The sequence below is a fragment of the Nocardia abscessus NBRC 100374 genome, assembly GCF_000308455.1.
GTDB lineage: Bacteria > Actinomycetota > Actinomycetes > Mycobacteriales > Mycobacteriaceae > Nocardia > Nocardia abscessus.
Window position 1 is genome coordinate 57,237 of record NZ_BAFP01000006.1, and the last position, 55,860, is coordinate 113,096.

At 68.4% G+C, this 55,860-nt stretch carries 55 protein-coding genes and 1 tRNA gene (2 of these 56 running past the window's edge); 29 read left to right on the forward strand and 27 right to left on the reverse strand.

From position 1 onward, the window contains the following. Positions 1 to 640, forward strand: partial view of a LysR family transcriptional regulator gene (locus tag ON19_RS01795; RefSeq protein WP_051168445.1) — the 3' portion only. Its footprint begins 296 nt before the window's first position; 640 of the gene's 936 nt are visible here — the last part of the coding sequence; the start codon falls outside the window, past its left edge; its stop codon occupies positions 638 to 640. A 38-nt stretch (positions 641 to 678) separates the two neighbouring features. Here the strand turns inward: ON19_RS01795 and ON19_RS01800 are convergent, their stop codons facing one another. Together ON19_RS01800 and leuA are read right to left on the reverse strand one after the other, a co-directional pair. Further along, positions 679 to 2,328 (reverse strand): MinD/ParA family ATP-binding protein, encoded by a 1,650-nt coding sequence (locus tag ON19_RS01800; protein WP_043685485.1) that lies wholly within the window; start codon positions 2,326 to 2,328, stop codon positions 679 to 681. A 264-nt stretch (positions 2,329 to 2,592) separates the two neighbouring features. Continuing rightward, on the reverse strand, positions 2,593 to 4,386 hold the full coding sequence (leuA, locus tag ON19_RS01805; RefSeq protein WP_043685491.1) for a 2-isopropylmalate synthase: 1,794 nt from the start codon (positions 4,384 to 4,386) through the stop codon (positions 2,593 to 2,595). A 271-nt stretch (positions 4,387 to 4,657) separates the two neighbouring features. Between leuA and ON19_RS01810 the strand changes: the two genes are divergently transcribed. From ON19_RS01810 to ON19_RS01825, 4 genes are all read left to right on the forward strand, one after another. Further along, a complete protein-coding gene (locus tag ON19_RS01810; RefSeq protein ID WP_043685495.1) occupies positions 4,658 to 5,425 on the forward strand; it encodes a sulfite exporter TauE/SafE family protein in 768 nt (255 codons plus the stop codon). 122 nt (positions 5,426 to 5,547) lie between these two features. Then, positions 5,548 to 7,176, forward strand: coding sequence for an alpha/beta hydrolase (locus tag ON19_RS01815; RefSeq protein WP_043685501.1), 1,629 nt, complete (start codon positions 5,548 to 5,550; stop codon positions 7,174 to 7,176). A gap of 76 nt (positions 7,177 to 7,252) precedes the next feature. Further along, positions 7,253 to 8,872 (forward strand): GMC oxidoreductase, encoded by a 1,620-nt coding sequence (locus ON19_RS01820; protein ID WP_043685505.1) that lies wholly within the window; start codon positions 7,253 to 7,255, stop codon positions 8,870 to 8,872. A 112-nt stretch (positions 8,873 to 8,984) separates the two neighbouring features. Beyond that, positions 8,985 to 9,860 carry an ion transporter gene (locus tag ON19_RS01825; RefSeq protein ID WP_227954562.1) on the forward strand — a complete coding sequence of 292 codons (876 nt, stop codon included), beginning with the start codon at positions 8,985 to 8,987 and terminating at the stop codon, positions 9,858 to 9,860. Here the strand turns inward: ON19_RS01825 and ON19_RS01830 are convergent. Both ON19_RS01830 and ON19_RS01835 read right to left on the reverse strand, forming a co-directional pair. Further along, positions 9,838 to 11,049: a low temperature requirement protein A gene (locus ON19_RS01830; protein ID WP_043685703.1), complete on the reverse strand. Its 1,212-nt coding sequence runs from the start codon at positions 11,047 to 11,049 to the stop codon at positions 9,838 to 9,840. The two genes, ON19_RS01825 and ON19_RS01830, sit on opposite strands and share 23 nt — an antisense overlap. A gap of 90 nt (positions 11,050 to 11,139) precedes the next feature. Then, positions 11,140 to 11,598, reverse strand: a complete 459-nt coding sequence (locus ON19_RS01835) for an SRPBCC family protein (protein WP_043685510.1) — start codon at positions 11,596 to 11,598, stop codon at positions 11,140 to 11,142. Positions 11,599 to 11,852: 254 nt separating this feature from the next. Between ON19_RS01835 and ON19_RS41285 the strand changes: the two genes are divergently transcribed. Then, entirely contained in the window at positions 11,853 to 12,200 is a 348-nt protein-coding gene (locus ON19_RS41285) for a spore germination protein GerW family protein (protein ID WP_043685514.1), read from the forward strand. A gap of 77 nt (positions 12,201 to 12,277) precedes the next feature. Here ON19_RS41285 and ON19_RS01845 read toward each other — a convergent pair whose 3' ends face one another. Both ON19_RS01845 and ON19_RS01850 read right to left on the reverse strand, forming a co-directional pair. After that, positions 12,278 to 12,469, reverse strand: a complete 192-nt coding sequence (locus ON19_RS01845; RefSeq protein WP_043685516.1) for a DUF1918 domain-containing protein — start codon at positions 12,467 to 12,469, stop codon at positions 12,278 to 12,280. Positions 12,470 to 12,533: 64 nt separating this feature from the next. Continuing rightward, the gene (locus ON19_RS01850) at positions 12,534 to 13,112 is read right to left on the reverse strand and encodes a TetR/AcrR family transcriptional regulator (RefSeq protein WP_372478669.1); all 579 of its coding nucleotides are present in this window, start codon (positions 13,110 to 13,112) and stop codon (positions 12,534 to 12,536) included. Between the two features lie 74 nt (positions 13,113 to 13,186). Here ON19_RS01850 and ON19_RS01855 point away from each other — a divergent pair, with 74 nt between their 5' ends. Together ON19_RS01855 and ON19_RS01860 are read left to right on the forward strand one after the other, a co-directional pair. Then, positions 13,187 to 13,762, forward strand: a complete 576-nt coding sequence (locus ON19_RS01855) for a dihydrofolate reductase family protein (RefSeq protein WP_043685523.1) — start codon at positions 13,187 to 13,189, stop codon at positions 13,760 to 13,762. A 28-nt stretch (positions 13,763 to 13,790) separates the two neighbouring features. Further along, a complete protein-coding gene (locus ON19_RS01860) occupies positions 13,791 to 14,366 on the forward strand; it encodes a dihydrofolate reductase family protein (RefSeq protein ID WP_043685530.1) in 576 nt (191 codons plus the stop codon). A gap of 88 nt (positions 14,367 to 14,454) precedes the next feature. Here the strand turns inward: ON19_RS01860 and ON19_RS01865 are convergent, their stop codons facing one another. Continuing rightward, positions 14,455 to 14,868, reverse strand: coding sequence for a secondary thiamine-phosphate synthase enzyme YjbQ (locus ON19_RS01865; protein ID WP_043685707.1), 414 nt, complete (start codon positions 14,866 to 14,868; stop codon positions 14,455 to 14,457). Positions 14,869 to 15,031: 163 nt separating this feature from the next. On the opposite strand from ON19_RS01865, the gene ON19_RS01870 reads away from it, so the two are divergent. The 3 genes from ON19_RS01870 to ON19_RS01880 all read left to right on the forward strand — a co-directional run bounded on the left by ON19_RS01870 (position 15,032) and on the right by ON19_RS01880 (position 18,458). Continuing rightward, on the forward strand, positions 15,032 to 16,297 hold the full coding sequence (locus ON19_RS01870; protein ID WP_043685534.1) for an aspartate kinase: 1,266 nt from the start codon (positions 15,032 to 15,034) through the stop codon (positions 16,295 to 16,297). A gap of 3 nt (positions 16,298 to 16,300) precedes the next feature. After that, positions 16,301 to 17,335, forward strand: coding sequence for an aspartate-semialdehyde dehydrogenase (locus ON19_RS01875; RefSeq protein WP_043685537.1), 1,035 nt, complete (start codon positions 16,301 to 16,303; stop codon positions 17,333 to 17,335). A 199-nt stretch (positions 17,336 to 17,534) separates the two neighbouring features. After that, on the forward strand, positions 17,535 to 18,458 hold the full coding sequence (locus tag ON19_RS01880; protein ID WP_043685541.1) for an aminotransferase class IV: 924 nt from the start codon (positions 17,535 to 17,537) through the stop codon (positions 18,456 to 18,458). A 16-nt stretch (positions 18,459 to 18,474) separates the two neighbouring features. Here the strand turns inward: ON19_RS01880 and ON19_RS01885 are convergent, their stop codons facing one another. Genes ON19_RS01885 through ON19_RS01890 form a run of 3 tightly spaced genes read right to left on the reverse strand, consistent with a single transcriptional unit; the run spans position 18,475 to position 21,298 of the window. After that, positions 18,475 to 19,824 carry a serine hydrolase domain-containing protein gene (locus tag ON19_RS01885; protein WP_043685546.1) on the reverse strand — a complete coding sequence of 450 codons (1,350 nt, stop codon included), beginning with the start codon at positions 19,822 to 19,824 and terminating at the stop codon, positions 18,475 to 18,477. A gap of 36 nt (positions 19,825 to 19,860) precedes the next feature. Then, complete coding sequence (locus tag ON19_RS41590) at positions 19,861 to 20,034, reverse strand: hypothetical protein (protein WP_157229567.1); 174 nt, start codon at positions 20,032 to 20,034, stop codon at positions 19,861 to 19,863. Between the two features lie 22 nt (positions 20,035 to 20,056). After that, complete coding sequence (locus ON19_RS01890; RefSeq protein WP_043685710.1) at positions 20,057 to 21,298, reverse strand: APC family permease; 1,242 nt, start codon at positions 21,296 to 21,298, stop codon at positions 20,057 to 20,059. Positions 21,299 to 21,408: 110 nt separating this feature from the next. On the opposite strand from ON19_RS01890, the gene ON19_RS01895 reads away from it, so the two are divergent. The 4 genes from ON19_RS01895 (at position 21,409) to bla (ending at position 25,309) form a co-directional block, all read left to right on the forward strand. Beyond that, the gene (locus ON19_RS01895) at positions 21,409 to 21,867 is read left to right on the forward strand and encodes a hypothetical protein (RefSeq protein ID WP_043685551.1); all 459 of its coding nucleotides are present in this window, start codon (positions 21,409 to 21,411) and stop codon (positions 21,865 to 21,867) included. A gap of 477 nt (positions 21,868 to 22,344) precedes the next feature. Continuing rightward, complete coding sequence (locus ON19_RS01900) at positions 22,345 to 22,770, forward strand: Fur family transcriptional regulator (protein ID WP_043685554.1); 426 nt, start codon at positions 22,345 to 22,347, stop codon at positions 22,768 to 22,770. Between the two features lie 62 nt (positions 22,771 to 22,832). Next, entirely contained in the window at positions 22,833 to 24,293 is a 1,461-nt protein-coding gene (locus tag ON19_RS01905; protein ID WP_043685557.1) for a catalase, read from the forward strand. A gap of 101 nt (positions 24,294 to 24,394) precedes the next feature. Then, positions 24,395 to 25,309 (forward strand): class A beta-lactamase, encoded by a 915-nt coding sequence (gene bla, locus ON19_RS01910; protein ID WP_043685562.1) that lies wholly within the window; start codon positions 24,395 to 24,397, stop codon positions 25,307 to 25,309. 10 nt (positions 25,310 to 25,319) lie between these two features. On the opposite strand, the gene ON19_RS01915 is transcribed toward bla, so the two are convergent. Further along, a complete protein-coding gene (locus tag ON19_RS01915; protein ID WP_043685567.1) occupies positions 25,320 to 25,715 on the reverse strand; it encodes a VOC family protein in 396 nt (131 codons plus the stop codon). 791 nt (positions 25,716 to 26,506) lie between these two features. Between ON19_RS01915 and ON19_RS01920 the strand changes: the two genes are divergently transcribed. Both ON19_RS01920 and ON19_RS01925 read left to right on the forward strand, forming a co-directional pair. Further along, a complete protein-coding gene (locus tag ON19_RS01920; RefSeq protein ID WP_043685571.1) occupies positions 26,507 to 27,733 on the forward strand; it encodes a cytochrome P450 in 1,227 nt (408 codons plus the stop codon). A gap of 37 nt (positions 27,734 to 27,770) precedes the next feature. Then, positions 27,771 to 28,361: a TetR/AcrR family transcriptional regulator gene (locus ON19_RS01925; RefSeq protein WP_043685574.1), complete on the forward strand. Its 591-nt coding sequence runs from the start codon at positions 27,771 to 27,773 to the stop codon at positions 28,359 to 28,361. A gap of 130 nt (positions 28,362 to 28,491) precedes the next feature. On the opposite strand, the gene ON19_RS01930 is transcribed toward ON19_RS01925, so the two are convergent. The 4 genes from ON19_RS01930 to ON19_RS01945 form a co-directional block, all read right to left on the reverse strand. After that, a complete protein-coding gene (locus ON19_RS01930; protein ID WP_043685579.1) occupies positions 28,492 to 29,730 on the reverse strand; it encodes an FAD-dependent monooxygenase in 1,239 nt (412 codons plus the stop codon). Positions 29,731 to 29,890: 160 nt separating this feature from the next. Continuing rightward, positions 29,891 to 31,615 carry an allophanate hydrolase gene (gene atzF, locus ON19_RS01935; RefSeq protein ID WP_043685583.1) on the reverse strand — a complete coding sequence of 575 codons (1,725 nt, stop codon included), beginning with the start codon at positions 31,613 to 31,615 and terminating at the stop codon, positions 29,891 to 29,893. Continuing rightward, positions 31,616 to 35,224, reverse strand: a complete 3,609-nt coding sequence (gene uca, locus ON19_RS01940; protein ID WP_043685586.1) for an urea carboxylase — start codon at positions 35,222 to 35,224, stop codon at positions 31,616 to 31,618. Between the two features lie 12 nt (positions 35,225 to 35,236). Next, positions 35,237 to 35,944 carry a GntR family transcriptional regulator gene (locus ON19_RS01945; RefSeq protein ID WP_043685590.1) on the reverse strand — a complete coding sequence of 236 codons (708 nt, stop codon included), beginning with the start codon at positions 35,942 to 35,944 and terminating at the stop codon, positions 35,237 to 35,239. Between the two features lie 193 nt (positions 35,945 to 36,137). On the opposite strand from ON19_RS01945, the gene ON19_RS01950 reads away from it, so the two are divergent. Continuing rightward, the gene (locus ON19_RS01950) at positions 36,138 to 36,596 is read left to right on the forward strand and encodes a hypothetical protein (protein WP_043685593.1); all 459 of its coding nucleotides are present in this window, start codon (positions 36,138 to 36,140) and stop codon (positions 36,594 to 36,596) included. A gap of 42 nt (positions 36,597 to 36,638) precedes the next feature. Here ON19_RS01950 and ON19_RS01955 read toward each other — a convergent pair whose 3' ends face one another. The 3 genes from ON19_RS01955 to ON19_RS01965 form a co-directional block, all read right to left on the reverse strand. Continuing rightward, a complete protein-coding gene (locus ON19_RS01955) occupies positions 36,639 to 37,367 on the reverse strand; it encodes an SDR family NAD(P)-dependent oxidoreductase (protein WP_051168441.1) in 729 nt (242 codons plus the stop codon). 71 nt (positions 37,368 to 37,438) lie between these two features. Beyond that, positions 37,439 to 37,645, reverse strand: coding sequence for a hypothetical protein (locus tag ON19_RS01960; RefSeq protein ID WP_043685596.1), 207 nt, complete (start codon positions 37,643 to 37,645; stop codon positions 37,439 to 37,441). 18 nt (positions 37,646 to 37,663) lie between these two features. Then, positions 37,664 to 38,536, reverse strand: coding sequence for an SDR family oxidoreductase (locus ON19_RS01965; protein WP_051168442.1), 873 nt, complete (start codon positions 38,534 to 38,536; stop codon positions 37,664 to 37,666). A 361-nt stretch (positions 38,537 to 38,897) separates the two neighbouring features. Here ON19_RS01965 and ON19_RS01970 point away from each other — a divergent pair, with 361 nt between their 5' ends. Together ON19_RS01970 and ON19_RS44940 are read left to right on the forward strand one after the other, a co-directional pair. Beyond that, on the forward strand, positions 38,898 to 39,230 hold the full coding sequence (locus ON19_RS01970; protein ID WP_043685599.1) for a histone-like nucleoid-structuring protein Lsr2: 333 nt from the start codon (positions 38,898 to 38,900) through the stop codon (positions 39,228 to 39,230). Positions 39,231 to 39,306: 76 nt separating this feature from the next. Beyond that, positions 39,307 to 39,690, forward strand: coding sequence for a YunG family protein (locus tag ON19_RS44940; protein WP_425297814.1), 384 nt, complete (start codon positions 39,307 to 39,309; stop codon positions 39,688 to 39,690). A 247-nt stretch (positions 39,691 to 39,937) separates the two neighbouring features. Here the strand turns inward: ON19_RS44940 and ON19_RS01980 are convergent, their stop codons facing one another. The 4 genes from ON19_RS01980 to ON19_RS01995 form a co-directional block, all read right to left on the reverse strand. Continuing rightward, on the reverse strand, positions 39,938 to 40,261 hold the full coding sequence (locus ON19_RS01980; RefSeq protein ID WP_043685607.1) for a DUF4288 domain-containing protein: 324 nt from the start codon (positions 40,259 to 40,261) through the stop codon (positions 39,938 to 39,940). Between the two features lie 288 nt (positions 40,262 to 40,549). Beyond that, positions 40,550 to 40,623, reverse strand: a tRNA-Pro gene (locus tag ON19_RS01985). A gap of 60 nt (positions 40,624 to 40,683) precedes the next feature. Continuing rightward, positions 40,684 to 42,372, reverse strand: a complete 1,689-nt coding sequence (locus ON19_RS01990) for a DUF8017 domain-containing protein (protein ID WP_157229568.1) — start codon at positions 42,370 to 42,372, stop codon at positions 40,684 to 40,686. 38 nt (positions 42,373 to 42,410) lie between these two features. After that, positions 42,411 to 43,373, reverse strand: a complete 963-nt coding sequence (locus tag ON19_RS01995; RefSeq protein WP_043685615.1) for a metallophosphoesterase — start codon at positions 43,371 to 43,373, stop codon at positions 42,411 to 42,413. Between the two features lie 132 nt (positions 43,374 to 43,505). Between ON19_RS01995 and ON19_RS02000 the strand changes: the two genes are divergently transcribed. Beyond that, positions 43,506 to 43,970 carry a GatB/YqeY domain-containing protein gene (locus ON19_RS02000; protein WP_043685618.1) on the forward strand — a complete coding sequence of 155 codons (465 nt, stop codon included), beginning with the start codon at positions 43,506 to 43,508 and terminating at the stop codon, positions 43,968 to 43,970. 53 nt (positions 43,971 to 44,023) lie between these two features. Here ON19_RS02000 and ON19_RS02005 read toward each other — a convergent pair whose 3' ends face one another. After that, complete coding sequence (locus ON19_RS02005) at positions 44,024 to 46,393, reverse strand: penicillin-binding protein (protein WP_043685622.1); 2,370 nt, start codon at positions 46,391 to 46,393, stop codon at positions 44,024 to 44,026. Positions 46,394 to 46,760: 367 nt separating this feature from the next. Here ON19_RS02005 and ON19_RS02010 point away from each other — a divergent pair, with 367 nt between their 5' ends. Further along, positions 46,761 to 47,084 (forward strand): WhiB family transcriptional regulator, encoded by a 324-nt coding sequence (locus tag ON19_RS02010; protein WP_014981178.1) that lies wholly within the window; start codon positions 46,761 to 46,763, stop codon positions 47,082 to 47,084. Positions 47,085 to 47,171: 87 nt separating this feature from the next. On the opposite strand, the gene bagB is transcribed toward ON19_RS02010, so the two are convergent. Together bagB and bagA are read right to left on the reverse strand one after the other, a co-directional pair. Next, positions 47,172 to 48,317, reverse strand: a complete 1,146-nt coding sequence (gene bagB, locus ON19_RS02015; RefSeq protein ID WP_043685625.1) for an ATPase BagB — start codon at positions 48,315 to 48,317, stop codon at positions 47,172 to 47,174. After that, a complete protein-coding gene (bagA, locus tag ON19_RS02020) occupies positions 48,314 to 49,333 on the reverse strand; it encodes an ATPase BagA (protein ID WP_043685627.1) in 1,020 nt (339 codons plus the stop codon). The genes bagB and bagA overlap by 4 nt, the downstream gene beginning before the upstream one ends. A gap of 721 nt (positions 49,334 to 50,054) precedes the next feature. Between bagA and sp36 the strand changes: the two genes are divergently transcribed. From sp36 to ON19_RS02030, 3 genes are read left to right on the forward strand one after another with little or no spacing between them, the layout of a single operon-like run. After that, on the forward strand, positions 50,055 to 50,216 hold the full coding sequence (gene sp36 / locus ON19_RS41290) for a Sp36 family protein (RefSeq protein WP_085994820.1): 162 nt from the start codon (positions 50,055 to 50,057) through the stop codon (positions 50,214 to 50,216). A gap of 14 nt (positions 50,217 to 50,230) precedes the next feature. After that, complete coding sequence (locus tag ON19_RS02025) at positions 50,231 to 50,689, forward strand: RidA family protein (RefSeq protein ID WP_043685629.1); 459 nt, start codon at positions 50,231 to 50,233, stop codon at positions 50,687 to 50,689. 39 nt (positions 50,690 to 50,728) lie between these two features. Further along, on the forward strand, positions 50,729 to 51,520 hold the full coding sequence (locus ON19_RS02030; protein ID WP_043685632.1) for an MBL fold metallo-hydrolase: 792 nt from the start codon (positions 50,729 to 50,731) through the stop codon (positions 51,518 to 51,520). Between the two features lie 63 nt (positions 51,521 to 51,583). Here ON19_RS02030 and ON19_RS02035 read toward each other — a convergent pair whose 3' ends face one another. After that, positions 51,584 to 52,258, reverse strand: a complete 675-nt coding sequence (locus ON19_RS02035; protein ID WP_019044571.1) for a Crp/Fnr family transcriptional regulator — start codon at positions 52,256 to 52,258, stop codon at positions 51,584 to 51,586. 133 nt (positions 52,259 to 52,391) lie between these two features. After that, positions 52,392 to 52,634, reverse strand: coding sequence for a hypothetical protein (locus ON19_RS02040; protein WP_040686056.1), 243 nt, complete (start codon positions 52,632 to 52,634; stop codon positions 52,392 to 52,394). Positions 52,635 to 52,857: 223 nt separating this feature from the next. Here ON19_RS02040 and nth point away from each other — a divergent pair, with 223 nt between their 5' ends. The 4 genes from nth to ON19_RS02060 all read left to right on the forward strand — a co-directional run. Then, on the forward strand, positions 52,858 to 53,559 hold the full coding sequence (nth, locus tag ON19_RS02045) for an endonuclease III (protein ID WP_051168448.1): 702 nt from the start codon (positions 52,858 to 52,860) through the stop codon (positions 53,557 to 53,559). Further along, positions 53,556 to 54,203: a TlpA family protein disulfide reductase gene (locus tag ON19_RS02050; RefSeq protein ID WP_227954563.1), complete on the forward strand. Its 648-nt coding sequence runs from the start codon at positions 53,556 to 53,558 to the stop codon at positions 54,201 to 54,203. The genes nth and ON19_RS02050 overlap by 4 nt, the downstream gene beginning before the upstream one ends. 79 nt (positions 54,204 to 54,282) lie before the next feature. Continuing rightward, the gene (locus ON19_RS02055; protein WP_043685642.1) at positions 54,283 to 54,999 is read left to right on the forward strand and encodes an NUDIX hydrolase; all 717 of its coding nucleotides are present in this window, start codon (positions 54,283 to 54,285) and stop codon (positions 54,997 to 54,999) included. Further along, positions 54,996 to 55,860 carry the 5' portion of a MarP family serine protease gene (locus tag ON19_RS02060; RefSeq protein ID WP_043685646.1) on the forward strand. Its footprint extends 329 nt past the window's final position, so only the first 865 of its 1,194 coding nucleotides appear in the window; its start codon is at positions 54,996 to 54,998; its stop codon lies beyond the right edge, outside the window. The genes ON19_RS02055 and ON19_RS02060 overlap by 4 nt, the downstream gene beginning before the upstream one ends.

Genomic DNA, 55,860 nt, shown 5'->3' on the forward strand with positions numbered 1-55,860 from the left:
CTCGGGTGGTGCGTTGCTGCTGCCCCATGTGCTGCCCGGCATGGTGGACAGCGGCGTGGAGGTGATCGCGCGAGACGAGGACGTGCCCCCGTCGGAGGTGGCGCGCCTGCTCGCCGACTACGACGTGGTCCTGACCCACCGCGACGAACGCGCCGCACCGATCGCCGACCCGCGCGTCTCGACCCGGGTGCTCATGCGCGAGCCGATCGACGTTGTGGCCGCCCCGACCCATCGGCTCGCGGGCCGTTCGGCCGTCGCGCCGGAGGAATTGGCCGACGAGACCTGGCTGAGCGTGCGGGGCGGTTTCCCGGTCGACGACGTGCTGCGCTCGATCGCCACCGTGACCGGCGTCCAGCCGCGGATAGCGCAGCGCCTGAACGATTTCCGCGTTATCGAGACACTGGTGGCCACCGGCTACGGCGTCGCGCTCATGCCGCGCTACGCCGTGGGACACCCCGCTCTCGCGGTGCTGCGGTTGTCGGGCGTGCGTGCCGCCCGGATGTACGAACTGGTCACCCGCCCGCGGGTCGATGCCCGTCCGGCGGTCGCGGCCGTGCTCGCTGCTTTCGAATCGGCCGCCGCGATGGCGACCGCCGACGCGGGCACGGTGAGCGGAAAAGACACCGCCGCACGAGGATGACCCCCGGGCGGCGATGTCGAGTCGGCTCTGCGAACCGATCAGAATCCTTGCGGCGGTTGGTGCTGCCGGTAGGGGTGCTGGGTCTGCGAGCTGACGTAGCCGAAGTCGTCGGCGACCATCGCCGCCAGCTCCAGCAGCGCCCGCCGCGTCGGCTTGCTCACCAGCTCCAGATCGATCTCCGCGCCCTCGGCGAGGTGGTCGTCGAACGGAACCACCTGCACCGCGCGGGTGCGGTCGAGGAACAGCTTGCGCAGCTGGTCGAGATCGACGGTGGACGCGCCGCGCCGGGAAGCGTTCACCACCACGACCGTTCGCTCCACCAGCTTGCCGTAGCCGTGGTGGTCCAGCCAGTCCAACGTCGCCGACGCGCTGCGGGCGCCGTCGATGGCGGGCGAGGTGACCAGCACCAGCGAGCTCGCCATATCCAGCACGCCCGCCATCGCGGAGTGCATCAGGCCGGTGCCGCAGTCGGTCAGGATGATGTTGTAGAACGACTGCAGGATGCTGATCGCCTTGCGGTAGTCCGCTTCGCTGAACGCCTCGGAGACCGCCGGATCCTGTTCACTGGCAAGCACTTCCAAGCGGCTCGGCGCCTGCGAGGTGTGTGCCCGCACGTCGGAGTACCTGGTGATGTGCTGATCCTCGAGCAGGTTGCGCACGGTGGAGCGGGTCTGGCGCGGCACCCGGTGGGCGAGTGTGCCCAGGTCGGGATTGGCGTCGATCGCGATGACCCGGTCGCCGCGCTGCGAGGCGAAGGTGGAGCCGAGACCGACCGTGGTGGTGGTCTTCCCGACGCCGCCCTTCAGCGAGAGGATCGCGATCCGGTAGTCCCCGCGCACCGGTTGGTTCACCCGGTCGGCGAGATCCTGGTAGACGATGTCGGCCGCCGACTCGCCCGGGTTGATCATGCCGCCGGACGCCTTGTGCACGGCACGGCGCCAACCGCTGCGCGGCGCCCTACGGGCCCGCCTGAGCAGGTTCAGATCGTTCACCGAATGCCCCGGCTGGCCGGGCTGCGTCAGATGCTGCGGCTGGAACGGCTGCGCGGGCTGATGCGGATTCGGTCCACCCGGCCAACCCGGCCCGTCCTGCCAACCCGGCCCTTGCGGTTGCCCCATCGGCGGGGGTGGCGGTTGATAGGCGGGCGGCGGAGGCTGATGCGTCACCGGCGGAGGCGGCGGCGCCCAGCTGTAGATCGGGCCGCTGGGCTGATCGGGTTGCGGCGCAGCGGATTCGGGCGGCCCGGAGTCCACGGGCACCCGCCGGACCAAGCCGTCGCCGCCGATCTCCTGGCGGTACTCGCCGTAACCGGGATTGGGCCCGTCCGGCGGCGTGGCTATGGGGTGGCTACCGCTGTGACTCGGCGGCGGCTGAAATGCGCCGGTAGGGAACGGCTCCCCCGGAAAGGGCGACGGCGGCGGATACGCGCCTGCGCTCGGCGGGGCGTACGAACCGTACGGCTCGGCAGGTCCGGCTGGTGGGGGAGCCCAGGACTGCGCCGGTACGGCAGCCTGCGGATAGACCGTGGTCTGCTCCGTTGAGCCGTGTGGCTCCGGCTGTTCGGGCTGCGCGTCCGGCTGGGCAGGCCCATCCGCCACGTCGGCTTCCCTCGCTTCCGCGCCGCCGACTGGTTCGGCCGACGGGTCGGTAGCCGATGACTCCGCGTCGCTGACTTCGGCCGTATCCACGGAATGACTCTGCAGCCAGGGCGGAGAGGTCGGATTGTGGTCGTTTGTTGTCACGGTTCCCCCATCTGCTCGGGAATTCGAGCAGAGAGCTCGGCGCTTGGAGTGCGAATCCAACGCTAGCACGGGGTTCGCTACGCCGTGGCGCGGTGCATGCCGGAGGTGGGGAGCGATAGGGCCCCTGACAAGCGGTCTGCGCCAGCAGGATCGGGCGCCGCGCGGTGGAACCGTCGCGGCGCCCGTCCGAATGGGTTGTGAGATGCGCTGTCAGTGCGACCGGTTCACCGCCGACACCACCGCGCGCAGCGACGCGGTCGTGATCGAGGTGGCGATGCCGACGCCCCATACCACCCGGTCGCCGATCGCGCACTCCACGTACGCGGCGGCCTGCGCGTCATCGCCCGCGGACATGGCGTGCTCGGAGTAGTCCAGCACCTCGACGTCGAAGCCGACCGCGGCGATCGCGTCGACGAACGCCGCCAGCGGTCCGTTGCCCTTGCCGGTGATCTCCTGCTCGACACCGTCGACCTTCACCACGGCCACGATCGAGTCGACGCCGCCGTCGGTCTCCGACGCGGTGACCCTCTGGCGCATCCGCTCCAGCGGGCGGATCGGGCTCAGGTACTCCTCGTGGAAGACGTCCCACATCTCCTTGGGCGTCACCTCGCCGCCCTCGCCGTCGGTGATCTTCTGGATCGCCTGGGAGAACTCGATCTGCAGCCGCCGTGGCAGCGCCAACCCGTGGTCGGTCTTCATGATGTAGGCCACGCCGCCCTTGCCGGACTGCGAGTTGACCCGGATGACCGCCTCGTAGGTGCGGCCGACGTCCTTCGGGTCGATCGGCAGGTAGGGCACCTCCCAGGTGATGTCGGCGACATCCGACTCGGCGGCGTCGGCCGTGGCCTTCATCGCGTCCAGGCCCTTGTTGATGGCGTCCTGGTGGCTGCCGGAGAAGGCGGTGTAGACCAGGTCGCCGCCGTACGGGTGACGCTCGTGCACCGGCAGCTGGTTGCAGTACTCGACGGTGCGGCGGATCTCGTCGATGTCGGAGAAGTTGATCTGCGGGTCGACGCCGCGGGAGAACATGTTCATCCCCAGGGTGACCAAGCAGACGTTGCCGGTGCGCTCACCGTTGCCGAACAGGCAGCCCTCGATCCGGTCGGCGCCGGCCTGGTAGCCCAGTTCGGCTGCGGCCACCGCGGTGCCACGATCGTTGTGCGGGTGCAGCGACAGCACGATCGAGTCCCGGCGGGCCAAGTTGCGGCTCATCCACTCGATCGAGTCGGCGTAGACGTTCGGGGTGGCCATCTCCACGGTGGCGGGCAGGTTGATGATCAGCGGCTTCTCCGGCGAAGGCGCGATGATCGCGGAAACCGCGTCGCAAACGTCCTTGGCGTATTCCAGCTCGGTGCCGGTGTAGGACTCCGGGCTGTACTCGTAGCGCCAGTTGGTGTCCGGGTAGCGCTTCTCGGTCTCCAGGCACAGCGCGGCGGCGTCGGTGGCGATCTTCTTCACCGCGTCGCGATCGGCGCGGAACACCACCTTCCGCTGCAGGATGGAGGTGGAGTTGTAGAAGTGCACGATGACGTTCTGCGCGCCTGCGCAGGCTTCGAAGGTGCGTTCGATCAACTCCGGACGGCACTGGGTCAGCACCTGGATGGACACGTCATCAGGGATCGCGCCGTCCTCGATGATCTCGCGGACGAAGTCGAAATCGGTCTGGCTGGCCGAGGGGAAGCCGACCTCGATCTCCTTGTAACCCATCCGCACCAGCAGGTCGAACATGCGGCGCTTGCGGGCCGGGCTCATCGGATCGATCAACGCCTGGTTGCCGTCGCGCAGGTCCACCGCGCACCAGCCGGGCGCCCGGTCGATGACCCGGTCCGGCCAGGTGCGGTCGGGCAGCGTGATCGGCTCGACCTCCTCGGCGAACGGCCGATAGCGGAACGTCGGCATCGAGGAGTTCTTCTGTTTGTTCCACCCGGGCTGGTCGGCGGGAGCGGGCTTGCTCGGTGCCGTGATCGTGCGGGTGGTGGATACGAACGCGTCAGCAGGGGACATGGGGGTTTCTCCCGAGGATGTCGTTTTTCCCAATGGGCTGGGTCGACCGGCGCGGCAAAACCCCGCGGCGGGAGCCGGTCCGATCAGACCCCGTCGCGGCGGTCGAGAAGAAGTGCCCGCTGCATGATGTCCGAGAGTTTACCGTGCCGCCCTACCGTCGGGAAGTGAGGTCCCGTCGTCGGGTGATCCGACGATCCGGCTACCGTTCGGTCCTGGCAGTGGACAACGCTGGTACGGGCCCGGTGCCCGACTGGACGTCGAAGGATTGGCTATGACCTGGCTGGAGCAACTGGCCGTCTTCGGTGCCGGCATCGCGGCGGGCGGCATCAACACGATCGTCGGCTCGGGCACGCTGATCACCTTTCCCGTACTCCTCGCGTTCGGCCTGCCGCCGGTGACGGCGAATGTGTCCAACACCATCGGTCTGGTCCCCGGCTCGATCAGCGGCGTGCACGGGTACCGCCGCGAACTCGCGGGCCAGCGTGACCGGCTGACGCGCTTGGGCACGGCCTCGCTGCTCGGCGGCATCACGGGGGCGGTGCTGCTGCTCGTCCTGCCCGCCGGTGCGTTCAAGGCGATCGTGCCCATCCTGATCATCGTGGCACTGGTGCTCGTCGTCGTGCAGCCGCGGCTGGCGAGCTGGGTCAAGCGCCGCAGGGAGAACGACGGCGCCCCGGTGCCGGAGCACGGCGGTCCCATCCTGTTCGCCGCGGTCTACGCCGCGGGCGTCTACGGCGGGTACTTCGGCGCGGCCCAGGGCGTGCTGCTGATCGGGTTGCTGGGCGTTTTCGTGCACGACGACATCCAGCGCCTCAACGGCGTGAAGAATGTGCTGGCCCTCATCGTGAACGCGGTTTCGGCGCTGATCTTCATCGTCCTGGCGGACGTGGACTGGCGTGCGGTGGCGCTGATCGCGCTCGGCTCGATCATCGGCGGGCAGCTCGGAGCGCGGATGGGCAGGCGGATGCCGCCGACCGCACTGCGCGCCGTCATCGTCGTGGTCGGCCTGATCGCGGTGATCCGGCTGGTGACGTCCTAGCAGGGCGGTCCGATGGCACTGTGCACTGGGCGGGTGCCGGGAGCCCGGGTAGTGCCGCCAGGAATCTCAGGGTCGGATGTCAATCCTCAGGGGGACGACGGCGGCCCGGCGCGGGGCTCAGGATGAGTGCCGTGCCTAGCTGGAAGATCGTCATCGTCGCCGCGCTCGCCGGGCTGCTACCCGCCGTGAGCGGCTGCGCCGGACCGCCGAGCCGACACGAATCGGCGGTCGCGGACCTGGTCGCGCAGGCCGACGCGGTCCCGACGCCGCAGCTGGACTGGGCGCCGTGCGCCGAGCCGGGGCTGAGTCGATTCCACTGCGCGACCGCGCAGGTGCCGGTGGACTACGCGCATCCCGACGGCCCGACCCTCGGGCTGGCGGTGGTGCGGCAGCAGGCCACCGACCCGCAGCGGCGGATCGGCACGCTGTTCTCCGCCGTCGGCGGTCCGGGCGGTTCGGGACTGCGCTGGGCGGCGGAGGGGGAACTGGTCGGCGGCGAACTCGCGCGCCGCTTCGACGTGGTCACCTTCGACCAGCGCGGGGTCGGCCGCAGCGGGCAGGTGCGCTGTTTCCCGGACGCCGAGCAGCAACGCCGGTTCTGGACCGGCGCGTTGCTGCCGCCGGCGAATCCGGAGCAGGAGCGCGCGGCCGACGTGGCCGGCCGCGAGCTGGCCGCCGGTTGCGCGGCGCACGGCGGCGCATTGCTCGGGCACCTGACCACGGTCGACGCGGCGCGCGATCTGGACCTGCTGCGCCGGGCCGTCGGCGATCCGCAACTGACCTACGAAGGCGGCTCCTATGCGAGCTATCTGGGGCAGGTATACGGCGCGCTGTTCGGCGATCGGGTGCGTGCGCTGCACCTGGCGTCGATGATCGACCCCGACACGTACACCAACGACACTCGAAGCGGCATCGAGAGCGCCACGGCCGGGACCGAAGAGGTATTCGGTGAATTCCTCCGGCTGTGCGCGGAAGCGGGCCGGGCGGGCTGCGCGTTCGCCGCGCAGGCCGGCCAGAGCGGTGCCCTCGTGCAGGGCGGCGCGGGCGACCTGGTCCGCCCCGCAGATCTCCGGGCGCGCAACGACGCTGTGCTGCACCGTCTTCGCGCGGCGCCCCTGGTGGTGGGGACCGGCGAGCGGGCGCGGACGCTCACCTACAGCGAGGTGCTGTCGGCGCATGCGCTGCTGCTGTACGACCCGAAAGAGGGCTGGCCCGCCCTGGCCCGACTGCTCGCCGAACTGGAGCGCGGCCCGGCGGGCGACCCCGACGCCGTGCGAAAGATTCTCGCCGCCACCGCGCAGCCGAACGACTTCCTCGACTCGTTCACCGCTATTTCCTGCGCCGACAACTCGTTTCCGCGCGATTCCGGTCAATGGACCGCGCTGGCAAGTGATCTCGCGAGGGTCAGTCCGACCTACGGCGCTTTCTGGCTGTCGCTGCGCCGAGCGTGCGCGTCCTGGCAGTCTCCGCCGGAGGGATACGCCCAGCGGTATACCGGGCCGTGGATTCTGCGGTCGGACACCCCGGCTCTGTTGGTCAACAACCGATTCGACCCGGCCACTCCGCTCAGCGAGGCGCGGCGCGCGCAGCAGGAATTGGTGAACGCCCGGTTGGTCGTCGTCGAAGAGGGATACGGGCACACTCCGCTCAACGACTGCACGAGGAAGCTGCGCGAGCGCTATCTCGTCGACTTGCACCTACCGGCGCCCGGGGCGACCTGCCGCCCGGACGAGCTGCCGTTCGGTCGATAGCCAAAACGGATATCTGTTCACAAAACGGGAATACCGGTAATCTGCGCACGCTAAGCCTGATGATGGAAGGTGACCGGTGCGTAGACGTGCCCTGTTCAAGGCGGCGGGCACGGCCGCCCTGCTCGGTGCTGTGGGATCGATGGCGGGAACGAACGTGGCGTCCGCCGACCCGGTTTGGGAGGGTTTGTTCCGCACCTGGGTGCCGGAGATCTTCGCCCCGATTCCCGACCCGCCGCAGCACTCGCCCGCGATCGTCATCGGCTCGGGCTTCGGCGCCGCGGTGACCGCGTTGCGCCTGGCCCAGGCCGGGATCGCGACCACCGTGCTGGAACGCGGTTCGCGCTGGCCGAACGACCCGTGGCGGGAGATCTTCACCGGCGACGACCTGCCCGACGGCCGCGGCTTCTGGCACCGCACCCAGTTCACCGGCGTCACCAAGGTGCCCATGCAGTTCACCAGTTTCGGTGGGGTGCTCGACTGCACCGAGTATCCGGGCATCGACGTCTGGCGCGCGGCCGCGGTCGGCGGCGGCTCGGTGATCTTCAGCGGAGCGATGATCGCCCCGCAGCGCCGCTTCTTCGACCACGTCTTCGGCGGCGCCGTCGACTACGGCGAGATGGAGCGCGTCTATTACCCGCGCGTGCGGGAGATGCTGCGGCTGAGCCCGATGCCGGCCGACATCTACAACTCCTCGCCGTTCGCGCATTCCCGCGCCTGGGACGACCAGGTTCGCAAGGCCGGTTACCAGCCCCAGGCGAACGACTCGATCTTCAACTGGGACATCCTGCGCGGCGAACTCGCCGGTGCCACAAGGGCTTCGGCCACCGCGGCCAGGAGCAACCTGGGCAACTCCAACGGGGCGAAGTTCGACCTGAATCAGAATTACCTGGCGTCCGCGCAGGGCACCGGCCGGTGCGGGGTCTTCCCCGGCCACCGGGTCGACGCCATCGCACAGGAGTCCGGCGGCCGCTACGCGGTCACCGTGGCGAAGCTCTCGCCGATCGGTGACGTGCTGGGCACCCGCACCCTCACCTGTGATCGGCTCTTCCTCGGAGCGGGCTCCATCGGCACCTCCGAACTGCTGGTGCGCGCCCAGGCCACCGGTGCCTTGCCGAACCTGAACGAACACGTGGGCGACGGCTGGGGCACCAACGGTGACGTGGTGCTCGCCCGCGGCGCCAGCGCGCTGGCCGGTCACGGCCAAGGCGTGCCGAGCGCGAGCCGGATCTTCGACGAGTCCGGCGTGCCGCTGACCCTGGAGAGCTGGTACATCCCGGGGATCCCGTTCGAAACCGGCGCGCTCGCCTCGCTCGGCATGGTGCTCGACCCGACCCGCACCCGGTTCGGCTACGACCGGGCCACCAACCGCGTCGGGCTGAGCTGGTCGACCAAGAACCGGGACGACACCGTGGCCGCGGCCCGGGCGGTCGACCGTCGGATCGCCGAACGAGCGGACGCCCTGGTCGAGTACAGCGCCCTCGGCTACGACGCGAACGCCCTGTTCACCGCGCATCCGCTCGGCGGAGCGGTGCTGGGGCGGGCCACCGACGGCTACGGCCGGGTGCACGGTCATCCCGGCCTCTACGTGATGGACGGCGCCGCGATACCGGGCAGCACCGGAACGGTCAACCCGTCGCTCACCATCGCCGCGCTGGCCGAACGCAATATCGAGGCGATCGTTCGCTCCGGTCGCTGACCGATCCGGCGCCGGGCGGGACAGTCCGCTCGGCGGGGTATCGCCATCCGCGCCGAGCGCGCTTTCCGCGTACTAATGTCGGCGGCACCGTTCGGCGTCGAAGGGATTCGCAGTGTCCGCTCCCACTCCCAGCTCGGGCATCGAGAGTTCGCCTGTCGACAGATACGGTCTGCGGGAACCTTCGCAGCCGCAGGACTATCCGCGCAAGCCGCCGATGCTGTGGACGGATTTCCTGATGCTGGCGCTGGCCATCGTCTCCGTGGCGTTGGTGGCGTGGATCACCTTCTTCCCGGTGTCCGGGCAGACCTATCGCGTGATCGTGGTCGTCGACTGGACGTTGTGCGCGGTGTTCGCGATCGAGTTCGTCTGGCGCTGGCGCCGCGCGGGCTGGCCGTGGACCTTCCCGTTCGTCTACTGGTACGAGGTCCTCGGCATGATCCCGGTGACCAGCCCGTTCTTCCGCGGCTTCCGGCTGCTGCGGATCGTGGTGATCGTCGTCCGGCTCGCCCGGGTGGCCGACCGCGTGTTCGGGGACCGGGTGACGGCCGCTGTGGTGAACCGGTTCGTGACGACCATCGTCGACACCATCCGCCGTCCGATGACGATCGCGGTGATGGACGAGGTGGCGCACGTGCTGCGCACCGGGCACTACACCCGCAACATCGCGGCCGCCCTGGAGGAGAACCGCGCCGAACTGGACGAGATGATCCTGGAGTTGATCAAGAAGGACCCGCGGGCGGGCCGAGTGCGCTACATCCCGTTCCACGACGAGATCATCCGGCTGATCGCCGACACCACCTTCCGCATCGTGTTCCAGGTGCTGGAGGATCCGCGCACCGACGAACTCGTCGCGGATGTGTTGCGGGAGAACATCGATCAGATCCGCGACGCGGTCCGCGACGGTGTCCGGGTGCCGCCGTCCGCGTACGGGAGAACACCCGACGAGGACTGCGTGCGGCATCGCGTCAATCGGCTACCGCGTGCCTGATCGCGTCCCGTGGCTGCGCCAAACGCACGGTCTCCCAAGCGATCAGCGCGACGAGAACGAGGCACAGCAGCGACAGCGACGCCAGCGCGGGCAGGGCGCAGGCCAGCGGGATGAGCGCCAGCAGCACCACCACGGCGATTACCCGCGGCACCGTGATGGTGCCCGTGGCGAAATGCTTGAAGCCCACCAGCGCGATCAGGTACAGCACGACGCCGCCGTACAGGGCGTAGAGCGGAATTCCGTACAGCGGGTCCTTCAGGGTGTGGTGTGAGGAGTCCCCGACGTAGTAGAGAACCTTTTTCAGCCCGAGCGACAGCGCGATGATCCCGACGATCATCGGAAAATGCCAGAAGGTGTAGGAACCCTGCGCGATCTTGATCTGCCGCTTGCCCTCGGCGCGGACGAGTTCGTGCTCCACCGCCAGGGCCGCGACGTCGAAATACGCCCACCACAGCAGACCGGAAACGGCGAGGCCGAGCAACGAGCCGAGCGCGATCGGCCAGGAGATCGGCAGACCGGCTACCCCGATGCCGATCGAGACGATCGATTCGCCGAGCGCGACGATGATGATCAGCCCGTAGCGCTCGACGAAATGCCTCGCCGAATTCAACCGCCAATCGGTGCCCGCGAACAGCGTCCAGAGGTAGTCGCCCGCGATCGCGGCGATCCACAGGGCGATCTGCGCGGTGCCCTCGGTCAGCGCGGCGACGACCAGCAGCGTGGTACCGAGGGTGATCGAACCGAGCGCCCAGCGCAGCAGCTGGCTGCGCAATTGCGGGTCCTCGGCACTGGCCAGCCAGTACATCCCGACGTGCACCAATCGCACGATCAGGTACGCGACGGCGAAGACCAGGGGCCCGAACCATCCCCCGGGTATGTCGTCGAACGCCTCGGGGATGGTGAGCGCGGCGAGGAACGCGCCGCCCATGGCCGCGAACATCGCCACCCGTGCGATGCCCTCGTCGGCGCGAACGACGTTGCCCAGCCAGGAGTAGGCGATCCACAGCCACCACATCACCGCGAGCACCAGCAGCGCGCGCAGCGCGTTCTTCGCGCTGGTGTCGTCCGCGATCAATCCGGTGACCATGGTGAACGCGAAGACGAGCACCAGGTCGAAGAACAGCTCGAGCTGGGTTACCGAGCCGTCTTGGGCCATCGGCTGGAACCGCGCTCGTTTGGAACCGATCATGCCGCTCATCGTCGCACCTCGGCCGGTTCGGCGCCGGTTCGCTGCCGCGCCCGCCCGCCCATTTCGCGCAGAGCGCAGCAGCGCCCGCGGCTACACGGGTAGGTAGGTCTCCGTTTCGGGGAACCGCTCGGCGAAATCGATGAAACACTCCACGACCACTTCGTTGGCCTTGCGGAAAGTGCGTTTGAGCAGAAATCCCGGAACCGGGAGGGGCAGATAGAGCTCGACGTGGTACCAGACGTGCGTGCCGTCCACGCTGTCGGACACCTCGAAAAAGCCGCCGCCCCGCACACCCCGGGTGCTGTCGGCGACGATCCAGGAAGACCGCTCGTCGGTCCAATCGTATTCCAGTACTTGCAGATCCGAGCTGCCGAGCAGCTCCGCCGCGAGAAAGACGCGCCGCGGCCTGCGCCGTGCGTCGCGGGTCGCGACCCGCACGTCGCTGTAGGCGGTCGACCATTCCGGAAGCGATTCGACCGCCGTGAGAGCGTCCATGACCTGTTCGGGATCGGTGTCGACGAAGAATCGGATATCCGTTTTGGTGCGCATGGCATACCTCCGACCCCCGGATGGACAAGTCGGCCCGATTGTCTCCGCGATTTGTCCGGTTCGTCAACTTGACTGTGCCAGGCGGAATCTCGGCTAACCGGATAACATGTCGTTATCTGGTCGAGATCGGCGATCGGCAACCGCGGGAACATCTTCCGGGTGGAAGGAGGGGGTCGAGTGGGGCCTCGCGCGCCTACGATCGGAGCCGAATGATCGTCGGTATCCGATGCCGTCGGTCCGGTCGGGAGGTTGCCATGAAATACGCCGAACTGCTGGCGCAGACACGGGACGCGATCACGGTGCGCCGGGTATACGGAGAGCCTTACGAATCCGGCGGGGCGACGATCATTCCCGCCGCCGCGGTCGGTGGCGGCGGGGGCGGGGGCGGCGGTACCGGGAACGGTCCCGACGGGGAGGGCGCGGGCGAAGGCGCGGCGTTCGGAGTGGGCGCCAAGCCCGTCGGCGCATTCGTGCTGCGCGACGGTGAACTCACCTGGCACCCGGCCGTGGACGTCAATTCGATCATCGAGATCGCGAGCAGGGTGCTGATCGCGGCGATCGTGGCTTTCGCGCTGACGCGCTGCGGCCGACGACGCGCCTGACCCGCGGCCGGACGAAGTTCGTCAGCTAGCGCCGGGTTCGAGCGAAGGCAGCGCCTTCGCTCGAACCGGCGTGACGTTCATTCCGACGTGGCGGGCTCGACGATCGCGTCGGGCCCTGGATACACCAGCGACTCGCGACCGTCGGAGAACCGCACCACGTACGGTGGCGTCCCGTCCGGTCCGCGGACCTCGATGATCTCGGCCAGGTGATCCACTTCTCCCACCACGTGCCCGTGCACGCAGAGTCGATCTCCTACATGTGCCATCATCGCCCCATTATCGAACGGCAGTGCTGCGCGTCACAACCATTCGCGGTAGGTCGCGCGTGGCGATTCAGTCCTCGGAGCCGATGACGCGCTCGACCGCGGCTTCGATCAATTCCCGGCTCTGTTCCTCGGTGAACACCTCGGGCAGTGTGAGCCGATCGACGATCAGCCAGTTCAGCGCGAGGTAGAGCAGCAATACCGACTTCTCGTCGCCGGGCAGGCCTGCGGCCAGGTGGTTGCGCACGTTGTACTCGATGTCCTCGCGCACCCGGTCGGTCAGCACCGCGCGCAGTTCCGGTCGCCGCGTCGCCTCCAGGCGCAGTTCCAGCAGCGCCAGGTAGCCGGTGCGGAACGCCTCGATGCGCCCGACCGTCTCCCGCATCAGTTCGATGATGTTGGCGCGGGTCTTCGGTCCGCCGGTCAGCTTGGCCATGGTGGCCTCGCTCGGCTGTAGCCGCTCGTAGAAACGGCGGCCTGCCTGGGTCAGCAGGTCGTCGCGGTTGGCGAAGTAGTTCGATGCCGTGCCCGCCGGTACGCCGGCCTCCTTGTCCACCGCGCGGAAGGTCAGTCCGCGTGCGCCGTCGCGCGCGAGGACTTCGATCGCGGCGTCGACCAGCGCCTGTCGCCGTTCCGGGTTGGTCCGCACTTGACACCACTCCATTCGTAGTACTACATTTCAAATCACTACAGACAGAGTACAACGTGTTGGGCGGTAATGGTATGCGAAAGCTTGTCTACTACGTGGGCGTCTCGCTGGACGGCTACATCGCGGGCCCGGCGGGGGAGTGGGATTTCTACCCGTGGGATACGGAGATGGCAGCCTGGAGCAACGCCGAATACCCGGAGTTCGTGCCGAGCCACGTACGACCGCACGCGGGCTTGGCGGTGGACGAGCCGAACAAACGATGCGACACCGTCGTGATGGGGCGCGGGACGTACGAGCCCGCCCTGTCCGAAGGCGTGACCAGCCCGTACGCGCACTTGAAGCAGTATGTGGTGTCCAGCACTCTCGGCCCGATCGATGACCCGGCCGTCGAACTGGTCGAGCGCGACCCGGTCGGGCTGGTACGGGGCCTGAAGCAGGCCGAAGGCGGGGACATCTGGCTCGCGGGCGGCGGCAAACTCGCCGCCGAACTGCTCGGCGAGATCGACGAGATGATCATCAAGAGTTACCCCGTCGTCGCGGGCGGCGGCATATCCGCGTTCGCCGGCGCGTTCCGTCCCACCTTGTTCGCCCCGGTCCAGCGCAAAGAGTTCGGTAACGGCGCGCAGGTCACCTGGTTCACCCGCGCCTGACCCGGTCGTCTCGTTCGAAGGAATCCTCATGCGAAAACTCGTCTATTTCGTCGGCCTCTCCCTCGACGGCTACATCGCGGGGCCGAACGGTGAGATCGACTTCTACCCGATCGGCGACGAGATGGTGGACTGGCTGCGCGCCGAATACCCGGAGACGCTGCCCACCCACGCACGGCCGCACTTCGGCCTCTCCGTGGACGCGCCCAACCAGAAATTCGACACGCTGGTCATGGGCCGCGGCACCTACGATCCGGCCCTGGCCATCGGCGTGACCAGCCCCTTTGGCCACATGAAGCAGTACGTGGTGTCCAGCACCCTCGGCCGGATCGATGATCCGGCCGTCGAACTGGTCGAGCGCGACCCGGTGGGACTGGTCCGCGAGCTGAAGCGGCAGGACGGCATGGACATCTGGCTGGCAGGCGGCGGCAAGTTCGCCGCCGCGTTGCTGGAGGAGATCGATGAACTGGTGATCAAGAGCTACCCGGTCGTCGCGGGCACCGGCGTGCCCGGTTTCGCGGGCGAGTTCCGCCCGACGTTGTTCCGGCCGACCGAGCGCACCGAATTCGGCAACGGAGTCCAGGTCAGCTGGTTCACCCGAGCCTGACGATCGGGTCTGACGCCGAGCGGCTGTCAAGAGGGGGCGACATCGCCCGTGCCGTCGGTGCGGCTCGGTCGCAGCGCGGCCGGCCGCGTCAGCTCGCGTCGGTGAGGAACGACAGCCGCACCTGCCGGTCCGGGTTGTCCACATTGAGGTCGACCAGCGCGATCGACTGCCAGGTGCCGAGGGCGAGCTTTCCGCCGAGTACCGGGACCGTCGCGTACGGCGCGATCAGCGCGGGCATCACGTGCGAGCGGCCGTGCCCGCGCGAGCCGTGGGCGTGGCGCCACCGGTCGTCGGCGGGCAGTAGGTCACGCAGTGCGGCCAGCAGGTCGTCGTCGCTGCGCGCGCCGAGTTCCATGATCGCGATCCCGGCGGTGGCATGCGGTACGAAGACGTGCAGCAGCCCGTCGCCGCCCGCTTCGCGCACGAATGTCGCGCACTGCGGCGTGATGTCCTGTACCACTTCACTGTGGCCCGTTCTCACCTCGAGCAGCGTGCTCTTCATGCGCACATCGTCCCCCATTCGCGGTCGCCCGCGCGGGGGGAACGGGATCGGATGCGGCTGTGGGCTTTTCCACAAGCCGGGTAGGTAGCGGCAAAACCGCTGGCCCCGGCCGGTACCCTGAATGACTGTTACCAGTTTGTTGTCGATCTTGGAGGACCCTGTCGTGGCTCTCGTGGTTCAGAAGTACGGAGGATCCTCGGTGGCGACCGCCGAGCGGATCCGGCGCGTCGCTGAACGGATCGTGGAGACCAAGAAGCAGGGCCACGATGTGGTGGTCGTCTGCTCCGCCATGGGTGACACCACCGACGAGCTGCTCGAGCTCGCTCAGCAGGTGGCGCCGTCGCCGCCCGCCCGCGAGATGGACATGCTGCTCACCTCGGGTGAGCGCATCTCCAACGCGCTGGTCGCCATGGCCATCCACTCCCTCGGCGCCGAGGCCCGCTCGTTCACCGGCTCGCAGGCCGGCGTGATCACCACGGGCGCGCACGGCAACGCGAAGATCATCGACGTGACCCCGGGTCGCGTCCGCGCCGCGCTGGACGAGGGCCTCGTCGTGCTGGTCGCCGGCTTCCAGGGCGTGAGCCAGGACAGCCGGGACGTCACCACGCTGGGCCGCGGCGGCTCGGACACCACGGCCGTCGCACTGGCCGCCGCGCTGGACGCGGACGTCTGCGAGATCTACACCGACGTGGACGGCGTCTTCACCGCCGACCCCCGGATCGTGCCCGACGCGCAGCGGCTCGAGCAGGTCTCCTACGAGGAGATGCTGGAACTGGCGGCCTGCGGCGCCAAGGTGCTGATGCTGCGCTGCGTCGAATACGCCCGCCGCTACAACGTGCCCGTGCATGTGCGCTCGTCCTACACCGACAAGCAGGGCACCTACGTTTACGGATCGATGGAGGACATCCCCTTGGAGCAAGCAATCCTCACTGGCGTCGCGCACGACCGCAGCGAGGCCAAGGTGACCGTGGTCGGACTGCCGGACGAACCGGGCTACGCCGCCAAGGTGTTCCGTGCCGTGGCCGACGCCGAGATCAACATCGACATGGTCCTGCAGAACATCTCGAAGATCGAGACCGGCAAGACCGACATCACCTTCACGCTGCCCAAGACCGAGGGCGCCCGCGCGGTCGAGATGCTGACCAAGCGGCAGGCCGAGATCGGCTTCTCCCAGGTGCTCTACGACGACCACATCGGCAAGGTGTCGCTGGTCGGCGCGGGCATGAAGAGCCACCCGGGCGTCACCGCCACCTTCTGTGAGGCGCTGGCCAAGGCGGGTGTGAACATCGACCTCATCTCCACCTCGGAGATCCGGATCTCGGTGCTGGTCAAGGACACCGAGCTGGACGAGGCGGTCCAGGTGCTGCACAAGGCGTTCGACCTGGGCGGCGACGAAGTCGCGGTGGTCCACGCCGGAACGGGGCGATAAGCCATGGGAGTTCGCGTAGGAGTCGTCGGCGCGACCGGACAGGTCGGCGCCGTCATGCGGAAACTGCTGGACGAGCGCAACTTCCCGGCCGACGAGGTGCGGTTCTTCGCGTCCGCGCGTTCGGCGGGCAAGACGCTGCCTTGGCGCGGCCGCGAGATCGTCGTCGAGGACACCGAGACCGCGGATCCGTCCGGCTTGGACATCGCGTTGTTCTCGGCGGGCGCCACCATGTCCCGCGTGCAAGCGCCGCGTTTCGCCGCGGCGGGTGTCACGGTGATCGACAATTCCTCGGCGTGGCGCAAGGACCCCGAGGTCCCACTGGTGGTCAGCGAGGTGAACCCGGAGCAGACCCGCAACCTGGTCAAGGGCATCATCGCCAACCCGAACTGCACCACCATGGCGGCCATGCCGGTGCTCAAGCCGCTGCACGACATCGCCGGTCTGCGCCGCCTGATCGTGTCCAGTTACCAGGCGGTCTCCGGCAGCGGCATGGCCGGTGTCGAGGAACTGGTGAGCCAGGCCCGCGCGGTGATCGATGACGCCGAGCAGCTGACCCACGACGGCCGCGCCGTGGACTTCCCCGCTCCGAACAAGTACGTCGCGCCCATCGCGTTCAACGTGCTTCCGCTGGCCGGATCGCTGGTCGATGACGGCTCCGGCGAGACCGACGAGGACCAGAAGCTGCGCAACGAGAGCCGCAGGATCCTCGGCCTCCCCGATCTGGCGGTCAGCGGCACCTGCGTGCGCGTGCCCGTCTTCACCGGCCACTCGCTGTCGGTGAACGCCGAATTCGCCGAACCGCTCTCCGTCGAGCACGCCAAGGAGATCCTGGCCAAGGCCCCGGGCGTCAAGCTGGTCGACGTGCCGACCCCGCTGGCCGCCGCGGGCATCGACGATTCGCTCGTCGGCCGCATCCGGCAGGACCCGGGCGTGCCGGACGGTCGCGGACTCGCGCTGTTCATCTCCGGCGACAACTTGCGAAAGGGCGCCGCCCTCAACACGATTCAGATCGCCGAGGTACTGCTCAGCAACCGCTGAGGTCTTCCGGATCCGAACGGGCCGCGGGATTCCCGCGGCCCGTTCGTCGTTTCCGGACGCGAGTCAGCGGGCGCGCAGTCCGTCGAAGTGGGGCGAACGGTGCTCGTGCGGACGGAGTGCTCAGGGCACTACGACTGATCCTGGCGTGCCCGGCGAAAAGGCCTCGCTCGGCGCGCGGCGCGGCTGTTAGCCTGCGCCGATGGCTCATCCTCATCCTCAGGTGTATCTCGGCGATCGGATCGTGGCGGCGGACGCCGCGACGGTGGGCGTCGCATCGTCGGCGGTGCTGTACGGACTCAGCGTCTACACCGTCTTCCCGGTGCACGTGGAGGGGGCAGCGCATACGGCATTCCGATTGGACGATCATTTCCATCGGCTCGAGGAGTCCTGCAAGATCATCGGGATCGATCGGTTCGCGGCGGAGTGGGATTTCGAGCGGTTCCGTGCGGCCGTGGTGGAACTGATCGCGGTGAACGATCCGCGCGAGGACGTCTTCGTGCGGGCGACGGTGCACGTGGTCGAATCCATTCCGGGCACCCGGGTGCGGGGCTGTGCGATTCGGGTCAGCATGTTCGTCTACGACGCGGTGCCGATTGTCCCGCAGGACGGCATGCGCCTGAAGTCGAGCCCGTGGCGGCGCATCCCGGACAACGCGATTCCGTCGCGCGCGAAAGTCAACGGTGCGTACGTGAATTCGGTGCTGGCCAAGCAGGATGCGATCGACAGCGGCTACGACGACTGCGTCTTTCTCGACGGTAACGGGCACGTCTGCGAACTCAGCGCGGCGAACATCTTCCTCGTCCGCAACGGCACGCTGATCACGCCGGACGTCTCCTGCGACATCCTCGACGGCATCAACCGCAGGACCGTTCTCACTTTGGCGGCCGAAGACGGCATTCCGGTGGTCGAACGCACCGTCGACCTCACCGAGCTGTACATCGCCGACGAAGTTTTCGTGACCGGCACGTCGGCCGGTGCGGCGCCGGTCGTCGAGGTGGACGGCCGCGTGGTCGCCAACGGTGTGCCCGGCCCGATCTCGCAGGCGCTGCGCAAACGCCACCACGCGGCACTGCGCACCGACAACGTGCACGGCTGGGTCACGGACTTGCCCATCGTCCGGTAGGCCACGGCGCGGCCGCTCAGCGGATGCCGGGGGTGCGCGGATCGGTGCCGAGGCAGGCGAGGATGGCGCAACCCGGCGGGGTGTCCGCGAACGGCGGTGCGAGCGGCTGATTCAGGCACGAGAAGACATTGCAGCCCGGGTAGGCGGCGGGCCCGATTCCGAACACCGCGATCAGAATGTCCGTGTCGATGAAGCGCCGCGCGTCCAACCGCAACGGCGGCTCGACGTACGGGCCCGGGTCGGGCACCGGCCGGTCGTAGAACGCATCGAACACCTTGCGGAAGAATTCGTAAGGCAATTCCTGCGTGTTCTGCACGACTCCGGACAAGCCCTGACTGCTGACGTTTCCGAAGACGCCGGTCCACACCACCGTGAGATCCAGACTCGGGATGACGAAGACGTTCTGCAGCCCCAGGCCGGCCATCGCGTACACGTCGGGGGGCAGGTAGTCCGCGATCTCGGCGCAACCGCTTCCGAGCCAGAACAGGTATCCGTAGCACGCGTTGGTGGGTGACGGCGTGCGTGCCTTCCGCAGGTAGTCGAGGGAGACGATCTGCTGTTCGCCCCAGCGTCCGTCGTTGCTCACCAGGAGTCCGAGCTTCGCGAAATCGTTCGGCGGGATCATCAGGTGCGCGTAGCCGTAGGTGTGCCCGGAGCGGTCGCGGGCCCAGTAGTAGTCGCTGCGGAGAATGCCGAGCGGATCGAACAGCTCGCGCTGCGCGAACTGTTGCATCGGTTCGCCGACGGCCAGTTCCAGCACGTAGGCCAGCAGGTCGACATTGCGCTGACTGTAGGTGAAGACGGTGCCCGGCGGATTGTCCAGCGGCACCCCGAGCGCCTGCACCGGGCTGTCCGGGTCGATCGGGATCACGCCGGTGACACCCTCGGTCAGCACGCCGACCCGCATACCCGAGGTCTCGGTGAGCAGGTTCTCGATGGTGATCGACCGGTGCTTCGCGTCGCCGAGCCCTGCGGGCAGATAGCGGTCGATCGGTGCGTCGAGATCGAGTTTTCCCTGGTCCGAGGCAATCCCGGCGAGCAAGGAGACGACGCTCTTGGTCGAACTCCAGATGTTCCATGCCACATTGCCGGTCTGGTTGTTCGTCAGCCCCTCGCCGATGAGGCAGTTGTGCCGGAATATCTGCACGTTGAATCGATTTCGCCCGGCCGCGAACGTCAACGCGTCCTGCAGCTTCACCGAATCCAGCCCGACCTGTTCCGGTGCCGCCCGCTCCAGATCACGTCCCGAGGTGACCGCGCAGCGCACCTGATCACCGGGCGCGGCGACCGCATTCCCGGCGAAGAGGTTGCCCGCCACCAGCGAAACCGCCGCGACTCCCGCCAGGAATCCACCGAAACGCCCCATGCGCAAAGGCTAGCGCTCTTCGGCCTGATCACGCGGTCAATAGGCAGGGTGTTTGGCGGGGAACTGGACGTTCGATATCGGCATCGGGCCGATGGTCGGAATCAGGCGCTTGCCCGGCGAACCCCGGGTGGTCGGGTGCGAGGAGCGGTTGTCGAACCAGCGCAACGGGCAGTGCTCGATGTGCATGGCGTTCGGCAGGAATCGAGTCATCGGGTGCACCGGGTTCCGGCCGCTATCGGCGGTAGCGCTTGCCCAACGCATACAACGCACCGCCGAGCGTGAGTGCGCCGAGCCCGGCGAGCACGGAGTCGAGGGGCAGCGAGAACCCCACGACGACGCAGCCCACCGCGCCGACCACGGGTATCCACCGGGGCGGGCGATTCTCCTCGGCGGTCAACGTGGCGGCGCAGATATTGGCGATCAAGTAGTAGAAGAGCACGGTGAACGAGGAGAACCCGATGGCCGCGCGCAGATCGAAAAGCGCGGCGACCACGGCGACGATCGCGCCGACCACCAGTTCCGCGCGATGCGGCACCCCGAACTTCGGATGCACGGCGGCGAGCGCTCCCGGTAGATATCGGTCCCGCGCCATGGCGAGCGCCGTGCGCGATACGCCGAGGATCAACGCGAGCAGCGATCCGGCCGCCGCGAGCACCGCGCCGATCCGCACCACAGGAGCGGCCGCCGGAACGCCCGCCGCACTGACCACGCGCGCCAGCGGGTCGGCGGCCTGGGCCAGGCCGCCCGAACCGAGCACGCTCAGCGCCGCGACCGCCACCAGCGTGTAGACCGCGAGGGCGAGTCCGAGTGCGATCATGACGGCGCGGGGGATGGTGCGTCGCGGTTCGCGCACCTCTTCGCCGAGCGTGGCGATGCGGGCGTATCCCGCGAAAGCGAAGAACAGCAGTCCCGCTGCCGTGAGCACATCGCGCGGACCGATCCGGTCGGGCAAGACCGTTGCCGCCGAGTGCGTTCCGGCCAGCCCGATCACGATCACCACGGCCAGCACCGCGAGCACCACCGCGACGAGCACCCGGGTCGCGAACGCCGACTTCTGCACCCCCGTGTAGTTGACGGCAGTGATCGCCACCACCGCTCCGACCGCCACGGCATGCGCCTGCTCGGGCCAGGCGTAACTACCGACTGTCAGCGCCATCGCCGCACACGAGGCCGTCTTCCCCGCGACGAATCCCCACCCCGCGAGATATCCCCAGAACCGTCCGAGCCGCTCCCGGCCGTACACATACGTTCCACCGGACACGGGATACAGCGCTGCCAGCCGCGCCGACGACATCGCATTGCAGTACGCCAACAGCGCCGCCACCGCGAGCGCCACCAGCAACCAACTCCCGGCCGAAGCCGCCGCGGGCGCCAGCGCCGCGAATATCCCCGCCCCCACCATGGCCCCTAAGCCGATCACCACCGAATCGGTGAGCCCGAGCCTACGGTGCAAGGTTCCGTCCTGCGACGCCATGAGGTGCATCCTTCCGCACCATCCCCGCCGCCGCAGCGCGGATACGCCTCGGTGAAGATCACGGGGCTCGATGAAACGACGGGGCGCGTTCAGCCGAGTACGCTCGGCGAATGATCGCGTGCGACGGGCTGTGCACTCGGCCGCTCGACACGACTGATCTGCGCATTTTCCTACGGGAGTGCTTCGGGGTCCGTGAGTCGGAGATCTTCGTCAGTAGCGACGACCTTGTCGAAGCGGCGCTCCGGGAAGACCAGCGGGACAGCCCCTTCGTGGTCTTCTGCACACACGGTCAGGTCGGCGGAGATTTCGCCGCAACGTTCTCGGTCAGCGCGGATCTGCCGCTGCCCGAACAGAATGCAATGGACGGCCGAGAACTCGCCGGCCTGCTAGCAGCCCACACCGCCGGCGATATCCTCTGCGGCTTCGGCGACGAGCCCCAGCCGTGGTTGTGGACCCTCACACGCCCCGATGGCACCCACGCGACCGTCCACCTCACAGAGCACTCCAACGGCTCCGACTACGACCCGGCATGCCCCTGCCGATACCTCCACCGCAACGTCTACGGATAAGTCCGCGCCAGTGGCACATGGCTGCGGCGAAACACGAGAAGCCCTCTCGGCCATGTGCCACTCGTCATCGAAGCGGCGGTGCGAGCTCGGACACCATGCCGGTGTCACATCCGTGGTCGACGTCCCACAAGCGCCTCTCGGCGGGTGGTCGCTCGTAGCGACAAAGGGGTGCGGCCCGGGGCTGTCCGGACGCCGACGTTGGGTGTCGACGTCCCACAAGCGCCTCTCGGCGGGTGGTCGCTCGTAGCGACGAAGGGTGCGGCCCGGGGCTGTCCGGACGCCGACAGGGGTTTCAACCACCGGCCCGCGCAACCTATTCCGCCGAAATTTTGTGACGCTCGCCACTTTTTCCGGGTCTGTTGGAGGCAGTGATCGGCGCGTCGCGGCCGGTAGGCGCGCCTCTCGGCGCCCAACCTTTTCTTGAATGATTCCAATTCATTTTCTTGACTTATTCCAGAAAAGGGTCAGACTCGAAGCATGCGCACCAACGGCACCGCCCCACGCGAGTGGTTGCGATCAGCGGGTCTGCGGGTCACCGCCCCGCGGCTCGCGGTGCTGAACGCGGTCGTCGCTCGGCCGCATTCGGATGCCGACACGGTCGCCGCCACCGTCCGGGAAGCGCTGGGTTCGGTATCGACGCAGGCGGTCTACGACGTCTTGCACGCTTGCGTGCGCGCCGGGATCCTGCGCCGGATCGAGCCCGCGGGCTCGTCCGCGTTGTACGAGACCCGGATCGGCGACAACCACCACCATCTGGTGTGCCGAAGCTGCGGTGCGGTCGCCGACGTCGACTGCGCTGTGGGCGCGGCCCCCTGCCTGGACCCCTCGGACGCTCACGGATTCGTGATCGATGAAGCCGAGGTCGTCTTCTGGGGACTGTGCCCGACGTGCCGTTCCGAGTAGCGGTCCACCCCTCATGCCCGGGCAGCCCTCCCGGGACGATCTTCACCAGCCGAGGAGACTCCATGACCGAACCGACGACCACGAACACCGGAATCCCGGTCGAAAGCGACGACGAATCGCTCACCGCGGGCGCGCAAGGCCCGATCCTGCTGCACGACCACTACCTCATCGAGAAGCTGGCCCAGTTCAACCGCGAACGGGTGCCCGAACGCATCGTGCACGCGAAGGGCGCGGGTGCCTACGGTGAGCTGGTCGTGACCAACGACGTCAGCAAGTACACCAAGGCGAAGCTGTTCCAGCCGGGTGCGCGCACGGAATCGCTGGCTCGGTTCTCCACCGTGGCGGGTGAGCAGGGCAGTCCGGACACGTGGCGAGACCCGCGCGGTTTCGCGGTGAAGTTCTACACCGAGGACGGCAACTACGACCTCGTCGGCAACAACACGCCGATCTTCTTCATCAAGGACCCGATCAAGTTCCCCGACTTCATCCGGTCGCAGAAGCGCCTGCCCGGCAACGGTCTTCGCGACCACAACATGCAGTGGGATTTCTGGACCCTGCGTCCGGAGACCGCCCATCAGGTGACCTGGCTGATGGGCGACCGCGGCATCCCGAAGACCTACCGTCACATGAACGGCTACGGTTCGCACACCTACCAGTGGATCAATGCCGCCGGCGAGCGCTTCTGGGTCAAGTACCACTTCAAGACCGACCAGGGTATCGAGTTCCTGACCCAGGCCGATGCCGACCGGATCGCGGGCGAGGACGCCGATTACCACCGCAAGGATCTGTGGGAGGCGATCGAGCACGGCGAGTTCCCGAGCTGGACGGTGTACGTGCAGGTCATGCCGGTGGCGGAGGCCGAGGGCTACCGGTTCAACCCGTTCGATCTGACCAAGGTGTGGTCGCATCGGGACTACCCGCTGATCGAGGTCGGCAAGTGGACGCTGAACCGCAACCCGCGCAACTACTTCGTCGACATCGAGCAGGCCGCGTTCGAGCCGTCGAATGTCGTTCCCGGCATCGGCTTCTCGCCGGACAAGATGCTGCTCGGCCGCGTCTTCGCCTACGCGGACGCGCACCGCTACCGCATCGGCACGAACTACGCGCAGCTGCCGCCGAATCAGGCCAGGGCGGCGGAGGTGAACTCCTATTCCAAGGAGGGCGGCATGCGCTACCACTACAACGACCCGAATGTCCCCGTCTACGCGCCGAATTCGTTCGGCGGCCCGCACGCCGACCCGGAGCGGGCGCCCGACGGCGGCATCTGGGACTTCGACCCGACCATCGTCCGGGCGGGCTACATCCAGCACGAGCAGGACGGTGACTTCACCCAGGCGGGCACCCTTGTGCGCGAGGTGCTCGATGACGCGCAGCGCGAGCGGCTGGTGGACAATATCGTCGGCCACGTGCTCGGTGGCGTGCGGGAGCCGGTGCTCAGCCGGGTCTTCGAGTATTGGAAGAACGTGGACGCCGACCTCGGCAAGCGGGTCGAGGAGGGCGTGCGCGCCGGGCTCGCCGGCTGATTTCCGATCGAAGGCAGGTGCGCGTGACGCCGTGCACCTGCCTTCGGCGTGTCCGGCCGATCCTGTTTGCCCGGTGAGTGCCGGGATGTCAGAGTGATGGCATGTCTCGGCTGACACGCGACTACCGGGTGGCACTGGCCGCCGCATTGGCGCTACTGACCGGTTGCGGTGCGGAAACCGATGCGGCGCAGCTCGGTTCGGTCACCTCGAGCGTCGAGGCCGGTCCCGCCGCGAACGCGAGCCTGGCCGAGGTGGAGGCTCGCTACGGCGCGCAGGTAGGGCTGTTCGCCGTAGACACCGGTACCGGCGCGACGGTGACCCATCGCGCCGACGAGCGTTTCCCGTTCCTGTCCACCTTCAAAACGCTCGCGGCCGCCGCACTGCTGCACGCGCATCCGCTCGACACGGGATACTTCGACCGGGTGATCCGATTCCACGAGGCGGATCTGGTCGAGCACTCGCCGGTGACCGGCGCCGCGGTGGCCGACGGGATGACCTTGGCCCAAGTGGCGGAGGCCGCGATCACCCGGAGTGACAACACCGCGGGCAACCTGCTGCTGCGCGAACTCGGTGGACCGGAGGCGCTCACGGCGTTCCTGCGCACGCTCGGCGATCCGACGAGCAGGCTCGACCGCTGGGAAACGGAACTCAACACCGCGATCCCCGGTGACGAGCGGGACACCACCACTCCCGCCGCACTGGCCGCGGACTACAGCGCCTTGGTGCTGGGCGACGCGCTCGGTGCACGGGAACGGGATCAGCTGATCACCTGGCTGAGGGCGAACACCACCGGCGCCGAGCGCATCCGCGCCGGTCTGCCCGCGGGCTGGGTCACCGGCGACAAGACGGGCACCGGCTCTTACGGTTGCGCCAACGACGTCGCGGTCGTCTGGCCGGAGGGTGGCCGGGCGCCGATCGTGATCGCGATCCAGAGCCGCAAGGCAGACGTGGACGCCGAGGTGAACAACGCCCTGCTGGCGGAAGTGACGAAGGCAGTCGTAGACCGTCTGCGGTGACAGCTGGGTGTCACCCGTTGCGCGTGTGCCCCGGCAAGGCGGACTCGGAGGTCCTCGCGACCTCCATATCGATCTCCTGGATCTGGAGCGTCACGCCGTCCGGATCGACGACCCGCAGGCTGCGGCCGAAGTCCTCGTCGTGGATCTCGTAGTCGTAGCCGCGAGCCCGCAGTCGGTCGGCGACCACTTCCAACTTCTCGTCGGTCGCGAAACCGAGTTCGACCGATCCGGCCGGGCGCCCTTTCGACACCCTGAAGTCGTGGATCCCGACCGCGCCCGCGTCGCCCGAGAGTTGCGCCCAGACATCGAGACTCGCATGGGGGTCGAGCGCGAGCCCGAGACCGGCGTAGAACTTTCGGCACGCTTCCACGTCCGCGACGTACCTGATGGGCAGGACAGTAAGCATCTTCACTCCTTCTCCGAACAACTGGTCCGAGTATGGAGTGACGCCGTGCGCCGAGGCCCGCTCTGCCGGGTAGTACGCCGGGATCCGACACGCACCGCGGTCTATATGACGGATTCCGTCACGGCGGGCGGTCGCACCGGCTGTGCCGAGGCTCCGATCGGCGAGACTTCGAACAGAGGGGTTCTGCGACGTGCTGTAGTAGACCTGGCCGGGTAGGCGGCCAGGTTCGGACGCCTACAGCAGGCCCCACCAGTAGAGCAGGCTGGCCAGAATCCAGACCACCACGGTTTCCATCGTCGCTCCCAATCTCCTTGGCGCACTTGTCACCATCATCCCGCGATCCGGGGCCGGTGGTAGGCGCTTGCCTGGTCACCACTTGGTAAAGCCCGTTCACCTGCGGTTTTGATCTTGCAAGGTGTTCTTAAGTGCGCGCCAAGCCCGCGCCTGCATTGTTTGTACCGCAGGGAGGACAAGCCTCCGCCGGAGGTGCGAACCGGGGAACGACCTGTCTCGAGGGGTGACAGGTCGGGCTCTCGGGGGTGCAGTCCGCCGGGCCGGTCTACGAGGGGTGGCCGGCCCGGTGGACGGGGGACGCGCGGCGATCGCTCGCGCCGGCTCTTCCCGGAGCTGACCGGCAACGAGACGGTCGTTGCCGCTGCCGAAGGTAACCGACGAGTGTGCGGCGCCGTGTCCGACTCGAGAAGCGCGGCCGGGCCGGTGGTAAGGGTGACCGGCCCGCGCAACTGAAACCCGTTCTAGACACTTCGCTTATTTTGTCTTACGGTCGACACATGGTGAACGCTGCGTATCAGTCGGCTCCGGTCTTCGAACTTCGCTCCGGGCCCACGTGGGCCTCGCCGTGGGAGATGTACGCGGCGCTGCGCGAGCACGATCCGGTGCAGCACGTCGTACCGCCCGCGCGCCCGGAGAACGACTATTGGGTGCTCACCCGGCACGAGCACGTCTACGCGGCGGCGCGCGACAGCGACACGTACTCCTCACGCGACGGCCTGACGGTGGAATACGGGGAACTCGACGAACTCGGCCTGTCCGACAACCCGCCACTGGTGATGCAGGACCCGCCGCAGCACAGCGACTTTCGCAAACTGGTCGCGCGCGGGTTCACGCCGCGCCAGGTCGAGGAGGTCGAGCCGGTGGTCCGCCGGTTCGTGCGCGACCGGCTGGACGACATCACGGCCCACGGCGGCGGCGACATCGTCGAAGAGCTGTTCAAGCCGCTGCCGAGCATGGTGGTCGCGTACTACCTCGGGGTGCCCGAAGAGGATCGGGCGAGGTTCGACGGGTGGACCGACGCCGTCGTCGCGGGCAGCATCGATCGGACGAATACCAAAGCGCAGGCGGCGTCGGCGGAGATGATGGCGTACTTCGCGGAGCTGATCAAACGCAGGCGCACCGATCCCGGCGACGACACCGTGTCACTGCTCGTCCAAGCCGGGATGGCCGCCGACGATACGGACGTGCGCGGCCTGGTGCAGATCCTCGCCTACACCTGGACCATGGTGGCGGGCGGCAACGACACCACCACGGGCCTGCTGGGCGGCGCGGTCCAACTGCTGCAACGGCATCCGGACCAGCGCGCCGCGCTCGCGGCGGAACCGGACCGGATTCGCGTCGCGGTGCAAGAGTTCGCCCGGCTCACCTCGCCGGTGCAGGGGCTGGCCCGCACGACGACGCGCGATGTCGAACTGGCCGGGAAGACGGTGCCCGCCGGACGCAAGGTGTTGCTGGTGTTCGGGTCCGCCAACCGGGACGAGCAGGCGTTCGGCGCGGACGCCGCCGACCTCGACATCGACCGGAATCCGCAGCGCATCCTCACCTTCGGGCACGGCCCGCACCACTGTCTCGGCGCGGCCGCCGCGCGGATGCAGGCCCGAGTGGCACTCGAGGAGTTGATCGATCGGTTCCCCGAGTACGTGGTCGACATCGACGCGGTCGAGTATGCGAACGGTCCGTATGTCCGCAGGCCGACTACTGTGCCGTTCCGGTGCACGGCGTGACCGCGGAGTGCCTCGATCGTGCCGGAAGGGACACAGTATGAGTGGCGATTGGCTCGCCGACGGCCGCGCCGAGCTGGCCGGTGAGCGCATCCTCGACGCGGTGCGCGCGCTGTTCATCGACAAGGGCGTCAGCGGTGTCGGCATGGCCGAAGTCGCCGACGCCGCGGGCTGTTCCAGGGCGACGCTGTATCGCTACTTCGAGAATCGCCAGGCGCTCTACGTAGGGTTCGCGGGCCGGGAGGCGCGTCAGCTGGTCGAGCGGGTCTGGCGCGACCGGGCGGTGCCTGCGAGCTCGGAGCCGGGGGAGCAGTTGCTCGGCACCTTGACGGCGTTGCTCGCCGAGGTGCGCAAAACGCCGCACCTGGCGGTGTGGTTCGAACCGTCCAACGCGGGGATCGTCGCCCAGCTGGCGAATTCGCCGGGCGTTGTCGACGCGCTCGCCACGGATTTCGTCGCCGGATTCCGCCCCGGGCTGTCCGCGCTCGCCGCCAAGCGGGTCGGTCAGTGGGTGGTGCGGGCGATGGTGTCGCTGCTGACGCTGCCCGGAGCGGGCGAGGATGAGGAGCGGGCGATGTTGCGCAATTTCGTGCTGCCGTTCCTGCTCGACGGGCGCACCGTGATCGAATGATCTCGGCACGTCATCGACCGCGAGCAGCCTGACCGAGTCCGGTCGCATCCGCAGCCGAGCTCTGGCGTACCGTGCTCCCAGCCAGGCGCGCCGAAACCCCGGTCGCAGCACGCGCCGACGGCTCACGGGCTCAGTTGCCGACGGTCACCGTCGCGTAGTCCGGCAGATCGTAGGTCTCGGTCTTGCTGAGCATCCGCATCATGACCGGACGCATCGCCTTCGACATCATCAACCTGCTGAGTGCGTGTCCGGCGCGAATGCCGAAGCGCGACTTGGGCGTCATGGCGCTCAAACCGCCCGGCTGCAACTGCTGGGCCTTCTTCACGAAGGGGCGCAGCACCTCTTCGTAGCGGGCCAGCCCCGCTCCGGGGTTGTCGGCGTGCGCGGCGAGCTCACCGGCGAGGACGTACGCGCCCACCAGCGCCATGGCGGTTCCCTGCCCCGTGAGCGGTGAGCCGCAGTATCCCGCATCACCGAGCAGGACCACCCGGCCCTGAACCCAGCTCGGCATGTCGATCCTGGCCAGCTCGTCGAAGTAGAAGTCCGGCGCCTCCGACACGGCCGCCGCGATGCGGGCCGACTCCCAGCCGCCGCCGGCCAGGCGCGCACGGATGAACTGCTGCTGTGCCGCGACATCCCGGCGCAGCGCGGGATCCGCCGCGGCGCGGATCACGACGAGCGCCTTGCAGGTGCTGGGGTCGGCGTCGGGCCGCATGCCCAATCCCGTTGCTCCGACCAGCGAATGCATTGTGAACCAGTGCGGCTCCAGGTCTTGCGGACGCGCCAGCGTGAAGAACGACATGTATCCGCCCAGGTACGTCGCGAACTCCTCCTCGGTGCCGAAAACCATCCGGCGCGTGGCGGAGTGCAGGCCGTCCGCGCCGATCACGAGGTCGAATCGCTCGGCGACGCCGGAGGCGAACGTGACGTCGACGCCCGCGTCGTCCTGCCGGATCTCGGTGATCCACTCCCCGTACCGGTAATCGACCCCGCCTTCCGCGGCGAGAAGGTCGAGCAGCACCTGGTTGAGATCGCCACGGGTGATCTCGATTTCGGCGACCGCGCCCTTGCCGTCGAAGAGTTCGGCGGACATGCGGAGGATCTCCCGGCCCGCGTCGTCGACGTACTTCATACCGCGCTCGTCGAGCTGGTATTCGCGGATGCCGGGCATCATGCCCATGCGCTCGGCCACTTCCCGGCTCGGTCCGCGCAGGTCGACGGCCTGCCCGCCCGGCCGTGGCGCCGCGGCGCGCTCCACCACGGTGGCCCGGATACCGGACCGGAGCAGTTGTAGCGCGACGGCATTGCCGCCGATGCCGCCGCCTGCGACGAGCACGCGGAGCTGACTGCTGACGGACTTGGCGCTCATGACTTGCCTCGACTCCCACTGGGTTGACCAAATGTCTCAGACATATGTCTAACACAGTCTGGCACAAGTGTCTAGTACAAATGTCTAAGTACGTCGGCCGAAGAATGGCCGTGGTGGCGAGGGATTCTCGCGACCACGGCCCATTGGCGGATTGCCGGAGCTAGGAGCGATGTTGCAAGTACGTGCGCCAGCTCGCGTGGTGGGTGATGTCGGTGGCGGTGCTCGCGGCCTCGTGGGTGCAGGTGAAGCCGACAACGTCGCGGCCGTCGGCGAGCTCGATGCTGGTCAGGGCCATGGGAGCAGGAAGTTCGGCGAGGAAGCCGCCCAGTCCGGCCGCGGAGACGCGAAAGAGTTCGCCTTCGATCGGAGCGCCGCGACCCGGCCCGTGACGCACCAGTCCCGGCTTGGGCGGCGTGGTGTCCAGTGCCGTGAGGCGGTAGGCGTCGGTGGTTCTGATGCCGCCGAGAAAGCGGGCGCCGAGCTGCTCGAGCTGCCAGTGCAGCGGTTGTCCACGCAGGTGCGCCCCGAAGACGGCCAGGTCGACACCACGATCGACCAGTAGTGGCGCGCGGTCGAGTCCGAGCAGGCGGGCGGCGAGGTCGATCGCCACCTGATCGGCGAATGCCGGGGTGACCAGCATGACGCCGAACGGCGCGCCGTCGGCGGTCGATGCGCCGGGGACGGCGACTGCGGCCATATCCAGCAGATTGCAGAAGTTGGTGTAGGTGCCCATCCGCCGGTTGATCCCGATCGGATCGGCATGCACCGCGGCGATAGTCGGGTGCTCGGTGGTGGTCGGCAACAGCAGTGCGTCGAAGCCGTGCAGCAATTCGGCGGCCGTCGCTTTCGCGCGGGCCAGCGTGTCGAGATCGGTGGCGAACGCCGGGCCGGTCTTCGCTCGCGCGGCGCCGATGATGGCGGCGACCGTGGGATCGGCGCTCGCGGGGGCGGTGTCCAGGAACGCGCCGACCGCGGCATAGCGTTCGGCGACGAGTGCGCCGTCGTAGAGCAGCAGCGCGGCGTCGAGCAGGGCGGAGATGTCGATCTCCTCGGTTTTCGCGCCCGTGTCGGCGACTCCGGCGACGGTGCGAGCGAAAGCTTCTCGATACGGCTCGCTGAGCGCGGCCAGATCTTCCGCGCGCGGCACGGCGATGCGCGGCGCGAGCGGGGCGGCCAGCCGGACATCGGCGGGCCAGTTCCGGCTGCGCGGGTCGCGCGGCTCCGGGCCGGCCATCACCGCGGCGGCGGTCACCGCCAGGTCGAGGTCGGCGGCGAAGACCGTCACGGCGTCGTAATCGGCGCAGGCGGGCACGGTCCCGTGCGCCGGGATCACACCCAGCGTGGCCTTGATGCCGACGATCCCGTGCAGCGCCGCGGGCACGCGACCGGATCCGGCGGTGTCGGTGCCGATGCCGATGTCGGCGACGCCGAGCGCGACCGCCACGGCGGAACCGGAACTCGACCCGCCCGACACCAGCTCCGGGTCCAGGGCGTTGCGCACCGCGCCGTACGGGCTGCGCGTCCCGACCAGCCCCGTGGCGAACTGGTCCAGGTTCGTCTTGCCCAGCACCAGCGCGCCCGCCGCGGTCAATCGCTCGATCGCCGCCGCGGTCACCTCCGGCAGGTAGGCGAACTCCGGGCAGGCCGCGGTGGTCGGCAGCCCGGCCACATCGATGTTGTCCTTGACCGCCACCAGCAGTCCGGCCAGCGGCAAGGTCTCCCCGGCGGCGAGCCGCTGCGCGATCGCGGCCGCTTCGGCGGCGACCTCGGGTTCCGGTCGCAGCGTGATCCACACCTCCGGCCGATCGACCTCGGCGATCCGCCGATAGGCGGCCGCGACGCGTTCGACGGGGCCGGCCGTGTTGCCTAGGACGCCTGGGGTCATTCAGTCGACTCCGATCACGACTAGGGGAGTACCCGGCTCCACCTTGGCGCCGGGGGTGGTCAGGACCTTCAGCACGGTGCCATCGGCTGGGCTGTGCACAGGTAGTTCGAGTTTCATCGCCTCCAGGACGGCGACCGGCGCACCGGCCGTGACGTGTTGTCCCGGTTCCACTTCCACCCGCCAGACGTTGCCGACCATCGGCGCGGTCACCACGCCCGCGTCGGCGGGTAGTCCGGCCAGCGGGTCCTCGACCGGTGCGGCGACCGGCGCGACGGTGGTGCGTTCGAATTCGCCCGCCGCACGCCACGCTTGCTTCTCCGCGTCGAACGCGGCTGCCTGCCTGGTCTCGAACTCGGCGATGGAGTCGGCCTCGGTGCGCAGCAGCCGCATATGGTCGGCCAGGGCGAAACTGCCCTCGCTCACCTCCGCGTCGAACCTGCCCGCCTCGGCCGCCGCACGGTATTCGAGCAACTGCTCGGCGCCGACCGGCTCCCAGACGATGCGATCGAAGAACCGGAACAGCCAGGGTGTGCCCGCTTCGAACGGCGCGGACTGCCGATAGCTCGACCAGATCGGCACGGTGCGGCCGATCAGCTGGTAGCCGCCGGGGGAGGCCATTCCGTAGACGCACAGGTACTTGCCGCCGATGCCGACGGCGTCGGATGGGGTCCAGGTGCGCGCCGGGTTGTACTTGGTGGTGACAAGGCGGTGTCGCGGATCGAGCGGAACCGCCAGCGGCGCACCGAGATACACGTCACCGAGGCCGAGGACCAGGTATTCGGCGTCGAACACGGTGGTGCGCACGTCCTCGACGCTGTCGAGCCCGTTGATGCGGCGAATGAACTCGATGTTCGACGGCAGCCAGGGCGCGGTGTCGCGCACGCCGCTGCGATAGCGGTCGATCGCCTCGGCGATGGACGGGTCGTCGAACGACAGCGGCAGCCGGATGGTGCGGCTCGCCACCACCAGGTCGGTCGTGGCGGGCAGCTCGAGTTCGAGTTCGGCCAGCGTGCCGAGCAATCGGTACTGCGGCAGCACCTCGGGATCGAAGTGGATGTGCAGGGATCGGACGCCGGGGGTCACGTCGAGAATGCCGGGCAAGCGGGCGCCCGCGAGTGCCTCGGCCAGTGCGTGCACCCGCATGCGCAGTCCGAGATCGAGCACCATCTCGCCGTATTCGACCAGGACGTTGTCGTCACCGCCGCGCAGGTACCGCACACCCGGCCTGCCCTGCGCCGCCTCGACGCCGCCGAGGACGCCGCGATCACGCAGGGCCGTAGCAGAAGCGGGGAGCAGATCCGGCACGCGGCTGCTGTCGGACGCGCGCAACGCGGCCGCCTTCTCGTCGTCGACCGGCACGAAGCGCACCGAGTCGCCGGGACGCAGCTGGCCCATCCGCCAGCGATGCGCGGACACCACGGTGAGCGGGCAGGCGAAGCCGCCGAGGCTGGGGCCGTCCGGCCCGAGCAGGATGGGCGTGTCACCGGAGACGTTCAACGCGCCCACGCTGTAGGGGTTGTCGTGCAGGTTGGACGGGTGCAGTCCGGCGTCGCCGCCGTCGGTCCGCGACCAGGCCGGTTTCGGCCCCTCCAGGCGGATGCCGGTGCGGTTGGCATGACTGGCGACCCGCCACGGGTGCGTGCAGAACTGGGTCATGTCGGCGTCGGTGAAGTACGCGGGCGCGGTCTGCGGACCCACCCCGACCGCGAGCTGCCAGTCGTGGGTGAATTCCGGCCGGTCACGCGGCGGCACCGCGGCGGGCGTGCCGAGGGCGTCGGCGGTGGGGGCGATGCCGAGTACGTCACCGGTGGCGACGGCCTTTCCGGTCACCCCGCCGAATCCGCCGAGGGTGAAGGTGGCCGCGCTGCCGTGATAGAGCGGGGCATCGAGACCACCGCGCACCGCGAGATAGGTGCGCAGTCCGGTGTCGGTGGGTGCGCCGATATCCAGCACCGCGCCCGCGGCCACGGTGATCGGTTCCCACATGGCCACCGGGTGGCCGTCCACCAGCACGGGGGTCGGTGCGCCGGTCACGCAGACCACGGTGGTGTCGGAGAAACGTAATTGCGGGCCCTGCAAGGTGCATTCGAGCGCGGGGACGCCGACCGGATTGCCAACCGCGGTGTTGGCCAGGGTGAAGGAGAGGTCGTCCATCGGACCGGACGGTGGAATACCGACCTGCCACAGGCCGATTCGGCCGGGATAGTCCTGCACCGTGGTCATGGTCCCGCCGCGCAGCACATCGATGCGCCGCCCGACCGGGCGAATCTCGGCCAGCGTCGTGGTGGTGTGCTCGGTGGCCAGCACCCGCGCGTCACCCGTCGCTTGGCGCAGTTGGGGCAGATTCGTCTGCACGCCGTAGATCCGCGTCGCGACGAGCGCGGTGCGTAATGCGGCGAACGTGTCCGTCCGGCTCTCGCCCGAACTGATCACCTTGGCCAGCAGCGGGTCGTAGTACGGACTGACCTCCGAGCCGGTGGCGACCCAGGTGTCGACCCGGACGTCGGCCGGGAAGTGCGCGGCTGTGACCAGACCGGCGCTCGGGCGGTAATCGTGGCCGGGGTCCTCCGCGTAGACGCGCGCCTCCACCGCATGGCCTTTGATCGCCGGTCCGCTCTCGGGCAGTTCGTCCACCATCGAGCTGTCGCCGCCGGCCAGGCGCAACATCCATTCCACCAGGTCGACGCCGGTGACCGCCTCGGTGACCGGATGTTCGACCTGAAGGCGGGTGTTCATCTCCAGGAACGACGCGGTGCCGTCGTCGGTGTCGTACACGAACTCCACCGTCCCGGCCGAGCGGTACCCGACCGAGCGGGCGAGTTCGCGGGACGCGGCCAGCAGATGCTCCGACAACGCCGTGGTGAGTCCCGGCGCGGGCGCCTCCTCGATCACCTTCTGGTTCCGGCGTTGCAGCGAGCAGTCCCTGGTGCCGAGGCTGACGACGCGACCGTGGCCGTCGCCGAACAGCTGCACCTCGACGTGCCTGGCGCGTGCCACGAAGCGTTCCAGGAAGACGCCCGTCGAACCGAAGTTCGACGCCGCGATGCGCTGCACGCGCTCGTAGGCCGCGCGCACCTTGTCCGGGCCGAAGCAAGCCTGCATACCGATGCCGCCACCGCCGCCGACCGCCTTCAGCATCACGGGGAAGCCGATCCGCTCCGCCTCCGCCACCGCGTGATCGGCCGATTCGAGCAGATCGCTGCCCGGAATGAGCGGTACGCCGACCGCGCGTGCCGCCGTGCGGGCGGTGTGTTTGTCACCGAAGACGCGCAGCTGCTCGGGGGTCGGTCCGACGAACGCGATTCCCGCGTCCGACACCGCGGTGGCGAAAACCGCGTTCTCCGAAAGGAATCCGTAGCCCGGATGGATCGCCCCGGCGCCGGTCTCCAACGCCGCCTCGACCACCAGGTCGGCGCGCAGATAGGACTCCGCCGCCGGACCCGCACCCAGATGCACCGCCACATCGGCCATTTCGACATGGGCGGCGGCCACGTCGGCGTCGGAGTACACCGCGACCGTCTTCAACCCGAGCGTCCGTGCGGTACGCATGATGCGGCAGGCGATCTCGCCACGGTTGGCGACGAGCACCGTATCGAATTCCAGCCCCACAACCGCTCCCTGCTAATCCGTGGCCAGCGACATCGCCGTGATGGCGCGGGTGACCCGTTCGAGTACCACGTCCAGCGATTCACCGATGTGCGTGTGCAGCAGCCGGTAGGCCAGCGGGAGATCGTCCGCCAGTACGGCGTCCAGGATGCCTAGATGCTCGGCGATGGTGGTCTCGATCCGGTTGTTGACCATGAAGTCGTACATGCGCACATGACGGATGCGGGAGTTCACCGCTTTGAGCGCGCGCACCATCTCGGTGTTGCCCGCCGCGGTGAGCAGCGTGACGTGGAATTCCTCGTCGCGCACCACGAATCCGGGTTCCTGTTCGGGCGGATCGGCGCGCAATTCCAGCCAGGCGGCGCGCTCGGCTTCCAGCAGTTCCCGATCGTGCGTGACGGCCGGGTTGGTCATGGCGCGCTGGAGGCCGCCCATTTCCAAAGTGATTCGCAGCTCGTACAGGTCACGGATCAGGGGGATGCTCGGGCGCACCGGACTGAAGCCGTATTCTTCGCGTTGCAGCAGTCCGTCCGAGCACAGCACGGTCAGCGCTTCGCGGATCGGTGTTCGCGAGATGCCGAATCGCGCCGATAGTTTCGGCTCGGTCAGGCGTTCGCCGAACTTGATGTCCCCGTTCATGAGTTCGCTGCGCAGCGCCGCGTACACCACGTCGCGCAGCGGTTTGCCCGCCGCGTCCGCCAAGGTGGCAATCCGTGTCGACATGGCTGTATACGCTATTGACCTCGCATTTCAGTGGCGTGTCCGTAAGTTATCGCCGCGTTAGCGTCTGCTCACCGCGCCGGGCTTGGCGAAGTGCCCCGACGTGGGCGGATGACGCGGGGCGAAACGGAATCCGGCGCGGACCCGACAGAGTTGTCGAGTCGGTTGTCCCTGAGTGAATCACCAAGGAGACGGTATGAAGCGCAGCACGAAGTTCGCCGGAGCACTCGCCGCCGCGGCGGTGGCGCCGATCATCGCGGCCGGTAACGCACAGGCCGACCCGGGCACGGTCTACTTCTCGGTGGGCAGCACGAACTGCGCGATCTTCGGCAACGGCTCCGTCGGGTGTGATTTCGGCTCTCCGCTGCACCTGAGCTACTACGTCGGCGAAACCTACGTGCCGGTGCCGGTGCGGGTGAACGAAATCGTGATCGACCAGCCTTGGCTGCCCGCGCATCCCACGTTCGACCCGGCCACGCCCTACACGCTGCCGGGCGGCAATCCCAGCATCCACGACGTGAAGACCGGCTCGGGGCAGTGGGGGCCGATCATCGAGCACGCGGGGGCCACGTGCCAGGTGGGCTTCCACGGCAGCTTCGGATGCCAGGCGTTGGGCCGGGGATTCACCACCTACGGCGGAACGATCGTGGCGTGATCGTTCCGGGGCGCCCGCTGAGTTCGGCGGGCGCTGCCGGGTCTATTGCGGCGGCTTGCCCGTGCCGTCGAGCCTGATGACTTGCGCATTCACCGTGCTCGCCGCGTCGCTCGCCAGGTAGGCGACCACCGCCGCGGGCTCGGCCGGGCTGATCGCGGCGAGGGCGACCTCGAGCTCCGCGTTGTCGGTCGTGCCCGCGCCGTAACTGACCGTGTTGACAGTGATCCGCCGCGGCACGAAGTCCGGCGCCACGGCTTGGCCGAGCTGCTCGACCGCGCCACGCGTCGCGTCGTGCACCGCGCTGCCCGGCTCCGCGGGATCGCAGACGTTGATGACCCGGCCTTCGTCGGCCAGGTGCGCGAGGGCCAGCTGGAGGCCGTGGAACACCCCCTTCACCGGCGCCGCGACACCGCTGTCGAACCCCTCCGAGCTGAGCTTGGGGAACGGCTCGGACTCCGGCACCGCCGCGGTGTTGACCAGCAGGTGCCATCCGCCGCATTCCTCCAGCAGCACCTGCACCAGTTCCTCGTACTCGGTGCGATCGGCGATGTCCGCCGCGAGCGCCAGCGCCTTGCCGCCTGCCTCGGTGATCTCCTTGACCACCTCGGCGGCGGGCTCCGGGAAGTGCGGATGCTGGATCACGACCTGGACGCCTTGCGCGGCAAGCGTTTTCGCGATCGACCTGCCGATTCCGGTGTAGGCCGCCGTCACCAGCGCGGTCTTGCCGGACAGCGGTTCGTCTGCGCGCACGCCATCGACGGGCTTGCTCATCTGCCGACCTTTCCTCGATTGCGGGAGTGGGGCTTCAGCGATGATATTCCCGCATTCGATCCGATTACCCGTTAAAAGGGGCAAGTTACCCACGTGTCGGAACGAGCGACCGTTGTTCGCATCCGGTGTGCGGGCATCTGGTGCAAGCCCTGATCTTTGCGCACGGCCGTCTCGAACCCGTGTCCGGCCGACCAGAGTTGATCGATCGAATCGGGCGGCGCGTCCTTCGCTTCGAAACCGGCACGGGCGGCGGCGATCCGGCGCGCGATCGTCACCACGCGCAGAAGCCCGTCTTCCTACGCGTCGACGAACAGGTCGTTGGCCAGCGCGCCGTCACCCGGGACGACGCGGTATCGGTCCAGATCCGTCACACCGTTCGCGGTCAGTACATCCTCGTCCAGCAGCAGTTGGCCGGTGTAGGTCGCAGCGGGGCTGGTCACCATGAGCAAGGCGGCGTCGGCGCAGATGTGCGCGGTGCGGGAGGCCGCGACGGCATCCGCGCCGCCGAGCAGGTTTCGCACCGCCGCGGTGTCGATCTTGGTGCGCGGCCACAGCGAGTTCACGGCGATCCCGTAAGGCCGGAACTCGTGCGCCAAACCGATGGTGGCGACACTGACGCCGTATTTGGAGACGGTGTAGGCCACGCCGTTGCCCACCCACTCGGGGTTCATATTGAGCGGTGGTGAGAGCGTGACGATATGCGGGTTCCGTCCGGCTCGGGCCGAGACGCGCAGATGCGGGAGCGCCAGCTTCGACAGCAGGAACGGGGCGCGCAGGTTCACGGCTTGCATGTGGTCGTAGCGCTGCATACCGATCTGCTCGGCACCGGTCAGGTCGACCGATCCGGCGTTGTTGACCAGGATGTCGATGCCGCCGAACCGCTCCACGACCTGCGCGACCGCCCCTGCCATCGCCTTGTCGTCGCGGACATCCGCCACCAGCGGCAGTACGTCGCCGCCCGCCGCCTCGGCTCGAGCCGCAGCGGTGTGGATGGTGCCCGGCAGCTTGGGGTGCGGCTCCTGAGTACGGGCGATCATCGCGACGTTCGCGCCCTCCGCCGCGAACCTGATCGCGATCGCCAGGCCGATGCCCCGGCTGGCTCCGGTGATCACCGCGGTCTTGCCGGTGAGCAGGCCCTCGACTGCCGCGTGGGTAGTGGATCCGTGCATAGCTGCTGCTGCCCTTCGGATTCGGGTCGATCGTGCTCCGAGGCTAACCGGCGTTCGGGGCGAGCGGGAGCGGTTCGGCCGCCCCCGCCGAGTGCCACGAGTCGTCCGATTGGGCGACGAGTCGGTCCGGCGACTGCCGATCGGACAAGGAGGCAAAGCGGAAAATGGCGGCCCATGTCCCCGACAAGTGCCGTGTAATTCACGTTGTAGTTTCAAACGGCCGAGCCTGGAACAGGCCGAAAAGGCGAAATAGAGGCGTAGCATGACCGGGCGTTACCGACCCCGGTTGAACAATCACCTCGATGGTCCGGATTATGATGACGTTTCATCACCTTCTACCCCTGAACACGGAGGAAGCTCTATGGCGCGCAAGGTCACCGTCGAACTTGTCGACGACTACGACGGCAAGTCCCCGGCCGAAGAAACGGTGACGTTCGCCCTCGACGGTGCGGCCTACGAGATGGACCTGTCGGTGCTCAACGCCAGCCAGCTGCGCGGACTGTTCGAGCAGTGGACGCCGCACGCCCGTAGGGTCGGCCGCGTTCGACGGGGGAAGAGCGAGTCCCGGCCGACGAGCGACCGGGAACAGACTCAGGCAATCAGGGAGTGGGCGCGCAAGAAGGGACTGGACGTATCCAGCCGAGGGCGGATCTCCGCGGAAGTGGCTGAGGCGTACAAGAAAGCGAACGACTAGCGCATCGAGCGGCCCGGGTACTTCTTCTCGGTGAAGTAAGTACCCGGGGCGGTATGTTGGGCGCGTGGATATTGGAATGCTGGAAGCTTTGGCAAATGCGCTCCGCAAATCCTGGTCCGCAGATACCGGTAGTGCTCCCCGCTGGACGGAAGCTAACGGCGCCAAGGGGCAGTGCGCCGTCACGGCGTGTGTGGTGCACGATTACCTTGGCGGGTATATTCTAAACACGGTCGCTACCCTGCCGAATAATGAAATAGTGTCGCACTACTTCATATCGTATACGGCAACGATCGACCTGACTCGGCAGCAGTTCCCGCAGGGGACGATATTCACGAAGCCGACAGAAAAGCGGGGTCGATACTCCTCGACTCGCGAGTATCGCCTCTCGTACGAAAGCACCCGGCTGCGATACGGAAAGCTCCGCAGCCGGGTTTCTTCGTTGACGGCTGACCGCAGGTAGGTGGTCGCCGTCCGGTGGTCGCCCAGGCGCATAAAGGCCAGTCCGGTAAGGCCGCTCATCTGGGCTTCGGCTTCTCGAATCGCTGCCGAGGCCCGCAGCCCCGCCGGTGCGGCCAACGCCCATTCGTCGGCCACCGTGGCTGTGAGGACACCCGGCGTCCCCGGTGGCTCACGATGCGACGGTCATGGACTGCGCCGGAAGCGAATCCGCAGCAGCAGCCACGACCGATAGCGTGGTTGCCGATGACCTATTCGTCGAGCAGCGTCTCCATCTTCGAGTAAGCCTCGAAGTCACGGAAGTGGCGTGAATACAGGTCGCCGCCCTCGGACAGGTCGTCGGTCAGCGCTGCGGCGACGTCTATCACTGCTGTGGGTGTGATGGTGATGTTGTCGCCCGCTTCGTTCTTATAGGTCCCCTCGTCACTCCGGAAATTCGTTTCTGCGAGCTCACGCGCTTCCTCTTCGGATTCCGCGTAGATGAGGGTCACATCCTCCCGGTACAGGGGTACGTAACCCTCGGCGTCGGAGGTGAACTTGAACAGTGTGATGGCGATGTACGGGCTCTTGGCCACCCTTTATCCCTTTCCTGCTTCTCGAACCGACCGTCGTTCAGTAGCTTCCATGCCGCTTATGGGGCGCCGTTGCCGTTCTCGATATCGCCCAGGCTCGTCTGGAGGAGTTGGGAGGGGAACTACCTCGCTCGGCCACGAGAACGCCACTACGACGATGCAGTACTACGTGCGTCGGGTGGGGGATTGATGCTGCCTACCTGCCTCGGCATCACTCCGGCTGTCCCTGACAACGGAGAAGGCCCCCGACCGGATACCGGTCAGGGGCCTTCCCGTCGTCTCAACCACGAGTCGGGGTGACAGGATTTGAACCTGCGACCTCTTCGTCCCGAACGAAGCGCGCTACCAAGCTGCGCCACACCCCGTGAAGCGAACCTGGAGTAGCTTACAACAGGGTGGCGCGAGACGTTAAACCGGCAGGTCAGTCAGCCTTCGACGGGTCGGATGCTGGTGAAGATGCGCTTGGCTGTCTCGGCGTCGAGTGCGTGCGGGACGCCGGTGTCGGCGGCGATCACCATGACGAAGTTCCCGTTCTCGTTGGGGAACGCGGCGGTGTAGATGGAGTACGCCTTCGCGCACCCGGGCTTGGCGTCGGCGACGGTGCCTTTGGTCTCCACGAACATGCCGTGCTGGGAGCCGTCCAGCGAGGCCAGCGGCATGGGCAGGCCGGGTGTGCCGCCGGAGGTCGCCTTGTAGGCGAGCGTGGCGGTCTTCGTGCCGAGTTCGGTTGCCGCCTTGCCCGGGTCGGAGGTGTTCGAGCCGGTGAGGAAAGCGACGGTCCGGGTCGAGCCGGGGCAGTAGCCCTTGCCCTCGCTGGACAAGCCCTTACCCGCGACGGCGTTCGGCGGTTCGCCGAATCCGCCGATGGTGCCTTGCGGGGCGATGGTCCAGTCGGCGGGCACGTCGTAGGCGGCGCCGCTGTCGGGCGCCTTGACGACCTGGTAGCCGGGGATGAGCGGGGTCTTGTCGGCTGGCCCGCGCGCGGTCGTCGTCGGCGCGGGCTTGGTCGTCGCAGGGGCGGTCGAGTTCGCGGCGGCGGTGGTGGTGGTGAGCGCATTCACCATCGACGGCGGGGTGTCCTGCGCCGAATCCTCCGACTTCATTGTGGTCAAGGCGACTGCCCCGGCGACGAGACCGGCCACCAGCAGTGCCACGAGCCCGGCCGACAGGATCAACTTTCCGTTCGGACCGTTCTGCTGCGGTGGCGGCGCCGCGAACCCGCCCTGCGGTCCGGGCTGATACCGGCCGTCGGGCGCCGCGCCGTACTGCCCGGGTCCGCCGCCCGGTTGCCACTGCGAGATCTGCGCCGGTGGGCCGAAGCTGCCTGCGTTCGAATAGCCGAGCAGGGTGGGCGCGGAGTCGCTCGGTGCGGGACTCGGCCCCCGGCCGCCGAAGGGACCGCGCTGGTCGAGCGCGCCGAGCGGTTGTCCGAGCATGGTCGGGTCGTTGCGCCCGTGGGCGCCGGGAACCGGCTCGGCCTGCGGCGGCCACTGACCCGACGGTGGCTGCCCGAGGGACCGGGCCAGCATCGTCGGATCGTTCCGGCCGCCCTGGTCAGGTGGCGCGAAATCCGGCTGCCGGCCGCCCAGCGCCGGGCCGAGCAGGGTCGGATCGGTCAGTGCGGGCGGGTTCGCCGCCGAACCGGTGTCCGGCATCCAGGACGTGGCGGGATCGCTCTGCCCGCCCGGTTGCCATGGGAGCGTCGGCGCGGGCTCTTCGTTCGGCGGCCATTGCATGGCGGGGTCGGGCTGCCACGGATAGGGCGATGCGCCCCCGTCACCGGTGCCCGGCAACTGCGACGTCGGCGCGGGCTCGTTCGAATTCAGCGGCCGCCATCCCGAAGCGTGGCCGGAGGACTGATCTTCCGCGCCGCGCTGCCAAGGGGTGACCGCGGGGCGTCCGGCTTCGTCGACCCCGGACGGCTGCCACGGTGACGACTGTCGCGGAGTTCCCGGCCCTGCCACGGCGTTCGGCCTGCGAGCGCCGTCGGCGTCGTCACCGGACGGGGCAGAGGCGAAACGCGGTGCGCCGAAAGGCTGTTGCCGAGGAGTCGGCGGCCCGGCGGGCCGTCCCGGAGTCGTCGGGTCGTCGCGCCGGTCGTCGAATCCATTCACAGTTTTCCCCTACCTGACACATGTCTCGGCAGGGGACCTTAGCGGGCGACGGCCTCCGATGCCGACACACCATGGCCCGTGTCGGCTCCCGGCCGCTTCGGCGACGCGGGCACCAGGCTCAACAAGGTCGCCTCCGGGCGGCAGCAGAATCGGTACGGCGCCCAGGGGGAGGTGCCGATGCCCGCGGAGACGTGCAACTGGGTGTGCTCACCCCACTTCGACGCACCCTTCACCCGGGACCGGTCGATCCCGCAGTTGGTGACCAGGGCGCCGTAGCCGGGCAGGCACAACTGGCCGCCGTGGGTGTGCCCGGCCAGCACCAGGTCGTAGCCGTCCTCGGCGAAGCGGTCGAGCACCCGGGGCTCGGGCGAGTGGGTGAGGCCGATCCGCAGGTCGGCCAGCGGGTTCGGGGCGCCCGCGATGGTGTCATAGCGGTCGCGCTGCAGGTGCGGATCGTCGACGCCGGCGGTGGCGATGCGGATACCGGCCACCTCCAGGTCGCGGCGCACGTGCGTCAGGTCGAGCCAGCCGCGCTCGTTGAAGGCCGCGCGCAGGTCCTTCCACGGCAGCGGCGCGCCATAGGTGCGGCGATGGTCCTTCTTGAAGTAGTTCAGCGGGTTCTTCGCCACCGGCGCGAAATAGTCGTTGCTGCCGAAAACGAAAAGGCCCGGGCGGGAGAGCAATCCGCCGAGGGCCTGGACCACCGCGGGTACCGACTTCTGATGCGAGAGGTTGTCGCCGGTGTTGATCACCAAGTCCGGCTCCAGCCGGTCCAGCTCCCGTAGCCACTGCTGTTTGAGCTTCTGGCCGGGCATCATGTGCAGGTCACTCAGGTGCAGCACCCGCAGCGACGACGACCCCGGCGCCAGGACAGGCATGGTCGCCTCCCGCAGGACGAAGGCGTTGCGTTCGACCAGCGAGGCGTAGCCGATTCCGGCCACCGCGGCCCCGGCGGCTCCCAGCGCGGTCGTGCGTACAGCAGAGGTCGAGATCACGGGCATTTGCCCAGCATAGGTGACCTCGCTCAGGAGCGCCGAGTGTGTTTCCGCACAAGCGCCCCTTTATCGGGTGAGAAACGGGCGACGCGGCAAATGTAGTGGGACCGGCGCGCCGCAGCGGCTACCGTGATCGGCATGTCGGAACTCAAATCGCAGCTGCGGGCGGATCTGACCGCCGCGATGAAAGCCAAGGACACGCTGCGCCTTTCCACGTTGCGGATGCTGCTGTCGGCGATCCAGAACGCCGAGGTCGCCGGTTCGCAGGCCCGTGAGCTCACCGACGCCGAAGTCGTCTCCGTATTGCAGAAGGAGTCGAAGAAGCGCAACGAATCCGCCGAGGTGTACACGCAGGCCGGGCGCGGCGAGCTGGCGGCGAACGAGCATGCCGAGGCGCGCATCATCGACGAGTATCTGCCGACCCAGCTGACCGACGCCGAGGTCGCCGATCTCGCCGACACCGCCATCGCGCAGGTCGCCGAGGAGATCGGAGAGCGTCCCGGCATGCGCCAGATGGGCCAGGTCATGAAGATCGCCACCGGGCTCGCCGCGGGCAAAGCCGACGGCTCGCGCATATCGGCCGCGGTGAAGGCGCGGTTGTAGGGCAGCGACGCGAAAGGGGCCGCGAACCGTGGTTCGCGGCCCCTTTCTGCTGTTCAGCGCGGGATCGGGATCGGAATCGGGATCGGTGGCAGCCGCGGCGGTAGCGGCAGCCCCGGAATGCCCGGCGCCGGTGGGGGCGGCCCCGGCGGCGGCGCGGCCCGGACGGTGCCGTCGCTGATGTACAGCGTGATCACCGAACCGGGGATCGCCGAGCCGTTCGGCGCGGTGCCCATCACGGTGCCCTTGGGCCGATCGCCCGCCCCGGTCACCGGCGACACCTGGAAGCCGGCCGCCACCAGCTTGGCGGTCGCCTCACCCTGGGTCATGCCGACGACGTCGGGTACCTGGGCGTTGTTCGCGCCGCGCACGTACTTGTCGTCCAGCGGCGGCAGCGCGGGCGGCGGGAACAGCGGTATCACCGGTTTGATCGCGTTGAACCAGGTGCGCGCCGGTTCGTTACCGCCGAACAGGTTGCCGTCGCCACAGTTGCGCAGCGGGAACGAGCAGATCTCCCCGGGAGTGGGGCTGTCGCCGTAGACGTAGACCGCGGAGGCGAGCGAGTTGGTGAACCCGAGGAAGGCCGAGGACCGGTGGCTCTCGGTGGTACCGGTCTTGCCCGCCATCGGGAGGTTCCAGCCCACCGACTGGGCCGCGGCCGCCGCAGTACCCGCGGTGTCGTCCTTGCTCATCGCGTTGGCGAGGGTGTTCGCCAGACCGGGTTCGACGACCTGCTCGCAGGCCTGCTGGGTCAGCGGCACCTGCTTGCCCTGGCGGTCGATGACCTCCTTGATCGGGTTCGGCGGGCACCACCGGCCGCCCGAACCCAGCGTCGCGGCGACGTTGGACAGCTCCAGCGGGTTGATCGCGACGGGGCCGAGGGTGAACGAGCCGAGGTTCTGGTCCTTGATCATGTCGGCCAGGCTCTGGTTGCCGTGGCCCGAGGAGCCCGCTTCGGTGAACGAGCGCATGCCGAGCCGGACCGCCATGTCGACGGTCGGGGTGACCCCGACGGCCTGGATCAGCTTGACGAACGCGGTGTTCGGCGACGTGGCCAGCGCCTCGGTCACCGACATCGGCGACTTGTACCGGCCCGCGTTCTCGACGCAGTAGGTGGCGGGCGGGCATCCGCGCGCACCACCGTTACCCATGCCCCTTGCCTCGAACCGGCCGGGCACTTCCAGCTGGGCGTCGATGCCGAGCCCCTTCTCCATGGCCGCCGCGGTCGTGAAGACCTTGAAGATCGAACCCGCGCCGTCACCGACCATCGAGTACGGCTGCGGCTGCACCGTCTCGCTCGCGTCCCGGTTGAGGCCGTAGGTGCGACTGCTGGCCATCGCGAGTACCGGATGCGAATCCTGCCCCGGCGCGACCACGGACATGACCTCCGCGATGTTGTCCAGGTTCGGGTTCGCCGCATCGGTCACCGCGCGCTTCACCGAGTCCTGCACGGCCGGGTCGAGGGTGGTCTTGATCAGGTAGCCGCCTTTTTCGATCTGCTCGCGGCTGATGCCCGAATTGGCCAGGTACTGCAGCGCGTAGTCGCAGAAGAAGCCGCGGTCGTTGGCCGCGATGCAACCGCGCGGCAGGCCCTTGGGCTCCGGCAGCACGCCCAGCGGCTTGGTCTTGGCCTCGCGGAACTCCTCGGCGCGGCTGGGAATGTTCTGGATCATGGTGTCCAGCACCGTGTTGCGCCGGGCCAGCACGCCGTCCGGGTTGGTGTAGGGGTTCAGCTTGGACGAACTCTGCACCATGCCCGCCAGCATCGCGGCCTGCGACACGTTCAGCTCGGCCGCGTCGACGCCGAAGTAGGTCTTCGCGGCGTCCTGGATGCCGTAGGAGGAGTTTCCGAACGGGACGAGGTTGAGGTACCTGGTGAGGATCTCGTCCTTGGTCAGCTCACGGTCCAGCGTGAGCGCCATCCGGATCTCGCGGATCTTGCGGGCCGGGGTGGTCTCGATGGCGGCGCGGCGTTCGGCGTCGGTCTTGGCGACCACCAGCAGCTGGAAATTCTTCACGTACTGCTGATCCAGCGTCGACGCGCCCTGCTGCACCTCGCCGCTGGTGGTGTTGGTGAGGAATGCGCGCAGCGTGCCCTGCCAGTCGACGCCCTCGTGCTCGGCGAAGCGGCGGTCCTCGATGGACACGATCGCAAGTTTCATGTCATTGGAGATCCGGTCGCTGGGGACCTCGAATCGGCGCTGCTCGTACAGCCAGGCGATCGGATTGCCCGCCGCGTCGACCATGGTCGAGACCGCGGGCACCGTTCCCTCGACCAGCTCCGCGGAGACGTTGTCCACGGCGTCGGCGGCGCGGTTGGAGACGAACCCGAAGCCGCCGGCGAGCGGGAACAACAACCCGGCGACGAGCACGGAGGCCAGCACGCAGCTGCCGGCCAGGCGCGCGAGCGTATGTGTGATCGGCACCAATCAAGACTACGGGTTGCCATTCGGGCCTTCTTGGCGGCATTTGTCCGAAGCCCGGAACTGGTTGTTCGCGAACCGGAATGGGCGTGTCGCGCGATCGCACCCGGCGTGTCGCGCAAGGGCCCGCACGCAATCTGCCTGCCCGTCCTGTGCGCGCCCGGCTTTGCAGGGACGGACGTACCAAAAAATCTCGAGGTGGTCTTGCGCAAGCGCCATACCTTTACCTAGATTGAGAACCCAGTGTGATAGAGCTAACACTCAAAGTGGAATGTGGTGCACTTCGCAGCGGGGTTTGGGTGCTGCGCGGTGACAACGCGATTCTGGAGCGCCGTTGACCCGGTGTTCGGACTGCAAAGGGGCACACCAAATGCACATGACAACCCCCATCGCTCGATTGGACGTGGAGCAGGCCGAAGCAAGGATCGCCTGGGTAGCCCAGGCCCGATGCAAGGAAGTGGATCCCGATCAGTTGTTCGTCCGCGGCGCGGCGCAGCGCAAAGCGGCGACGATCTGCAGGCACTGCCCGGTGCTCATGCAGTGTGGTGCCGACGCCCTGGACAACCGCGTCGAGTTCGGTGTGTGGGGCGGCATGACGGAGCGGCAGCGCCGCGCCCTGTTGAAGCAGCACCCGGAAGTGACCTCGTGGGCCGATTTCTTCCAGGCCCAGCGCCAGCATCAAGTGGCGATGTAGTCCCGCTCAAACCGAAACGGAGCCCGCGCGAGCGGGCTCAGTTTCGTTTCAGGACCGATATTTTGTTCGAAGCAATAGCGGATACGCCTAAGTATCAGCGGTCGCGCGCGCCGTGCCGGTGAGCTGATCGCCGACCACGCGCAGCGCGTCGAGATCGGACACCTCGAACGGTAGCGCGGTGACCGAGACGATCGGCACGCGTGGGTGCGCGCCCGTGAAGCGGTGCAGCAGATGCTGCTCTCGCTTGTCGGTGGCGACCCGGCGGGCGTGCACTCGCAACACCGCCGCGGTGAGCGGATCGGATTCGGCCACCTGGTCGGCGGCGGTGAGCGCGTGATCGGCCGACAGCGAGCTCAGCACCGGATGCGTGCGGTTGAGCACCAGTCCCGCCAGCGGCATGCGCTCGGTGGAGAGGCGGTCGACGAAGAACGAAGCCTCCCGCAGCGCGTCCGGTTCCGGCGCCGCCACCACGAGGAAATGCGTGCCCGGCTTCGACAGCATCGCGAAGGTCCGCTCGGCCCGCTCCTGGAAGCCGCCGAACAGCGATTCCAGAGACTGCAGGAAGTTCGACGCGTCCTTGAGCATCTGCCCGCCCACGACGGTGGACACGCCACGCACGGCCAGGCTCATCGCGCCGGTCACCAACCGGGTCACGCCGCGGCCGGGAGCCATGATCACCCGGATCATCCGGCCGTTGAGGAAGTTGCCCAGCCGCTTGGGAGCGTCCAGGAAGTCGAGCGCGTTGCGCGAAGGCGGCGTGTCGACCACGATCAGGTCCCATTCGCCGCGGTGGGCCAACTGGCCCAGCTTCTCCATCGCCATGTACTCCTGTGTGCCGCCGAAGGACGAGGCGACCGTCTGATAGAAGGGATTGGCGAAGATCTGGTCGGCTTTGTCCCCGCTGGTGTGCTCGAGCACCATGTCGTCGAACGTGCGACGCATGTTGAGCATCATCGCGTACAGCTCGCCTTTGACCTCCGGACCGAGCGCCACCCGCTGCGGGTTGTTGCCGAGGTCGGCGACGCCCAGTGACTGGGCCAGCCTGCGCGCGGGGTCGATGGTGAGCACCACGACCTTGCGTCCCTCCTCGGCGGCGCGCAGCGCGATGGCGGCGGCGGTGGTGGTCTTGCCGACGCCACCGGAGCCGCAGCAGACCACCACGCGGGCGGAGGGATCGGCGATGATCCGCGAGACATCCAGCGGGGCAGCCGTGGGGTGGGTCGGCGTGCTCATCGGACTCCCTGTGCGGTGAGGTGTTCGGCTAGTTCGTACAGCCCGCCCAGATCCATCCCATCGGGCAGGGCGGGCAGGTAGAGCCGGGAGATGTCGACCTTGGCCAGTTCCTCGGCGCTGTCGTCCTGTGCTTGCAGCGTGGCGGAGTGCTCGATCGTTTCGGTGAGCAGGCCCTGGAAGTCGCTGTCGGAGAGGGTGATCCCGGCGGAGGCGAGGCCGGCGCGAACGGCGTCGGCGTCCAGATCGCCCCGGGCGGCCCGGACGCGCAGCTCGGGCGGGAGCTGGCCTTCGGTCGCGCGGTTCACGATGACGGTGCCGATGCGCAGGTCGGCGGCGGTGAGCTCGGCGACCGCGTCGGCCGTTTCCTGGACGGGCAGCGCCTCCAGCAGCGTGACCAGATGGATCAACGTCTGGTCGGAGTGCAGCAACTGCGAGACGCCCTCGGCCTGCGAGGCGATCGGCCCGCCCTTGGCCACCTCGGCCATGGCCTTGGTGACGTCGAGGAAGCCCGCGATCCGGCCGGTGGGCGGGGCGTCGACCACGATTTCGTCGTAGACCCGTTTGCAGGACTTGTCCGCGCGAACCGCGCACTCCTTGATCTTGCCGGTCAGGATGACGTCGCGCAGACCGGGCGCGATCGTGGTGACGAACTCGATGGCGCCCATCCGGCGCATCGCCCGTCCCGCGAAGCCGAGGTTGTAGAACATGTCGAGGTATTCGAGGAAAGCGTGCTCGATGTCCAGCGCCAGCGCGACGACTTCGCCGCCGCCGTCCGCGGTGGCGATCCGTGTCTCGGTCGGCGGCAGCGGCGGCAGATCGAACAGCTGCGCGATCGATTGCCTGCTCTCCACCTCGACCAACAGCACGCGCCGTCCGCCCGCGGCGAGCGCCAGCGCCAGCGCGGCGGCGACCGTCGACTTGCCCGTGCCCCCCTTACCGGAGACGTAGTGCAAGCGGGCCTGCTCAGCGCGCTTCGGCCACCCTGTGTCCAGTCCCGGCTCCGCCGAAAGCGGCACTGCTGTTGGTACTCCCACGCTCGCGAGCCTATAACTGGTCCGCCACTACGAGTCACCGGCCGTACCAGACGGGCCGATGAACGCCTGGTCACAGGCCATACCTGGGGTGCTACCCGCACCCGGCGAGTCGCCGATGCCCGTACGAAATCCGCCCTGCGCCGACCGGACCGGCCGTGATGCGGCCCAGGCCTTCGTTGCCTCCAGCGGCCCCGGCCAGACAGCCCTCGGCTTCCACGGTAGGCAAGACCGCATTGCCATTGCGGCCCTGGCCCGCGTCTTTCGTGGTGTCCGCGTCCGCAAGCGCGGACGCCGTCCCGGCCACACCAGCGATCAACCGCGAAATCCAGCTGACGCGGTGATCGCCCCAAGCCACCACACCGGCCCAACCACGGCTTCGAGCGAAGTGAGATGGCGCACTGCCCGTTCCTGACCCGCCTCGCCTCCGACCGGCCGCGCGCGCCAGCGACATCCCCCGCGGTGCGGCTGAAGAACCGAACCCCGAGTGCCGTGGCCCAGCACCTGTGCAACCACATCGGCCCAACTACCGGTTTCGAGCGAAGTGAGACCGAGCACGCGCCGTTCGCGGCCCGGCTCGCGTTTGCGTGGCCGCCGCGTCCGCGACGAAGTCGCCAGCGGCGGCCGCGCAAACGCGAGCCACCAAGGGGCCGCGAACACGCAGCGCCGAAGGCGCTGCAAATCGAACACAGCTACGCTCTCGCACATGAGTGATACGACCCTGTGGGAGTACGCGACCGTGCCGCTGCTGACGCACGCGACGAAGCAGATTCTCGACCAGTGGGGAGCCGACGGCTGGGAGCTGGTCACCGTGCTGCCCGGCCCGACCGGTGAGCAGCACGTCGCCTATCTCAAGCGGCCCAAGTAGAGGAGGGTGGGGCAGTGACCCAGTGGGAGAAGAACCTCGCCGAACTCGGCATCACCCTGCCGCCGGTCGTTGCTCCGGTCGCGGCTTACATTCCCGCGATCCGGACCGGGTCGCTCGTCTACACCTCCGGGCAGCTGCCGTTCGTGAACGGCCAGTTGTCCGCGGTCGGCAAGGTCGGCGCGGAGGTTTCGGTCGAGGCGGCCAAGGAGGCGGCCCGGCTGTGCGCGCTGAACGCGCTGGCCGCGGTGCACGACCTGGTCGGGTTGGACGCGGTGGTGCGCATTGTGAAGGTGGTCGGATTCGTCGCCTCGGCACCGGGATTCGGCGATCAGCCGGTGGTGATCAACGGTGCGTCGGAGTTCCTCGGTCAGGTCTTCGGTGACGCGGGCAGGCACGCGCGCTCAGCCGTCGGCGTCGCCGAACTCCCCCGCGACACCCCCGTCGAGGTCGAACTGATCGCCGAGGTGCGCTAGACCGGAAATACCGGCTCCGCTTCTATCCGAGGTTATGCGATGACATTGACACACCCCGCCTATGGGCAGCTCCGGCAGGTCACCGAGACGGCGGCGGTGCTACTCGCCGACAATCCGGGCCAGATGACCTTGGAGGGAACCAACACCTGGATCCTGCGCGCGCCCGGAGGCACGGACTGTGTGGTGGTGGACCCGGGGCCCAAGGACAAATCGCACTGCGCCGCGATCGCCGAAGCCACCGGCGGCCGGATCGCCCTCACTTTGGTCACCCACCGTCATCACGACCACACCGGCGGCATCGACCGCCTGGTCGAGCTGACCGGAACACCGGTGCGGGCCAAGGATTCCGCTTTCCTGCGCGGCTCGGATGTCCCGCTCGCCGACGGCGAGGTGATCGAGGCCGCGGGCCTGCGGATCACCGTGCTGGACACACCGGGCCACACCGGCGACTCGGTCAGTTTCGTCCTCGACGACGCGGTGCTGACCGGTGACACCATCCTCGGCTCGGGCACCACGGTGCTCGACTCCACCGACGGCACGCTGGCCGACTATCTGTCCTCGCTGGACCGGTTGGTCGAGGCGGGCAAGGGCAAAGCTTTGCTGCCCGCGCACGGCCCGGACCATCCGGACCTCCAGCCGGTCGCCCGCTACTACATCGCGCATCGGCACGAGCGTCTCGGTCAGGTGCGGGACGCACTGCGGACGCTCGGCCCGAATGCGGGTGCGATGGCGGTGGTGCGGAAGGTGTACTCCGACGTGGACAAGCGGTTGTGGCCGGCCGCGCGTAGTTCGGTGCAGGCGCAGCTGGAGTACCTGCGCGTGCACGGCTAGACGGAACGACACAACGCCGGGTTCAGTGGAGCGCTGAACCCGGCGTTCGCCGTATGAGGTCCGTTACCGCGCGCGGCGGGCGAGGCGCTCGGAGTCGGAGATGAGCACGCTCTTGCCCTCCAGACGCAGCCAGCCGCGATGCGCGAAGTCGGCGAGCGCCTTGTTCACGGTCTCGCGGGAGGCGCCGACCAGCTGTGCGATCTCCTCCTGGGTGAGGTCGTGGGTGACCCGCAGCGCGCCCGCCTCCTGGGTGCCGAAGCGCTGCGCGAGCTGCAGCAGCGCCTTGGCGACCCGGCCGGGGACGTCGGTGAAGATCAGATCGGCCAGGTTGTTGTTGGTCCGGCGCAGGCGGCGCGCGAGAACGCGCAGCAACTGCTCGGCGATCTCGGGTCGCTGATCGATCCAGGCCTTGAGGGCGTCGCGATCCATCGTCACCGCACGCACCTCGGTCACCGTGGTGGCGGTGGAGGTGCGCGGCCCCGGGTCGAAGATCGACAGTTCGCCGAACATGTCGGACGGGCCCATGATGGTCAGCAGGTTCTCGCGCCCGTCGGGCGAACGACGTCCGATCTTCACCTTGCCGGAGGTGATGATGTACAGCCGGTCGCCCGGCTCGCCCTCGTTGAAGATGACGTGGCCACGCGGGAAATCCACCGGTTGAAGTTGCTTGGCGAGGGCGGCCACCGCAGTGGGCTCGACGCCCTGGAAGATGCCTGCTCTGGCGAGGGCCTCGTCCACGAATGTGCTCCTTATGGGAAATGGCTCTGTACTGGACCGAAGCGACTCGGCCAACAGCGCAGTCTACGCGGCGTGCCTACAGGGTAGTGACGGACACCACGTAACGAGTGGATTGCGCGACGCTCGCGCCGCGTCAGCTCGCGCGAGCCACGTCCAGCTCCTCGCCGCGGGAGCGGCGCCTGCGCATACGGGCCACGGCGGCGGGGAGGCCGAGCTTCGTCAGCTCCTTCACCTCGGCGTTGCTTGCCTTGTCCAGGTACTGCTGAACCTCTTCGTCGGGTTCGAGAAGCTTGCGGAGCCGGTTCTCGACCCGCTCCATACCCAGTGCGAACAGCATCAACACCACTGGGAAGAGCACCACAGCGAGTCCTTGCATGACGAGCAGTAAACACCGTCGAGGTCTCAGATGGAACACGGCAACTGAACTGGAAGGGCAACGTTGTCCGCCGATTCCGTATGGTGGACGCGTGCGCGTCTCCCCCTCCACCGCCGCCGGGAACGGGCTTCCGGCCGGCTCCGAGCCCTCCGAAACGCCGCCGGCCACCGCTGCGGCTCCGAGACGGAAAACCAGGGCTCGACAGGCGGAAACCCGGCTCGGGCTGGTCCGCAGGGCACGCCGGATGAACCGCGAATTGGCGGCCGCTTTCCCCGATGCGCACTGCGAGCTCGATTTCACCACTCCGCTCGAATTGGCGGTCGCGACAATACTTTCCGCGCAGTGCACCGACGAGCGAGTGAATCTCACCACCCCCGCGCTGTTCGCCCGCTACCCGGATGCCCGCGCATATGCCGAGGCCAACCGGGCGGAGCTGGAGGAATACATCCGCCCGACCGGGTTCTTCCGGAACAAGGCCGCCTCACTGATCGGACTCGGCCAGGCACTGCTGGAGCGGTACGACGGTGAATTGCCTCACACACTGACCGAACTGGTCCAGCTGCCCGGCATCGGACGCAAGACCGCGAACGTCATCCTCGGTAACGCGTTCGGGGTGCCGGGCATCACAGTCGACACCCATTTCGGCCGCTTGGTGCGCCGCTGGGGATGGACCGACGAGGAAGATCCGGTGAAGGTCGAGCACATCGTCGGTGCGCTGATCGAGCGCAAGGACTGGACGATGCTCTCGCACCGCGTGATCTTCCACGGCCGGCGGGTCTGCCACTCCCGCAAGCCCGCCTGCGGCACGTGCGTGCTGGCCAAAGACTGCCCGTCGTTCGGGATCGGGCCGACCGATCCGGAGGCCGCGGCCAAACTGGTGAAAGGGCCGGAGCGGGAGCATCTGCTCGAGCTGGTGGGCCGGTGAGTTCGGAGCCCTCGGGCCGAAGGAGTACGGGTCATGCGTGGCGTTGGGCTCTTGCCGGGCTGATCGCGGTGCTGGCGCTGGCGGTCGCGGTGTGGCCGCGCGGCGACGACGGCGAGACGACGGGACCGCGGTCCACCTCCCTCGCCACCGGCGTTCCCGATGACCTGCGCGCGGCCGCCGGTCTGCCCGATTGCCCGAGCGCCGCCGCGACCGGGAACGGCCCGCTGGCCGGGATAACGCTCGAGTGCCTGGCGAACGGCAGGCCGGTCGACCTGGCCGCCGCGCTGGCGGGCAAGCCGGCCCTGCTGAACCTGTGGGCCTACTGGTGCGCACCGTGCGCCCAGGAGTTGCCGTATTTGCAGCAATACGCCCAACGCGCCGGAAACGCGATTACGGTGCTGACCGTGCACAGCGACCCTGATGAGGCAAAGGCCCTGTCCCGGCTGCGCGGACTGGACGTCCAGCTGCCCGGCGTGCTCGACGCCGACGCGCGGGTGCGCACGGCCGTCGGCGCCCCCGCCGTGCTGCCGATCTCGGTGCTGGTGCGGGCCGACGGCTCGGTCGCCGAGGTCGTGGTGCGCGCTTTCGAGGGGGTGGATGACATCGCGAACACGGTCGCGGGCAAGCTCGGAGTGGCCGCATGACGATGCGGATGGACAAATCAATGGTGGAGGTGTCGGTGCGGGCGGTCAGTCGGGGACGCATGCGCGGGGGAGGTGTGCGTTGACGATCGAGCTGCCGCGAGATCTTCCGGCGTGGCTGGCCCGCTCGGCGGAACCGGCCGCCGATGGTGCCGACACGTTGACCAGGGCGCGTGCGTTGCGCCGCGCCCTGACCGTGACCTCGAAACCGCGCCAAGCCGCCGTGCTCGTCTTGTTCGGCGGCTCACCGGAGGCGGACACGGACGCTCCGGGCGGACTGCCCGCCGACGCCGAAGTGCTGCTCACCCAGCGCGCGTCCACGATGCGCCAGCATCGCGGACAGGTCGCGTTCCCCGGCGGCGCGGTGGACCCGGAGGACGCCGGGCCGATCGACACCGCGCTGCGCGAGGCGTGCGAGGAGACCGGCCTGGACCGTTCGGGCGTCGAGCCGTTCGCGATGCTGCCGAAACTGTTCGTGCCGCCCTCCCGGTTCGACGTGACACCCGTCATCGCGTACTGGCGCACGCCGGGAGCGGTGCGGGTGGTGAACGAGAGTGAGACCGAACGGGTCGTGCGCGTCCCGCTGGCCCAGCTGCTCGATCCGGCGAATCGCTTCCTGGTCCGCAGCACCCTCGGCTATCAGAGCCCGGCGTTCCAGGTGGACGGAATGCTGGTCTGGGGTCTGACCGGCGGCATCCTGGCCGGGATCAGCAAGGCGTCGGGCTGGGATCGTGAGTGGGACCACGAGGACGTTCGTGACCTGGAGACCGCACTCGCCGCCGTGGGGATGACGTTATGAGCTCGTCGGCCTGGCTCGACATCGCCGTCGTGCTGCTCGCGCTGCTGGCCGCCTCCTCGGGGTGGCGGCAGGGCGCGGTGGCCTCCGCGCTGGCCTTTCTCGGCGTGGTGCTCGGCGCCGTCGCGGGCATCCTGATCGCGCCGCACATCCTGGTGCACGTCGACGAGGGCCGCACCAGAGTGCTCACCGGTGTGCTGCTGATCGTGGTGCTGGTGATCGTCGGCGAGGTCGCGGGCATGGTGCTCGGACGCGCCGCGCGCAGCGGCATGCGTCATCCGTTCACCCGCAGCGTGGACAGCGTGGTCGGCGCGGTGCTGCAGGCGGTCGCCGTGCTGGTCACCGCGTGGCTGCTGGCGCTGCCGCTGGCCACCTCGTCGCAGCCGGCCATCGCGACCGCGATCAACGGCTCGCGGGTGCTCGCCGACGTCAACGACGTCGCGCCGAATTGGTTGCGCAGGCTGCCCAACGAATTCTCCAAGCTGCTCAACACCTCCGGCTTGCCGGACGTGATCGGGCCGTTCGGGCGGGCGCCGATCGCGGCCGTCGAACCGCCTGATCCGAGTGTGCTGGCCAGCCCGGTCGCCGCGTCGCTGCAGCAGAGCGTGCTGCGCATCCGCGGGGTCGCCCCGAGTTGCCAGCGTGCGCTGGAAGGTTCCGGGTTCGTGATCGCGCCGGAGCGCGTGATGACCAACGCGCACGTCGTCGCGGGCACCACGAGCATCGATGTCGACACGGCATCCGGCTCGCTGCCCGCTTCGGTGGTGCTGTTCGACCCGTTCACCGACGTCGCGGTGCTCTCGGTGCCCGGGCTCACCGCTCCGGTCGTTCCCCAGGCGCCCGCGCCCGCCCGTTCCGGCGAGA

Bases quoted from the DNA above. Each gene is read 5' to 3' on its own strand.
- ON19_RS01950 (WP_043685593.1), top strand. From the start codon at position 36,138: ATGAAGCGCAGCACGAAGTTCGCCGGAGCACTCGCCGCCGCGGCGGTG.
- ON19_RS01995 (WP_043685615.1), bottom strand. From the start codon at position 43,373: ATGCCCGTGATCTCGACCTCTGCTGTACGCACGACCGCGCTGGGAGCC.
- ON19_RS01815 (WP_043685501.1), top strand. From the start codon at position 5,548: ATGAGTGCCGTGCCTAGCTGGAAGATCGTCATCGTCGCCGCGCTCGCC.
- ON19_RS01830 (WP_043685703.1), bottom strand. From the start codon at position 11,049: ATGATCGGTTCCAAACGAGCGCGGTTCCAGCCGATGGCCCAAGACGGC.
- leuA (WP_043685491.1), bottom strand. From the start codon at position 4,386: ATGTCCCCTGCTGACGCGTTCGTATCCACCACCCGCACGATCACGGCA.
- ON19_RS02040 (WP_040686056.1), bottom strand. From the start codon at position 52,634: ATGCAAGGACTCGCTGTGGTGCTCTTCCCAGTGGTGTTGATGCTGTTC.
- ON19_RS01945 (WP_043685590.1), bottom strand. From the start codon at position 35,944: ATGTCGACACGGATTGCCACCTTGGCGGACGCGGCGGGCAAACCGCTG.
- ON19_RS41285 (WP_043685514.1), top strand. From the start codon at position 11,853: ATGAAATACGCCGAACTGCTGGCGCAGACACGGGACGCGATCACGGTG.
- ON19_RS44940 (WP_425297814.1), top strand. From the start codon at position 39,307: ATGCTGGAAGCTTTGGCAAATGCGCTCCGCAAATCCTGGTCCGCAGAT.
- ON19_RS01860 (WP_043685530.1), top strand. From the start codon at position 13,791: ATGCGAAAACTCGTCTATTTCGTCGGCCTCTCCCTCGACGGCTACATC.
- ON19_RS01955 (WP_051168441.1), bottom strand. From the start codon at position 37,367: ATGAGCAAGCCCGTCGATGGCGTGCGCGCAGACGAACCGCTGTCCGGC.
- ON19_RS02030 (WP_043685632.1), top strand. From the start codon at position 50,729: ATGACATTGACACACCCCGCCTATGGGCAGCTCCGGCAGGTCACCGAG.
- ON19_RS01930 (WP_043685579.1), bottom strand. From the start codon at position 29,730: ATGAGCGCCAAGTCCGTCAGCAGTCAGCTCCGCGTGCTCGTCGCAGGC.
- ON19_RS01900 (WP_043685554.1), top strand. From the start codon at position 22,345: ATGCGCACCAACGGCACCGCCCCACGCGAGTGGTTGCGATCAGCGGGT.
- ON19_RS01865 (WP_043685707.1), bottom strand. From the start codon at position 14,868: ATGAAGAGCACGCTGCTCGAGGTGAGAACGGGCCACAGTGAAGTGGTA.
- ON19_RS01855 (WP_043685523.1), top strand. From the start codon at position 13,187: ATGCGAAAGCTTGTCTACTACGTGGGCGTCTCGCTGGACGGCTACATC.
- ON19_RS01905 (WP_043685557.1), top strand. From the start codon at position 22,833: ATGACCGAACCGACGACCACGAACACCGGAATCCCGGTCGAAAGCGAC.
- ON19_RS01810 (WP_043685495.1), top strand. From the start codon at position 4,658: ATGACCTGGCTGGAGCAACTGGCCGTCTTCGGTGCCGGCATCGCGGCG.
- bla (WP_043685562.1), top strand. From the start codon at position 24,395: ATGTCTCGGCTGACACGCGACTACCGGGTGGCACTGGCCGCCGCATTG.
- sp36 (WP_085994820.1), top strand. From the start codon at position 50,055: ATGAGTGATACGACCCTGTGGGAGTACGCGACCGTGCCGCTGCTGACG.
- ON19_RS01915 (WP_043685567.1), bottom strand. From the start codon at position 25,715: ATGCTTACTGTCCTGCCCATCAGGTACGTCGCGGACGTGGAAGCGTGC.
- ON19_RS01875 (WP_043685537.1), top strand. From the start codon at position 16,301: ATGGGAGTTCGCGTAGGAGTCGTCGGCGCGACCGGACAGGTCGGCGCC.
- ON19_RS01925 (WP_043685574.1), top strand. From the start codon at position 27,771: ATGAGTGGCGATTGGCTCGCCGACGGCCGCGCCGAGCTGGCCGGTGAG.
- ON19_RS01885 (WP_043685546.1), bottom strand. From the start codon at position 19,824: ATGGGGCGTTTCGGTGGATTCCTGGCGGGAGTCGCGGCGGTTTCGCTG.
- ON19_RS01920 (WP_043685571.1), top strand. From the start codon at position 26,507: ATGGTGAACGCTGCGTATCAGTCGGCTCCGGTCTTCGAACTTCGCTCC.
- atzF (WP_043685583.1), bottom strand. From the start codon at position 31,615: ATGACCCCAGGCGTCCTAGGCAACACGGCCGGCCCCGTCGAACGCGTC.
- ON19_RS01880 (WP_043685541.1), top strand. From the start codon at position 17,535: ATGGCTCATCCTCATCCTCAGGTGTATCTCGGCGATCGGATCGTGGCG.
- ON19_RS02000 (WP_043685618.1), top strand. From the start codon at position 43,506: ATGTCGGAACTCAAATCGCAGCTGCGGGCGGATCTGACCGCCGCGATG.
- ON19_RS01890 (WP_043685710.1), bottom strand. From the start codon at position 21,298: ATGGCGTCGCAGGACGGAACCTTGCACCGTAGGCTCGGGCTCACCGAT.
- ON19_RS01965 (WP_051168442.1), bottom strand. From the start codon at position 38,536: ATGCACGGATCCACTACCCACGCGGCAGTCGAGGGCCTGCTCACCGGC.
- ON19_RS01835 (WP_043685510.1), bottom strand. From the start codon at position 11,598: ATGCGCACCAAAACGGATATCCGATTCTTCGTCGACACCGATCCCGAA.
- ON19_RS01970 (WP_043685599.1), top strand. From the start codon at position 38,898: ATGGCGCGCAAGGTCACCGTCGAACTTGTCGACGACTACGACGGCAAG.
- bagB (WP_043685625.1), bottom strand. From the start codon at position 48,317: ATGAGCACGCCGACCCACCCCACGGCTGCCCCGCTGGATGTCTCGCGG.
- ON19_RS01845 (WP_043685516.1), bottom strand. From the start codon at position 12,469: ATGATGGCACATGTAGGAGATCGACTCTGCGTGCACGGGCACGTGGTG.
- ON19_RS02010 (WP_014981178.1), top strand. From the start codon at position 46,761: ATGCACATGACAACCCCCATCGCTCGATTGGACGTGGAGCAGGCCGAA.
- ON19_RS41590 (WP_157229567.1), bottom strand. From the start codon at position 20,034: ATGACTCGATTCCTGCCGAACGCCATGCACATCGAGCACTGCCCGTTG.
- ON19_RS01895 (WP_043685551.1), top strand. From the start codon at position 21,409: ATGATCGCGTGCGACGGGCTGTGCACTCGGCCGCTCGACACGACTGAT.